This is a genomic window from Pseudoxanthomonas sp. (assembly GCF_002863005.1).
Classification (GTDB): Bacteria; Pseudomonadota; Gammaproteobacteria; order Xanthomonadales; family Xanthomonadaceae; genus Pseudoxanthomonas_A.
Genome location: NZ_PKDG01000023.1, coordinates 1 through 47403 on the forward strand (window position 1 = coordinate 1; position 47403 = coordinate 47403).

The following is a 47403-nucleotide window of genomic DNA, read 5'->3' on the forward strand; positions in this document are numbered from 1 at the left end:
GACCAGCTCGGAAAACCTGGCCGCCTCGCGCAGCCGCATCCGCGATACCGACTTCGCCAAGGAAACCGCCGAACTGACCCGCACCCAGATCCTGCAGCAGGCCGGTACGGCCATGCTCGCCCAGGCCAACCAGGTGCCCCAGAACGTGATGTCCCTGCTGCGCTGATGCGCGGCCGCCCGTCTGATCCTTAGTAGTTCCCTGTCGTCACGGACGGATTCGTCTCCCTCCGTTTGGCAGTACCCCAACCCCTGCCGGCGACGGCGGGGGTCTTTTTTATGGCAGGAGTGAGTGGGAAGGCATGAGGCGCGAGCAAACGCGTCCAGCCCGCTCGGCAGCGGTCGCCTCCACTCGGTCCCCCACGCCTCTCCACTTACTCCTCACCCCACTGGCACAAACCCTGCATCACCGCTGTCGACCGCATTTCTTACCAGCACGCCGGACCCACGGCGGCGGTGGGAGACGGAGAAATGCGGCTAAAGAACGGCTCAGCCGGGCCGTTATTGGTACTGCACGGGCGGGTCCCATTCGTGATCGGATGGCGGCCCGCCCGGCCTCCCCTTTTTGCGGAAAGGGTCAGACAGGAGACAGGGCAATGGCAGATTATTCGCTGGGTTACGGCGGCATCGGTTCGGGGCTGGACATCACCGGCATGGTCGAACAGCTGGTCGCGGCCGATCGCAAGCCCGCCGACAATCGCCTGAACCGCATCGAGAGCCAGGCAAAGTTCAAGCTCTCGGCCATCGGCACCGTCAGTTCCGCCTTCAGCACGCTCGATACCGCGCTCAAGGCCCTGAAGTCCGCCACCGCGTTCGATGTGCGCTCGGTCAAGTCCGGCACCGACACGGTCGCCGGGGCCAGCGTCGCCAGCGGCACGCCCAACGGCATCTACAACGTTGAGGTGGTCGAGCTGGCCACCGCCAACAAATGGATCACCAACACCCCGGTCGGCGCCACCCAGACCTTCGGCGCCGGGCAATTGACGCTGACCGTCGGCGGCGAGTCGCTGGCCATCGACATCGCCGAGGGCGCAACCCTCCAGGACGTGCGCAGCGCCATCAACGACGTCGCCCGCAGCAAGGGCGTGCAGGCGAGCGTGCTGACCTCCAATGACGGCCAGTACCTGTCGGTGTCCTCGGACAAGACCGGCGCCGCCAACGGCATCACCCTGGCCTTCGCCTCGGGCGGCAGCGACCTGCAGTCGCTCGCCACCAGCCTGCAGGAACGCGTGCCGGCCGCGGATGCCGAAGTGCTCATCGATGGCCTGACCGTCACCGCCAGCACCAACAAGATCACCGAAGCGGTGCCCGGCCTGACCCTGGACCTGAAGACCAAGGGCACCAGCACGGTCACCGTGTCGACCGACACCGCGGCCGCCGCCAAGCTGATGCAGGATGTCGTGACCGCATACAACACCGCCATCGGCGCGATCAACGCCAGCACCAAGTACAACGCCGAAAGCAACGAGCCTTCGGCGCTGACCGGCGACGCGCAGATGCGCAGCGCGGCCGGCCAGTTGCGCAACCTGATGGGCGACCTGCTCGGCGGCCTGGCGGCGCAGGGACTGGATGCGAAGACGATCGGCCTGCAGACCAAGGGTTATCCGACCTCCGACGGCACGCTGGTGTTCGACAGCAGCAAGTTCACCGCGGCCCTGACGGCGGACCCGGAGAAGATCCGAACCGCCTTCACCGGCGACACCGCGTTCGCCGGCCGGCTGCAGACCGCGGTCAGCAGCTATGTGGGCACCGATGGCGCGTTCACCCTGCGCACCAACGGGCTGAACGCGCAGATCAAGGATGTCGCCACGCAACGCACCGCACTGGATGCGCGCATGGAGGCCGTCGGCAACCGCTACAAGGCGCAGTTCGTGGCGCTGGACAGCATGATTTCGCAGATGAACACCACCAGTTCCGCCCTCGCCCAGCAACTGGCGTCGCTCACCGCTCAGACGAGCAGTTAATCACCGCGGGTCCGGACCGCCTCCCCGACCGGATCCCCAGGAGAAATGGAATGTCACTTCAGTCCTACGCCGCGCAGTACCGCAACACCGGCCTCAGCAGCGCCGTGATGGAAGCGGATCCGCACCGTCTGGTCGCCCTGCTGCTGGCGGGCGCCTGCGAGCGCCTGCGCCTGGCGGAAGCCTGCGTGATGCGCGGCGACCTCGCCCGCAAGGGCAAGGCCATCGGCGAAGTCAGCGCCATCATCGGCCACCTCAACGGCTCGCTCGACCACGAGGCGGGCGGCGAGATCGCCGGCAGCCTGTCGGCCCTGTACGACTACGTGCAGACGCGCCTGATCGAAGCCAACCTCCACAACGATCCCGCCGCCCTGCGCGAATCACTGGACCTGCTGGGCGAAATCGAGTCCGCGTGGAACGCCATTCCCAACGAGCAGCGCCAGGTCCCGGCGATGGCCGCGGCAGGATGAGCACCGCGCCGGCCCTCGACGAGCTGTTCGCCCAGCTGGACGGCATGCGTCGCGCCCTGCACGCCGGTGAACTGGAAGACGTGGAGCGCCTGCTCAATCGCCACGACCACGACGTGCGCGCCTTCCTCCATGCCGACGGAGGCCGGAGCGCAGGCTACGACGCGCTGGCCGTCCTGCTGCGCGCGCAGCTGGAACTGCAGAAGAGCATGCAGGACGCCCGCGAGCAGGCGCGCGTACGCATGCACGCCACGCAACGCGCGGATCGTGCCGCGCGCGCGTACCTGTCCGTCGTCGAGGGATGAGCCATGACTACCCCGATCGTCCTGGTCGAGCACCCCGCCGAGCACGCGCTCTTCGATGGCGCGCTCACCTGTGACGTCGTGCTGCCGGCGCGTTTCGACGCCGGCCAGCGCGCGTTGATGCAGGCACCCTCGGAAGCGCTGCTGAAGGGATTGGCCGTCGCCGAAGACGTCCGCGGCGACGATCCGGAAGAACGCAAGGAATCCACGCCCACGCAGCAGCGCATCGAAGCCAAGCTGGACCTGGTGCTCTCGCTGCTGGGCCGGCTCTCACGCCGCCACGAAGCCGCGCTTCCCGTGACCGGCCTGCGCTGGTCGCATCGGGGCATCCGCCTGGACGCGGCCTCGCTGCCCGCCTGCGCAAGCGGTACGCCCGGCATCGTCACGGTACAACCGGCGACGTGGCTGAGCGACCAGATCGAGTTGCCGGCGACCGTGCTGGACCATGTCGAGGGATCGCAGGGACTGTTCCACCTGTGGCTGCAGTTCGATGCCCTGAATGCCGGCCTGGCGGAAGCGCTGGACCGTCACCTGTTCCGCCTGCATCGCCGCCAGGTCGCCGAAGCACGACAGCTGGCCAGCCGGACGTAAACGCGTTTCGCGCAGATCGTCCGGGAGCGCGCCAGCGGCCGTGCGCGCGTCACGTCGACAATCTGCGGTATTCGCTGTTTTCGGCAGGACACGGACGCCGCAAGCGTGACGTGCGTCGTGCTTTCACCGCTCCATCGCGATTATGAATTGGCGCCGCGCACGTGCACCGTTATGGTGACTTGATCCTGCAACGCGACAGCGACTGATTTCTCCCGTGCGTGTACTCATCGTCGACGACCACACCCTGGTCCGCGCCGGCATCGGCCGGCTGCTGCAGGCCCTGCCCGACGTCGATGTCGTGGCCGAGGCCTGCAATGCCCAACAGGCGCTCGACATGGCGGCGATCCACCGCCCCGACCTGATCCTGCTGGACCTGTCCCTGCCCGACCGCAGTGGCCTGGACCTGCTGCCCCTGTTGCGCGAATCGCTGCCGCAGACGCGCGTGGTGATGATGTCGATGCACAACGATCCCACCCAGGTACGCGTGGCGCTCGATCGCGGCTGCGCCGGCTTCGTGGTGAAGGAAGCCGCGCCGATGGAACTGGAACTCGCGTTGCGTGCGGCCGCCGACGGCCAGGTATTCCTGAGCCCGCAGGTGTCGTCGAAGATGCTGGCGCCGATGCTCAACCCGCAGCGTCCGACCGGCATCGCCGCACTCTCGCCGCGCCAGCGCGAAATCCTGCGCCAGCTCGGCAGCGGCATGAGCAGCAAGGAAATCGCCGCCCAGCTCGGCATCAGCGTCAAGACCGTCGAAACGCACCGCGCGCGGATGATGGAATCGCTGGGCTGCCGCCGCGCCAACGATCTGCTGCTGCTGGCCGCGCGCCACCAGAACGAACTGGCCTGAGCCTTGCAGTATCCCGGGGGCGACACCGCTTCCGTGACGGAATCCCGTTATCGCCACGCCCTTCCGGGCGCCTGCCTCCGCCATTGAACCGACGTCGTAGGGGAAACCCTGACGGCAGGTGGGGCGTGCCCGCAGCACGACCAGAAACGCCCTGATTTTTTTTCCGTCACCCGCCCCGCACAGTGTCAACACGATGTGAAGCCAGCTCGGCATGCCATCGAATCGGGGATCACGGGAATGAAGACGGGACTTTCCACCCAGCTCGGGCAGCAACTCCACCTGACGCCGCAACTGCTGCAGTCGATCCGGCTGCTGCAGCTGGACGGCCTGCAGCTGGAGATGGAGGTGCGCCGCGCGCTGGACCTCAATCCGCTGCTCGAAGTGGAGGAAGTACAGGACGCCGACCCGGCCGGTGACATCGAGGTGCTCCCCGCGCAGGACGTGGCGACGCTGGAAACGGCCGCGTTCGACGAACTTCCCGAATCGAACCTGTGGGACGTGGCCGGTGCCGGCTGGCAGGACGGCGACGACGACCGCATGCAGCGCGTCGAGGCCGGTGAATCCAGCGACCCGCACGTCCGCGTGCTGGACCGCCTGGCGCTGGAACTGGACGATCGTGCGCTCGACGTGGTCGCGTTCTGGCTGGAGCACACCAACGACGCCGGCTACCTGGAGCAGGCACCCGATACGCTGGCGCTGCTGGCGTCGGCGCGCTTCGACCTCACCACCGGCGCCGCACTCGCCCTGCGCGAGCGCCTGCTGCGCGGCGAGTTCCCCGGCCTGACCGCGGCCGACGTGCGCGAATGCCTGCTGGTGCAGCTGGACTGCCTGCAGGGACGCGTGCCCGCCCGCCACGTCGCGCGCCGCATCGTCACCGACGGCATGGCCCTGCTGGCCGCGCACGAGTACGACGCCCTCGCCCGCCTGCTGGAGCTCGACCTGGACCAGGTCATGGAAGGCGTGCGACTGGTGCTGTCGCTGGATGCACGCCCGGGCGCGTCGCTGGCGCCTGCCCCGACCGGTTACATCGTGCCGGACGTGGTGGCCTGGCACGCCGACTGCGCGTGGCGCGTGGCACTGAACCCGGCCACCACCCCGCGCGTCCGCGTCAATGCCATGCAGGAGCACGCCCTGGACCAGGCCGAGCCGTCCGAAGGCGCCGGCAAGTTGCGCGAACTGCTGCAGGAGGCGCGCTGGCTGACCCGTGGCCTCTCCATCCGCTACGACACCCTGCTGCGCACCGCGCGCGCCATCGTCGAACGCCAGGCGGGCTTCCTGACCCAGGGCGACGAAGCGATGGCCCCGCTGACGCTGAAGGAGATCGCCGATGCCATCGGCATGCACGAGTCCACCGTCTCGCGCATCACCACCGGCAAGTACATGCAGACCCCACGCGGCACGTTCGAGCTGAAGCACTTCTTCGCGGTACGGCTGGAAGGTGCCAACGTGTCCGGCCCGGCCGTCCGCGCGATGGTCCGCCGCCTGATCGATTCCGAACCGGCGGGCAAGCCGCTGGCCGACGAGGCCATCGCCGGCCTGCTGGCGCGCCAGGGCATCCATATCGCCCGCCGCACCGTCGCCAAGTACCGTGAACAACTCGATATCGCTCCCGCCCGGGAACGCCGACGCGCTACCGTATCCGTCTTGGCCAAGGCTGGATAACGGAGCACGACCGCAATGAGCAAGATCACCGTACTGCTGGTGGACGACCACGAAGGTTTCATCAATGCCGCCCTGCGCCACCTGCGCAAGGTGGAATGGCTGGACATCGTGGGCCGTGCCAGCAATGGCCTGGAAGCCATCGAACGCTCCGAGACCCTGCGTCCGGACGTGGTGCTGATGGACCTGGCCATGCCGGAAATGGGCGGCCTGCAGGCCACCCGCCTGATCAAGACGCAGGACGCCCCGCCCTTCATCGTCATCGCCAGCCACTTCGACGACGCGGAACACCGCGAACACGCGATGCGCGCCGGCGCCGACGACTTCGTCAGCAAGCTTTCCTACATCCAGGAAGTCTTGCCCATCCTCGAAAAATTCAAAGACCGCCGCCATGAGTGAATCCCGCATCCTCGTCATCGACGCCGACGCCACGCGTGCCGAACGCCTGGCCGGACTGCTCGAATTCATGGACCTGACGCCCCGCTGGGTCTCCAGCGCCGGTGACGTGGATGTCCGCCGCGCCCGGCAGCACGACTGGCTGGCGGTGGTGGTCGGTTCGCTCGACGACCAGAAGGCCGCCGACGGCTTCTTCGCGTGGCTGGGCAAGGCCCCGCTGCCCCCGCCGGTGCTGCTGCTGGAAGGCGACACCGCGGGCTTCGCGGCCGCCCACGGCCTGCACGAGGCCGGGGTCTGGGCGCTGGAAAGCCCCATCCGCCACGCCCAGCTGGAAGCCTGCCTGCGCCGCGCCAGCCTGAAGCGGCTGGATACCGAACACCAGGCCCAGCAGGTCAGCACCAGCGGCCCGACCGGCAACAGTCCCGCGGTCACCCGGCTGCGCCGCATGATCGAGCAGGTCGCCACCTTCGACACCACCGTGCTGGTGCTCGGCGAGTCCGGTACCGGCAAGGAAGTGGTGGCCCGCGCCATCCACGACCAGTCGCCGCGTCGCGACGGCCCGTTCGTGGCCATCAATTGCGGCGCCATCCCGCCGGACCTGCTGGAGAGCGAGCTGTTCGGCCACGAGAAAGGCGCCTTCACCGGCGCGCTGACCGCCCGCAAGGGCCGCTTCGAAATGGCCGAAGGCGGCACGCTGCTGCTGGACGAGATCGGCGACATGAGCCTGCCGATGCAGGTCAAGCTGCTGCGCGTGCTGCAGGAACGCAGCTTCGAGCGCGTCGGCGGCAACCAGACCATCCGCTGCAACGTGCGCGTGATCGCCGCCACCCACCGCAACCTGGAAGCGCGCATCGCCGACGGCCACTTCCGCGAAGACCTGTTCTACCGGCTCAACGTGTTCCCCATCGAGATGCCCGCGCTGCGCGAGCGCGCCGACGACCTGCCCGACCTGGTGATGACCATCGCCGCGCAGCTCTCGCGCACCGGCCGCGGCGAAGTGCGCTTCGCCAGCGAGACGCTGCAGGCGCTGCGCCTGTACGCCTGGCCGGGCAACGTGCGCGAGCTCACCAACCTGGTCGAGCGTCTTGCCGTGCTGCATCCCGGCGGCCTGGTGCGCGTGGCCGACCTGCCGAAGCGCTACCAGCCGGAAGGCGTCGAGCTGCCGGCCGCGCCGACCGTCGTTGCAGCGCCTGCGCCGGCCGCCACCGCACCCGCCCCGTCGGCCATCGTGGCGGCGGCCGTGACGCCCGCCGATCGCCTGCCCGAAGCCGGCATCGACCTGCGCGAGCACATCGCGCAGATCGAACTGAACCTGATCCGCGACGCGCTGGACCGCGCCGGCGGCGTGGTCGCGCATGCGGCCCAGTTGCTGGGCCTGCGCCGCACCACGCTGGTGGAAAAGCTGCGCAAGTACGGCATCGAGCGCGAAGACGTGGCGCTGGCGACGGAAAACTGACTGGCCCCGGGCGCGGTTTCCGGCACGGGTCTTGCAACCGACTACGCAAGACACCCGACGACCGAAGCACCCGCCCATGTCCGACGTCACTTCCATCCTCTCGCAGATCCGCAGCTACCAGCACCAGGTCGGTACCCGCGCACTGGAGCCGATGCCGAATCCGGGCGCGATCGGCCCGGGGCGGGTGGGACTGGAGCAGCCGGGCGTCAAGGCGCCCAGCTTCGGCGACACCCTGCAGAACGCGCTCGAGGGCGTGAACAACGCGCAGAAGACGTCCGGCGCGTTGGCCCAGGCCTTCGAACTCGGCGACCCGCGCGCCGACCTGGCGCGGGTGATGGTGGCCGCCCAGCAATCGCAGGTCGCTTTCCGCGCCACCGTCGAGGTCCGCAATCGCCTGGTGCAGGCCTACCAGGACGTGATGAACATGCCGCTGTGATGCGGCACCCACCTTCCCTTTCCTTCTCCTAGAACCGACCCGTCGCCATGGCCCTCACGCTGTCCAAGGAAGCCCTGAAGGAATCGCTGACCGCCGACAAGGCCGGCGCGGCGCTGACCAAGATGCAGGACGCCCGCGTGTTCAAGCAGATGGGCACGCTGCTGCTTATCGCCGGTGCGGTGGCGGTGGGCATGATGGTGTTCTTCTGGTCGCAGAAGCCGGCCTACACCCCGCTGTACACCGGCCTGGACGCCAAGGCCACCGCCGAAGCCACCGACATGCTGCGCGCGGCGCAGATCCCCTTCCAGCTGGACCAGGCCAGCGGCGCGATCTCCGTGCCCGAAGAAAACCTGCACGATGCCCGCCTGAAGCTGGCCGGCGCCGGCCTGGCCGAAAGCGGCCGCCTCGGCTTCGAGATGATGGAACGCGATCCCGGCTTCGGCGTCAGCCAGTTCGTCGAGAACGCGCGCTACCAGCACGCGCTGGAAACCGAACTGGTCCGCACCATCACCACGCTGCGTCCGGTGCGCGACGCCCGCGTGCACCTGGCCATCCCCAAGCCCAGCGCGTTCACCCGGCAGCGCGAAGTGGCCAGCGCGTCCGTGGTGCTGGACCTGCGCTCGGGCACGATGCTGGAGCGCAACCAGGTCGATGCCATCGTCCACCTGGTCTCGTCCTCGATCCCCGACCTGGCCCCGGAGCGCGTCACCGTGGTCGACCAGAGCGGCCGCATGCTGACCATCAGCGACCCGAACAGCGAGGCCGCGCTCAACGCCGCCCAGTTCGAGCGCGTGCGCAAACTGGAAACGTCCTTCAACGACCGCATCCGCGAACTGCTGGAACCGCTGACCGGCCCCGGCCGCGTCAATGCGGAGGTCGCCGTGGACATGGACTTCTCCGTCACCGAAGAGGCGCGCGAAACCTTCGCCAACGACCCGGCCAAGATCCGCAGCGAGCAGGTCAGCCAGAACAGCGTCGCCGCCACCGGCCCGGAAGGCGTACCCGGCGCCACCAGCAACACGCCGCCGGGCCCGAATGCCGCCGCCGCGCCGAACCCCGCCGCCCCGGTGGAAACCAGCAGCAGCGCCACCCGCAACTTCGAGATGGACCGCACCCTGCAGCACACGCGCCAGCCCGCGGGCCGCGTGCGCCGCGTCACCGCCGCGGTGCTGGTCGACCACGTGCCGCGCACCGGCGAGAACGGCAAGGTGGTGATGACGGCGCTGGACGCCGCGACGCTGGCCCGCATCGAAGCGCTGGTGAAGGAGGCCGTGGGCTTCGACGCGGCGCGCGGCGACTCGGTGTCGGTGATGAACGCACCTTTCGTGCGCGAGACCGAAGCGCCCGCGGACGTTCCGTTCTGGGAAAGTCCGTGGCTGCACAACCCGATGGTGCGCGACATCGCGCGCTACGGGCTGGGCGCGCTGGTGGTCGTCGCACTGCTGTTCGGCGTGCTGCGCCCGGCCATGCGCCAGATCATCAGCCCGACCGCCAAGCTGAAGCACGAGGACGACGGGATCGACGTCAACGTGGTGCACGCGGAAGACGAAGACGGCGTGGTCGCCACGCTCTCGCACGAGCACGCGCCACCGTTGCGCGCCCTGCCCTCCGATGCTTACGAAGACCGCCTGCGCCAGGCGCGGGAAGCGGTGAAGACCGACTCGAAGCAGGTCGCACAGGTGGTCAAGGACTGGGTGGCCAGCGATGAGTAATGCGCAGGACAACACGCTGACCGGTGTGCAGCGCGCCGCCGTGCTGCTGCTCTCGCTGGGCGAGGAGGACGCCGCCGAGGTGCTCAAGCACATGAACGCCAAGGAGGTGCAGAAGCTCGGCATCGCCATGGCCACCATCTCCGGCATCAGCCGCGAGCAGGTCATGCAGGTGATCTCGAACTTCGGCGAAGCGCTCGACAAGCAGACCTCGCTGGGCATGGGTGCCGACGACTACGTGCGCAAGGTGCTGGTGCAGGCGCTGGGCGAGGACAAGGCCGGCAGCCTGATCGACCGCATCCTGCTGGGCCGCAACACCACCGGGCTGGACACGCTGAAGTGGATGGACCCGCGTGCCATCGCCGACCTGGTGCGCAACGAGCACCCGCAGATCATCGCCATCGTGCTGGCCCACCTGGACAGCGACCAGGCCGCCGATACGCTCAAGCTGCTGCCCGAGCGCACCCGCACCGACGTGCTGCTGCGCATCGCCACGCTGGACGGCATCCCGCCGAACGCGCTGAACGAGCTCAACGAAATCATGGAGCGCCAGTTCGCCGGCAACCAGAACCTCAAGGCCTCCAGCATCGGGGGCGTGAAGGTGGCGGCGAACATCCTGAACTTCATGGATTCGGGCCAGGACCAGGTGATCCTGGGCAGCATCACCCAGGTCGACGCCGACCTGGGCGCGCGCATCCAGGACCTGATGTTCGTCTTCGACAACCTGGCCGAACTCGGCGACCGCGAGCTCCAGGCGCTGCTGCGCGAAGTTCCGAACGACCGCCTGGGCCTGGCGCTGCGTGGGGCCGATGCCAAGGTCAAGGAAAAGATCACCCGCAACATGTCGCAGCGTGCCGCGCAGATCCTGCTCGAGGACATGGAAGCGCGCGGCCCGGTGCGCCTGTCCGACGTGGAAGGCGCGCAGAAGGAAATCCTCGCCATCGTGCGCCGCCTGGCTGACCAGGGCGTCATCGCACTGACCGCCAGCGCCGAGGAAATGGTATGAGCGCGCCCTCGCCCCTGCGCTGGATGCCGGCACCGCTCGACGTGGTGGTGTCCGATGCCGCCGCCGAACAGGAGGCACCGCCGCTGGTGCCGCCGACGCTGGACGAGATCCAGGCCATCCAGGACGCTGCCTATCGCGAGGGCCTGGAGCGCGGCCTCGCCGAAGGCCATGCCGACGGATTCGCACAGGGCCAGTCCGAGGTGCGCCGCCTCGCCGCGCAGATGGAGGGCATCCTCGACAATTTTTCGCGTCCGCTCGACCGTCTGGAAAACGAGGTCGTCGCCGCGCTCTCCGAACTCGCCGTGCGCATCGCCGGTGCCCTGGTCGGGCGCGCGTACCAGACCGATCCGGTGTTGCTGCAGGAACTGGCGACCTCCGCGCTGGATGCCGTGGGCGGTTCGCAGCGCGAAGTCGAACTGCGCCTGCATCCGGACGACATCGCCGCACTGACGCCGGTGCTGGCAATGACGGCGCATACGCGCCTGACCGCCGACACGTCGCTGAGCCGGGGCGACCTGCGCGTGCATGCCGAGAGTGTCCGCATCGACGGCACGCTTGAAGCCCGCCTGCGCGGCGCGCTGGACACCGTGCTCAACCGGGGAGCGCGGGCATGAGTGCCCAGCCGCTGGAATGGCTGACCGCCCGCGACCTGCGCCTGTCCGCGCGGCTGTCGCAGATCAACCCCGAGCTCGGTGGCCGCGGCCTGATCCGCGAAGGCATCCTGCGCCGCGCCGTCGGCCTGACCCTGGAAGCCATCGGCTGCGAAGCGCCGATGGGCGCCACCTGCAAGGTGGAAGTCGTCGACGGCGGCTGGGTGGATGCGGAAGTCGTCGGTTTCTCCGGCGAACGTACCTACCTGATGCCCAGCGCAGAACTGCACGGCCTGCTGCCCAACGCACGCGTCGTGCCTTCGCGCCGCCGTGGTGGCGTGGAAGTCGGCGAAGGCCTGCTGGGCCGCGTCATCGACAGCGATGGCGTGCCGCTCGACGGCCGCGGCCCGATCCGCGCCGAGGGCAGCGTCAGCCTCGCCGGCATGGCGATCAATCCGCTTTCGCGCGAACCCATCACCCAGCCGCTCGACGTCGGCGTGCGCGCGATCAACGCTCTGCTGCCGATCGGCCGTGGCCAGCGCGTCGGCCTGTTCGCCGGCTCCGGTGTCGGCAAGTCGACGTTGCTGGGCATGATGACCCGCTACACCGCCGCCGACGTGATCGTCGTCGGCCTGATCGGCGAACGCGGCCGCGAAGTTCGTGATTTCGTCGAGACCACACTCGGCCCGTCCGGCCTGGCACGCGCGGTCGTCGTCGCCAGCCCCGCCGACCGTCCGCCGCTGGCGCGCCTGCAGGGCGCGTACCGCGCCACGGCGATCGCCGAATGGTTCCGCGACCAGGGCCTGAATGTCCTGCTGCTTATGGATTCGCTGACCCGTTTTGCCCAGGCGCAACGCGAGATCGGCCTGTCGGTCGGCGAGCCGCCGACCACGCGCGGTTATCCGCCGTCCGTGTTCGCACGCCTGCCGGCGCTGGTCGAGCGCGCGGGCAACGGCGCCAAGGGGCGCGGTTCCATCACCGCGTTCTACACGGTGCTCACCGAAGGCGACGATCCGCAGGACCCGATCGCCGACGCCGCGCGCGCCATCCTCGACGGCCACATCCTGCTGTCGCGCCGCGTGGCCGACGCCGGGCTCTACCCCGCCATCGATGTCGAATCCTCGGTCAGCCGCGTGGTCACCGAAATCGCCGACGAGACCTGGCGCGACCGCATCCGCAAGCTCAAGCGACTGCTGTCGGCCTACAACAGCAACCGCGACCTGATCGCCATCGGCGCTTACCAGCGCGGCAACGACCCGACCGTGGACGAAGCGCTCGAACGCTGGCCGGAGATCGTCGAATTCCTCGGCCAGGACGTGGCGCGCGCCGCCGACCTGCCGAGCAGCCGCGCCGCCCTGGAATCCCTGATCCAACGCAACGCCGCCGCCGGCATTCCGCTGCCGCCCGGCCTGCAGTAACGCCAAGGAACCCCCGTCATGATGCAGTCCCGCCGAATCGATCCCCTGCTGCGCCGCGCGCAGGAGCACGAGGATTCCGTCGCCCGCGAGCTGGCCGAGCGTCAGAACACGCTGGCGCAGCACGAATCCCGGCTGGAGGAGCTCCGCCAGTACGCCGAGGACTACGCCAACAGCCAGATGGCCGCGACCAGCCCCGCGCAACTGGCCAACCGGCGCGCCTTCCTCGAGCGCATCGACCAGGCGCTCAAGCAGCAGTTGCAGAACGTCGACCGCAGCCGCGCCAGCGTGGACATCGAACGCGACCGCCTGCTGCTGGCCAGCCGCGACAAGCAGGTGCTGGAACAGCTCGCCGCGAGCTATCGCGTGCAGGAAAAGCTGATCGTGGACCGTCGCGACCAGCGCGAAATGGACGACGTGGGCGCGCGCCGCGCCCGCCTGGCCGCCACCGCCCGCGAGAACGAGGACGCCTGATGCCGTCATCGACGTCCGCGCTGCCGTTCGCGGCCAAGGCGCCGCCGCCTGCGCCGGCATCGGCATCGGCATCGGCCGGCACCGTGCCTGCAAGCGATGATCCGGGCACCGTGAAGAAGCCCGCGTTCGACGAGATGGTCCGTCGTCCCGTGAAGCGCGACGACACCGCACGTGCGACCACTGCGCGGGCCGGCGAAGCAAGAGACCCGTCTGCGCCACCGACCGGCGCGACTGCCCGCAAGACCGACGACGCCCGCGCCAGCACCGATGAAGACACGGCCGCTGCGCAGGACTCGGCGTCGCGGGTCGTGCTCACGTTGCTGGAAGCACCAGTGCCGGCACCTGTCATGGTCCCGGCGAATGCGGCCGCACCGACGATGATCGACCTGGCGAGCCACCCGTCTGGCACCCTCCTGCCGGACACGGCCTCGCCCACTGCCCCGCTGGAGCCCGATGCGTTGCTGGCCGGTACCCGCGCACCTATGCCTGCGTCGTTGCCCGGCGGCATGCCGGTCCTGGCAGCGGCCGGCATCGACGCCGCCAGCGCCGGTCCCGCGCCGACGAACTCCGCCGATGCGTCGAACGCCACGGCGTTGCGCGCGGCACCGGCCGCGCCCGAGACGTCGGCCAAGGCCCCGCTGCAGAACCTGCTGTCGTTCGCGACCCATCTGGCGGCAGGCCAGGTCGCGGCGGCCGTGCCCGACGCGGTCCAGCTGGGTCGCGACATCGTCGATGCCCTGCGCTCCGACGACGGCGACGCTCCCGCGCCGGTGAACAACCTGCTGGCCGGCGTCGGCGCCTCGAACGCACCGCTCGGCCTGTCCCGCACCGAGACCGTCAACCCGATGGAAGCGCCCAGCGCCGACCTGCACGGCGGCCACTTCGACGACGACATCGGCGACGCCGTCCGCTGGATGGCGGACCAGAAGATCGGACATGCCCACATCAAGGTCACCCCGAACGACCTGGGCACGGTCGAGATACGCCTGCGGCTGGAGGGCGACCGCGTGCACGCCGACTTCAGCAGCGCGCAGGCCGAGGTCCGCCAGGCCCTGGAGAGCAGCCTGCCACGCCTGCGCGACATGCTCGGCCAGCACGGCTTCCAGCTCGCCCACGCCGATGTCGGCCAGCAGCACGCGCCGCCGTCGCAGGGCAGCGCGCCGCAGCCCGGTGACGCCCGTGGCGATGCCGGCGAGCCCGTCGCCGACACGCCCCGCACCGTCCGCATGACCGCGCGCGGACTGGTGGACGCTTACGCCTGACGGGCCGATCCCGCTCCTGTGGGAGCGACGTAAGTCGCGAGAGCCGGATATCGGCGTCGGTACGCCCTCCGCCGCCAAGCGCTTCGGCTTCGATATCGCGACTTACGTCGCTCCCACGTCAGCACATCCTGGGCACCGCGCGTCAAAACCCCGTCGACCTTTCCCTCAGGCCCCGGCACGCCCCTTGCATCCCCTGGACTGACCCCTCAGGAGATCCATCGCCGTGGCAGCCGCCGACAAGAACGCAAGCAAATCCAAGGCCGACAAGGCCGACAAGCCCAAGGGTGGCAAGTCGTTGCTGACCATCGGGCTGGTGGCGGTCATCGCGGCCGGCGCCGCAGGCGGCGGTGCCTGGTACTTCGCCAGCCACGGCAGCAAGGACGAGAAGGCCGACGCCCCCAAGGCCAAGAGCCCTGGCGAAGTGCCCGCGCCTGCGCAGTACTTCGCGCTGGAGCCGCCCTTCGTGGTGAACCTGGTCGGCGAAACCGGTGGCGCGCGCTACCTGCAGGTGGAAGTGCAGCTGATGACGCGCGACCCCGAGGCGCTGACCGCCATCCAGCTGCATGCGCCCGCCATCCGCGCCCGCCTGCTGATGCTGTTCGCGCAGCAGGATGCCGCCGGCCTGATGTCGCGCGAAGGCAAGGAGCGCCTGCAGAACGCCGCCCTCGGTGAAGTGAAGGCCCTGCTGGTCGCCGAGACCGGCAAGCCGTGCGCCGAGTCCCTGCTGTTCACCAGCTTCGTGATGCAGTGACGGAACCGCGCCGCCATGATGACCAGTGACCTGCTGTCGCAAGACGAGATCGACGCCCTCCTCAACGGCGTCGATACCGGCGCGATCGAGACCGAGGAGCCGCCGCACGATCCCACCGTGGCGCGCACCTACGACTTCGCCAGCCAGGACCGCATCGTGCGCGGCCGCCTGCCGACGCTGGAAATGATCAACGAGCGCTTCGTGCGCACGTGGCGCATCGGCCTGTTCAACCTGTTGCGGCGCTCCGCCGAGCTGTCGGTGCGCGGCATCGAGACCATCAAGTTCGGCGACTACCTGCATTCGCTGTACGTGCCGACCAACCTCAACCTGGTCAAGTTCAAGCCGCTGCGTGGCGTGGGCCTGATCGTGTTCGAACCGAAGCTGGTGTTCACGATGGTGGACAACTTCTTCGGCGGCGATGGCCGCTACCCGGCCAAGATCGAAGGCCGCGAGTTCACCGCCACCGAGATGCGCGTGATCCAGCTGCTGCTCAAGCAGACCTTCGCCGACCTGATCGATGCCTGGGCCCCGGTGATGCCGGTGGACTTCGAATACATCACCAGTGAGGTCAACCCGCATTTCGCCAACATCGTCAGTCCGCGCGAGTACGTGGTGGTCAGCCGCTTCCATGTGGAACTGGACGGCGGCGGCGGCGACCTGCACGTCACGCTGCCCTATTCCATGCTGGAGCCTATCCGCGAACTGCTCGATGCCGGCATCCAGTCCGACCGCGTGCACGACGACGACAGCTTCCGCGTGACCATGCACGAACAGCTGCGCTCGGCCGAGGTCACCGTCTCCAGCGTGCTCGCGGAGAAGCGCATCAACCTGCGCGAGCTGACCCGTCTGAAGGTGGGCGACATCCTGCCCATCGACCTGCCGAAGTCCGTGCCGGTCTGCGTCGAGCAGGTGCCGGTGTTCACCGGGGAGTTCGGCATTTCCAACGGCCTCAATGCGGTGAAGATCACCGCGCACCACCCGCCCGGCAACCGCCACCAGCAATCCGCCGCCACCCGCCACGCCCTTGCACCCGTCGCCTTCCAGGACGCTACGCCATGATTCCCGAGAACGAAGAAGCCCTTGCCACCGCCCCCGGCGATACGGAGCTGTCCCACAACGGCCACGACGGCCACGCCGGCCACGACGCGGACATGAGCCTGGACGTCATCCTCGACGTGCCGGTGACGCTGTCGCTGGAAGTCGGCCGCACGCGCATGCCCATCCGCAACCTGCTGCAGCTCAACCAGGGCTCGGTGGTGGAACTGGAGCGCGGCGCGGGCGAACCGCTGGACGTGTACGTCAACGGGACGCTGATCGCGCACGGCGAAGTCGTCGTGGTCAACGACCGCTTCGGCGTGCGCCTGACCGACGTGGTCAGCCCCAGCGAACGCATCCGTCGCCTGCGCTGAGCCCGACCATGCACGCCTTCGCCCTCCTTGCCGCGGCCGCGGCACCCGCCCAGAAGATCGGCCAGCACGCGCCCTCCACGCCGGGCATCGGCGGTGCACTGGTCGGCCTGATCCTGGTGCTGGGCCTGATCCTGGGCCTGGCCTGGCTGCTGAAGCGCCTGCCCGGTGCCGGCCTGGGCATCCGCCCCAGCGAACAGCTGCGCGTGGTGTCGATGCTGTCGGTCGGCGCCAAGGAACGCGTGATGGTGATCGAAGTCGGCAAGGAGCAGTTGCTGATCGGCGTGACCGCCGGAGGCATCACCGCCCTGCATGCGCTGCCCGAACCCCTGGTCGTCGCGCCCGCGCCGACGATGCCCAACTTCGCCGAACTGCTGGCCAAGCGCCTGCGCAAAGAGTCCTGAGATGCGTCGTTTCGTCCTTTCCCTGATCTGCCTGCTGTGGTTGGCCGCGCCGACGCTTGCCTTCGCGCAGGCCACGACACCGGCCCCGGCACCCGTCGCCGCGCCGACGGCCCCGGCCGCACCGACCGCGCCCGCCTTGCCGACGCTGCCCAAGGTCAACGTGGGCCAGGTGGGCGACAACACCGTCAGCCTGCCGCTGCAGACGCTGCTGCTGATGACGGCGATCACGCTGATCCCGTCCGCGTTGCTGGCGATGACCGCCTTCACCCGCATCATCATCGTGCTCGGCCTGTTGCGGCAGGCACTTGGCACCGGCCAGACGCCGTCCAACCAGGTACTGGTGGGTCTGGCGCTGTTCCTCACCATGCTGGTGATGATGCCGGTGGGCGAGAAAGCCTGGGCCCAGGGCATGGCGCCCTATCTCAACGGCCAGATCGATTTCTCCACCGCGTGGACGCTGACCACCGGCCCGCTGCGCGACTTCATGCTGGCGCAGGTGCGCGAGACCGACCTGATGACGTTCGCCGGCCTGGCCGGGCACGGCAGCTACACGGGACCGGATGCCGTCCCGTTCCCGATCGTGGTCGCCTCCTTCATCACCAGCGAACTGAAGACCGCCTTCGAGATCGGCTTCCTGATCTTCATCCCGTTCGTCATCATCGATCTGGTCGTGGCCAGCGTGCTGATGTCGATGGGCATGATGATGCTCTCGCCGATGCTGGTGTCCGCACCGTTCAAGATCCTGCTGTTCGTGCTGGTCGACGGCTGGGTGCTGATCGTCGGTTCGCTTGCCGCCAGCTTCAACGGCGTCTGAGGAGACTGGCATGAGTCCCGAAACCGCTCTTACCGAACTGCGCGGCGGCCTCGAGATCGCGCTCTGGGTCGGGGGTCCACTGCTGCTGGTCGTGCTGGTCGTCGGCGTGGTCGTCGGCGTGATCCAGGCCGCCACGCAGCTCAATGAACCCACCATCGCCTTCGTCGCCAAGGCCATCGCGCTGACCGCCGCGCTGTTCGCCACCGGCAGCTATCTGCTCGGCGTACTCGTGGAATACACGACGACGTTGTTCCAGCGATTGCCCCACCTGATCGGCTGAAGCCGAGGACGCGACGCGATGGATCCCGCCACCCAGATGGTGATCGACGGCCAGCAGGCCTTCGGCATGATCAACGCCATCCTGTGGACGATGCTGCGCACCGGCGCGCTGCTGATGGCGGCACCGCTGATCGGCACGCGCGCGGTGTCGGTACGCGTGCGCGTCATCATCGCGGGTGCACTGGCGATGGCGCTGGCGCCGCTGTTGCCGGGCACGCCCGACCGCATCGCCTTCGACGCCAGCACCGTACTCAACGTCGCGCGCGAACTCGCGGTCGGCGCCAGCATGGGCTTCATGCTTCGGCTCGCATTCGAAGCAGGCGCGATGGCGGGCGAACTGATCTCGCAGGGAACGGGCCTCGCGTTCGCGCAGATGTCGGATCCGCTGCGTGGCGTGAATTCCGGCGTGGTCGGCCAGTGGTTCTACCTGGCCTTCGGCCTGCTGTTCTTTACCGCCAACGGTCATCTCGCGCTGGTCTCGCTGCTGGTGGACAGTTACCGCTCGCTGCCGATCGGCACGGCGCTGCCGGATGTGCAGCAGATGCTGGAAGTCGCTCCCATGCTGTTCACCGTCGTGCTCAGGGCCGCCGTCGGCCTGGCATTGCCGGTCATGGTGGCGATGCTGGCCGTGAACCTCGCCTTCGGCGTGCTGGGTCGCGCTGCGCCGGCGCTGAATCCCATCCAGCTCGGCCTGCCCACGGCACTGTTGCTGGGCCTGTTCCTGCTGGCGCTGCTCGCCGGGGAACTGGGACCTCCCGTGCAGCGGATCTTCGACGTGTCGTTTGATGCAGCGCGACAGATCACCGCGTGAAGACGTGAAAGTCATGTTTGTGAAAGCGCGGTAAGCGCTTCCATGAGGGGCGCAGCGCGTTCTTCTCACATCAGAGTGCGTCACCGGTTCCACTAAATGCATGAAGTTGTGCAGAATGGGGACGAGGGAGTTGCGACATACGCCTACGCACGGACGGAGCCGACCCGCCCGACGCCGGAGCGCTCCCCCCGCGAACCGGAGATTGCCGTGAACCACAGCCCTACCCAGAAGCGACGTACCAGTCAGGAAACGCGGGAAGCCGTACTCGCTGCCGCGCGCCGGCTGTTCTTCACCAAGGGCTTCGACCAGACCACGTTGATGGACCTGGGCGAAGAAACCGGACTCAGCGCGCGCGGCGTCATCCTCCACTTCGAGACCAAGGCCGACATCATCGCCACCCTGTTGATCCGCGACTACACCGCGCGGCGGGCACCGATGGTGGAACGTCCGCAGGGATCGACGCACGCACAACGTATTCTCGATTTCTATTTCTGGATGGCGCGCGAGGACGCGGCCAACTTCATCGCCTTCCCTGCCTTGTGGAGCGTGTCGGCACGCTGGTCGCCGGCCGTGGAGGCTGAAATGAACACGGCGCTCCGCCGAATGCGCGAACCGGTACGGTTGGAACTCAGTCGTGGCATGGGCGCGGGCGAGTTCCGCGGCGTCGACATCCAGCATGCCGACGAGATGATCTGGCAGAGCTACCAGCACGGCCTGCGTGCGGTGTCCGTCAACGGCGGCACCCCTGCCATGGCGGTGCCCCAGGTATTCAAGACGCTGGAAGCGCTGTCGGCCTGATCCGGGCGCGACGCGCGTAAAGAAAAACGGCCTCCGCGGGAGGCCGTTTCCCTGTCAGCGGGACGCTGGCTCAGTCGCGTCCATTGCCTTTGCCGTTCCCCTTGCCAGGGTTGCCCTTGCCGCCGTTGCCAGGTCCCTTGCCGGCATTGCCCGGCCCGTGTCCCGCAGGGTCATTCCTGGCCGGACCCGCCTGCGGCTTGCCGCCGGCAGCGCCCTTGCCCTGGCCCGGCCCGTGCTTGGACCAGTCGACACTGATGCGCTGGTCGACGCGGATGGGGTAACCCCAGCGATCGTACGTGCCTGCCGCACCCTTCTTCAGGGCATGGAAGGCAGGGGAGCCGGGCTTGATGCCCATCTGCTTGGCGAGATTGCCCCAGCCCTGGCCGGGATTGCGCTCGTACCGCTGCACCACGTCCACGCAGGGAATCCCCAGGGCGCGCGCGATGGAGCACGCGAAGTACACGTCGCCAGGTGCCCAACCGCGACGGTCGAGCAGATCCAGCACGAGCGAGCGCGGCGCGCCGTAGTAGCCCGTCATCTCCGACACGAACGGATCGCGGTAACGGCGCCCGTAATCGTTGATCTCGCCGAGCCGGGTATCCACCCAGACATCGCCGGTGCGGATGTTGTAGCCCACCGTCTGTGCGATGGCCGGCAAGCTGCAGGCCATCGCCCAGCCCAGCGATGCCGCGAGTACCGTTGCTCTCAGTGCCTTCACGTCCGTTCTCCTCCAGTGCGGTGGCGAGAGTCTTCGCACGACCGGCTGAATACGCAATGACGCTGCGGGCCTTCTGTGAGAAGGAACGGCGGCCGCAAGCGTGACGGTGATCACTCGCGCCTTCAAGCCAACGCCTACACTGCGCGGGCGCCGGGGTGGCGCAGCCGACCTGTCCCGTTCCCGTTGAGCGACGAATCCACCGACTCCCCTCGCCGTCACCCGGCCCTCGCCATGAAGCCCAAACGTCGAGATTTCCGCCTGGACATCATCGTCCTGCTGGGCTCCATCACGGCAGTGACCATCGCCTCGTTCGGCGTGTACAGGGCCTGGCAGGGGCATGCCAACATGGCCGCCTTCGACCTCGCCGTCGTCCTGGTCGTGGTGGCGCCGGTCGTCTATGCGTGGCGCACCGGCGACAGCCTGCGTGCCGGCAACGTGCTGGCGGCGTTCAATTCGTGCGCCACGTTCGGTGCGTGCCTGATGCTCGGCCATACGGCGCTCACCTGGACCTACCTGGTGCTGCTGACCAACTTCTTCATCGCGCATCGCTGGGTGGCGGTCGGTTGCAACGTCGCGCTGATCGTCGGCATCCAGCTGATGCCCGGTTTCTTCCACGACGGCGTGCATGCGATCTCCGTGTTCGTCAGTGCCGCGCTTATCACCGCGTTCTCGCTGATCTTCGCCTCCCGCACGCAGGACGACCGCGTGCAGCTCGAGCGCCTGGCCGCCATCGACGCACTGACCGGCGTTCCGAACCGGCGCAGCATGGAGCGTGCGCTGGGCGACGCGGTCGACCGCTTCCAGCGCGGCGAATGCTGCTTCGGCTTGGTGGTCCTGGACCTGGACCACTTCAAGGACGTCAACGACCAGTACGGACACGCGGCGGGCGATGCCGCCATCGCCGACCTGGCCTCCATTCTCCGCTTCGAGATGCGCCGCAACGACCAGGTGTTCCGTTTCGGTGGCGAGGAATTCGTGGCGCTGCTGCAGCTCGACAACACCGAGGACCTGGAGCGCGCCACCGAGCGGCTGCGCAAGGCCGTCCGTGGCGCGTTGCGTGGACCCGGGGGCCGCATCACCATCTCGCTGGGCGCCGCCCTGTTGAGGGAACAGGAAAAGACCTGGCACGACTGGTTCTCGCGCGCGGATGCCGCGCTCTACCGTGCCAAGTCGGCCGGGCGCGACAGCTACGTGATCGCGGACGAGCTGTTCTAGGAGGGCGCGGAGAAAGTGGGGAGTGAGGAAACCCCATTCCTCTCACCCCTCACTCCTCGCTCCATCACTCACTTCTCGTTTCCAGCCCACCACCACCGGTACAGCACCGGCAGCACCACCAGCGTCAGCAACGTCGACGACACGATGCCGCCGATCACCACCGTCGCCAGCGGACGCTGCACCTCCGAACCCGCACCGACATTGAACGCCATCGGCAGGAAGCCGAGCGAGGCGACCAGCGCCGTCATCAGCACCGGCCGCAGGCGACCGAGCGCGCCCTCCACCACCGCCTCGTCCAGAGGCATGCGCTGCGCGCGCAGCTTGCGGATGAAGGCGATCATCACCAGCCCGTTGAGCACGGCCACGCCCGACAGCGCGATGAACCCCACCCCGGCCGAGATCGACAGGGGAATCCCGCGCACGGCCAGCGCGATGACGCCACCGGTCAATGCCAGCGGGACGCCGGTGAAGACGATCGCGGCGTCCTTCGCCGAGCCGAACGCCCAGAACAAGAGCGCGAAGATCACCACCAGCGTCGCCGGTACGACGATCGCCAGGCGCTGGCTGGCCGAGATCAGCTGTTCGAACGTGCCGCCGTAGTCGATCCAGTAGCCTGCGGGCAGCTGCACCTCGGCGCCCACGCGCGTGCGCAGGTCATCGACGAAACCGCCGAGATCGCGACCGCGCACGTTGGCCGTCACCACCACGCGGCGCTTGCCGTTCTCGCGGTTGACCTGGTTCGGCCCCAGCGTGGTCTCGATCTTCGCCACCTCGCGCAACGGCACCGTGCCCGGCGTTCCCGAGACCCAGCTTGCCGCGCGCGTCGATTCGTCCTCGTTGCCGGCACCTCCCAGCGGAATCGGCAGGTCGTGCAGGGCGGCCGGATCCTGCCGCATCGTTTCCGGCAGGCGCACCACGATGTCGAAACGACGGTCGCCCTCGAACAGCTGCCCGGCGACTTCGCCACCGACGGCGGTGGCGACCGTGTCCTGCACGTCGCCCGGATTCAGGCCGTAACGGATCAGTGCCTGCCGGTCTGGCGTGATGGTGAGCAGCGGCAGGCCGGTGGCCTGTTCGATGCGCACGTCGGCTGCACCGTCCACCGACTTGGCGACCGCCTCGATACGCTCGCCCACCTCCACCAGCGTGTCGAGATCATCGCCATAGAGCTTGATCGCGACGTCCGCGCGCACGCCCGAGATCAGCTCGTTCATGCGCATCTGGATGGGCTGGGTGAACTCGTAGTTGTTGCCGGGAAGCCCGGCCACCGCCTTCTCGATTTCCGCCACCAGCGTCGCCTTCGGCTTGCGCGGGTCGGGCCATTGGTTGCGTGGTTTCAGCATGACGAAGGTGTCGGCCACCGACGGCGGCATCGGGTCGGTCGCCACTTCAGCCGTACCCAGCTTGCCGAACACACGGTGGACCTCCGGGAACTGCTTGAGCCTCGCCTCCAGCGTGGATTGCATGCGCACGGCCTGGTCCAGGCTGGTGCCGGGAATGCGCATGGCGTGCATCGCGATATCGCCTTCGTCCAGGCTGGGGACGAATTCCGTGCCCAGCCGTGTGGCCAGCAGGCCGCACAGCACGACCAGCGCGAACGCACCCGCCGCCACCACCAGGCGCGCGCGCAGCGCCCAGGCCAGCACCGGTGCGTAGGCCCGCCGCGCCCAGCCCATCACCCGCGTTTCCTTCTCCTGTACACGACCGCGCAGGAACAGCGCGATGGCGGCCGGCACGAACGTCAGCGACAGCACCATCGCGCCGCTCAGGGCCAGCACCACGGTGATGGCCATCGGGTGGAACATCTTTCCCTCCACCCCGGTGAGCGCGAAGATCGGCAGGTAGACGGCGGTGATGATGCCCAGGCCGAACAGGCTGGGCCGGATGACCTCGGCCGTCGCCGACGCGGTCGCGTCGAGACGCTCCTCGTCCGTCGGCAGGCGACCGAGCCGCTGCTGCAGTTCGCCAAAACGGCGCAGGCAGTTCTCGATGATGATGACGGCGCCATCGACGATCAGGCCGAAGTCCAGCGCGCCCAGGCTCATCAGGTTCCCCGACACGCCGCCGCGCACCATGCCGGTGAGCGTGAACAGCATCGACAGCGGGATCACTGCAGCCGTGATCAGCGCCGCGCGCACGTTGCCGAGCAGCAGGAACAGCACCACGACGACGAGGATCGCGCCCTCGACCAGGTTCCTGGCCACGGTGCGGATGGTGCGGTCGACCAGCGAGGTGCGGTCGTACATCGGTTCGGCGCGCACGCCGGCCGGCAGGCTGCGGTTCGCCTCGGCCAACCGCGTGGCGACCGCCTGCGAGACCTCGCGGCTGTGGGCGCCGATCAGCATGAAGGTCGTGCCCAGCACGACCTCCTTTCCGTCCAGCGTCGCCGCACCGGTACGCAGCTCAGGCCCCTCGCCTACCTGCGCCACATCGCGCACCCGGATCGGCACGCCATCGCGGCGGTCCAGCACGATGTCGCGGATGCCGTCGAGGTCGGCGACCTGTCCGGGTGCGCGCACGAGGAACTGCTGGCCGTTGCGCTCGATGTAGCCGGCGCCGACGTTCTGGTTGTTGCGCGCCACCGCCTGCACCACGTCGTGCAGGGTGAAACCCAGCGCGACCAGCCGCGCGGGATCCGGGTTGATGTGGATCTGCCGCGCGAAGCCGCCGATGGTGTTGACCTCGGTCACGCCGGGCACGTTGCGCAGCTGCGGTCGCACTACCCAGTCCTGCAGCGTGCGCAGGTCGGTGGCGGTGTAGGGCGTGCCATCGGGCTTGCGCGCCTTCTCCTCCGCTTCCACCGTGTACATGAAGATCTCGCCCATGCCGGTGGCGATGGGACCCATCTCCGGTTCCAGACCGGCTGGCAGCTGCGACTTCACCTGCTGGATGCGCTCGCCGACCTGCTGGCGGGCGAAGTACACGTCGGTGCCGTCCTTGAACACCACCGTCACCTGTGACAGCCCGTAGCGCGAGATCGAACGCGTGTAGTCGAGGCCGGGCAATCCGGCGAGCGCGGTTTCCAGCGGGAAGGTCACGCGCTGCTCGGATTCCAGTGGCGAATAGCCGGGCGCGTCGGTGTTGACCTGCACCTGCACGTTGGTGATGTCGGGAGTGACGTCGATCGGCAGCTTGCCGAAGCTCCACACGCCCACCGCCACCAGCGCCAACGTCAACGCCATTATCAGCCAGCGCTGCGCGATGGCGAAGCGCAGGATGCGCTCCAGCAGTCCGCGCCGTTCCCGGGTGTCGTACTCAATGGTCATGCGAGGCCCCCGATTTCTCGATGTCGGCCTTCACCAGATAACTCTGTTCGACGACGACCTGGTCGCCGGCCTTCAGCCCGGTCAGGACTTCGACCTGCTGCGCATCGCGCTTGCCCAGTTCGACCGGACGGATCTCGTAGTTATCGCCGACGCGAACGAACACCACATCCCAGTCGCGGAAGGTCTGCAGTGCAGCGAGCGGCACCACCATCGCAGCAGGCTGCTGCTCTACGGTAATGCGCGCCTTCACCGCCGAACCGGGACGCCACAGGCCATCGCTGTTCTCCAGCGTCGCGCGTGCAACCGTGCTCTGGCTGGCGGTCGCGGTGCCGGGCAGCACGCGCTCCAGCGTTGTCTGCGCGGTGACGCCATCACTCAGGCGCGTCACCGTCACCGGTACCCCGGGCACGATGTGCTGGGCGTCGGACCCGAAGATATGCAGGTCCACCCACAACGATGACAGGTCGGCGACTTCGAACAGCGTGGCGCCCTCGCCCGCCACGCTACCGATGCTGGCGTTGCGCGCCAGCACCACGCCGTTGATCGGAGACGTGACCGAGTACGTGGTCAGGCTGAGATTGCTTTCCACCGTCGCCAGTGTCTGCCCGGCCCGAACACGGTCACCGGCATTGACGGCGAGGCGGCGGATCGGACCCGGGAAGCGCGCGGCGACGTTGGCGACGCGACCTTCCACCGGCGTCAGCAGGCCCTGCACCTCGTGTTCGTCGGCGATCGTGCCGGCCTGCACCGGCGCGACGCGGATGCCGGAGTCTTCGGCGATCTTCGCGCCGATGGTCGTGCGGCCTTCGTAGCTGTCGTAGGTCCAGCGCAGCGATTTGCCTTCGACCTTGGCCAGCACTTCGACATCGAAGGAATGCGGTTCGCCGACCACGGTCTTCGCCAGCAGGCGGCCATCCGCCTGCGGCGCCAACACGTGGTTTTCGCGCACGTTGCCAAGGCGGACCAGGCGGACCTCGACGCTGCCGGCAGTGGCCGGCAACGGTTTGCCGTCGCGGTACAGCCACGCCTGGTAGGTCGGCGGCGTGCCGGACTCGGCGATGGCGAGTTCCACGCGGTAGCCGCCCTGTTCCAACACGCGACCGCCATGTTCTCCGCGTCCCGCTTCTTCTTCACCGTGGCCAGCGCCTTCGTCGTGGCCATGCCCGGCTTCGCTGCCGTGGTCGTCGGCGTGATCGTCGTTCTTGCCACCGCACGCGGACAGCAGCAGGGACAGCGCAAGCGCGCTCATCAGGGGACGCAACGTCATGGCGAGATTCCTTGTTCGGGGGTCGTCGGTGCGGCCACGAGGGCTTGGCCGGTGAGGCGCTGCAGTTCGATCAGCGCGAGATGCGCCTCCAGCGCCGCGTCCAGTTGCTGACGGCGCGTCGCGGTGGTCTCGGACTGCAGTTGCGCCCATTCGAGATAGCTGATGGCACCGGCGCGGTACGCGCGTTCGGCCGCCTGTTCGGCGCGCACCAGGCGTGGCAGTACGTCGTCGCGCGTGCGCTGCACATCGAGCTGCGCCACGCGGTAGCGGCCATGCGCATCGGTGAGGGTGGAATACAGCGCAACATCACGCGACTCGCGTTCGATCTCCAGCGATGCAAGATCGGCTTCGGCCGCGCGGATCCCGGGTTGCGCCCGGCGTGCACCGCCCAGCGCCAGCGACACGCCACCGACCAGTGCCGTGTCGTCGCCATCCTGCAAACGGCGCACGCCCACCTGCCAGTCGAGATCCGGGGTGGCGGCCGTACGCGCCAAGCGCACGCGTGCCTCGCGGATGCGACGCTCGTCGGCAATCTGTGCCAGTTCGGGCGTGCCCTGCAGGAACGTGGCCAGCTCGGCCATGTCCGCCACCGGCGGCAACGCCAGCGGATCACCGTCGGCGAGGATGAACCGCGGATCACGCTCGCCCCACAACGCGGCCAGGTGCTGCCGCGCGGCCACGGATTGCTGTTCGGCGCGGGCGAGCGCGAGTTCCGCACGTGCCAGCGCCGCCTGCGCGGTCAGCACGACCGATTCGGGCGATGCACCCGCCTGCAGGCGCTGGCGTGCGGCCGCCACGGTACGCGTGCGCTGGGCGATGTCCCGGCGCGCCACGACAGCCGCGGCGCGTGCGCCGGTGACAGCGAGATAACGCCGTGCGACGTCGGCGAGCAGGTCGAGGCGCTGCGCCTCGCGCTGTACGGACAACGCATCGATACGGGCCTGCGCAAGCGTGCGGCGGGCATCCAGCTTGCCGCCGCGTTCCAGCACGCCGGCCAGGGTGAGGGTGACCTCCGCCTGATCGAAGCCACGCGCATTGCCGCTGCCGAGGACGTTTTCCACGTCCAGGCCGGCACGCAACGCAGGCCGCAGCGAGGCCACCTCGCGTTCGGCCAGCAGGATTTCGGTACGCGCGCCGAACAGGCGCAGGTCAGGGTGTACGCGGGCGACGCGCGCGATGGCGTCGTCCAGCGTCAGGGTGTCAGGGGGAACAGCAGGCGATGGCGCCTGTGCGTGCACGCACGGCGCGATCGCGAAGGCGGCCAATGCCGCCAGTCGCAACCACATGGGAAGTCTCCGGAACGTCGGTGATGGGGCGCGGGCGACAGGACGTCAGCCCGCTGCGGGCATCACGCGGCGATCGGAGGCCGCAGTAACGAAGCCCTTGGCGCGTGCGCCATGGGGACCGTCGCCATGATGGGAGTGACGTCACGCAGGATCATCGCCGGCACGCGCATCGGCGCCGGCACGATCGCAGTCAGGTGGCCGCAGCAGTGGCTCGCATGCATCAGCGCATGCAGCAGATCACCCTCGCCCGCTTCTCCATCGGCATGGTCGTGCCCGGTGGCGACGTCGGCGTGCTCGTTGACGGCGTGCAGGTGCTCGTTGCCGTTGCCCAACTCGTGCAGGTCGCCCAGTGAGGCGAGCACGGGGTTGGCCAGTACCGCCAGCAACAGCATTGCCAGCGCAGGCAGGCGCAGCAAGGCGACACGGCGATGGCGGAGGAAGCGGAGCATCGGCGGGCATCCTAGCCGGCGCATGTGACGTTAGGCAATTTCACGCCGGGATTCCGGCCCGGTCTGGAACGGGCCTTGCAGCGACCGCCCCGACCCCGTCGGAAATGCGCCATGTCTGAGCAGGACGAAAGCGGCGAACGCACTGAGTTACCCACCGAAAAACGACTTCGCGAGGCCCGTGAACAAGGGAACATCCCGCGATCGCGCGAGCTGGCGACGGCGGCGGTGTTCGGCGCGGGCGTGCTGGCCATCATCGGCATGGGCCCCGGCCTGGCGCGCGACGCGCTGGGCTGGATGAAGATGGCCCTGACGCCCGACCCCATGTTGATGCGCCAGCCGGACCAGCTGTTCGGCTACGTCGGTCTGTTGATGCTGAAGCTGCTGGTCGCGATCGCGCCGGTGGCGGCCATCTGCGTCGCGGCAGGTGTCGCGGCGCCGGCCCTGATGAGCGGCCTGCAGTTCTCGAAGAAGTCGCTGATGCCCGATTTCAAGCGACTGAACCCGGCGTCCGGCCTCAAGCGCCTCTATGGCCCGGAGAGCGTGGCCGAGCTGCTGAAATCCCTGCTGCGCGTGGCCCTGATCGGCGGCGCGGCGGCGGTCTGCCTGAAGCTGGGACTGAATCCGCTGCGCGAGCTGCTGACCATGCCACTGGAACAGGCCGTCCGCAGCGGCCTGTCCTTCACCAGCACCCTGCTGCTGGCGACCACCGGTGGCCTGATCCTGCTCGCCGCCATCGATGCGCCGTACCAGAAGTGGAACTGGCTGCGGAAGCTGAAGATGACCCGCGAAGAACTGCGCAAGGAGATGAAGGAAAGCGAAGGCAGCCCGGAAGTGAAAGGCCGCATCCGCCAGATGCAGCACCAGATGTCGCAGCGCCGGATGATGGAGGACGTGCCGACCGCCGACGTGATCGTGGTCAACCCCACCCACTACGCCGTCGCGCTGAAGTACCAGGCCGGGCAGATGGGCGCACCCACCGTGGTCGCCAAGGGCGTGGACGAGCTGGCCATGCGCATCCGCGAAGTGGCCGACGCCCACCGCATCGCCATCGTCTCGGCGCCGCCTTTGGCACGCGCCTTGTATCGCGAAGGGCAGCTTGGCCGGGAAATCCCCGTGAGAATGTACGCCGCCGTCGCCCAGATCCTCTCCTACGTCTATCAGCTGCGCGCCTGGCGCGTCGGCGAAGCCGCGCTGCCCGACCTGCCCAGCGTCGATATCGACGAACACGGAGGCCGGGCATGAGCGCCCAGCCGGCCACCGGCGGCATGCGCTGGATGGACATGCTGAAGAACGGCCTGGGAGCGCCGCTGGTCGTGCTGGCGCTGCTGGCCATGATCGTGGTGCCGCTGGCGCCGCCGGTGCTGGATGCGCTCTTCAGCTTCAACATCGCCATCTCGCTGGTGGTGTTGCTGGCCGTGATCTACGTCAAGCGGCCGCTCGACTTCACCATCTTCCCGATCATCTTGCTGATGACCACGATGCTGCGCCTGGCGCTGAACGTGGCGTCCACCCGCGTGATCCTGCTCAACGGCCAGGACGGCCACGAGGCCGCCGGCAAGGTCATCGCCGCCTTCGGCGAGTTCGTGGTCGGCGGCAACTATGCGGTCGGCATCGTGGTGTTCGCGATCCTGACCATCATCAACTTCGTGGTCATCACCAAGGGCGCCGGCCGCATCGCCGAGGTCTCCGCGCGCTTCATCCTCGATGCGATGCCCGGCAAGCAGATGGCCATCGACGCCGACCTCAACGCCGGCATCCTGACCCGCGAGGAAGCCAAGGCCCGCCGCGAGGAAGTCCGCGCGGAAGCCGACTTCTACGGCTCGATGGACGGCGCCAACAAGTTCATTCGTGGCGATGCCATCGCCGGCATCCTGATCCTGTTCATCAACCTCATCGGCGGTTTCGCCGTGGGCATGTTCCAGCACGGCATGCCGGCCGCCGAGGCGGCGTCCACCTACACCCTGCTGTCGATCGGCGACGGGCTGGTCGCCCAGCTGCCTGCCCTGCTGGTGTCCTCGGCGGTGGCCATGCTGGTGACCCGCGCCTCGCGCTCGGAGGACATGGGCCAGGCCGTGATGGGCCAGGCGTTCGGCCAGCACAAGGCGCTGGCCGTGGCGGCCGGCGTGCTGGGCCTGGTCGGCCTGGTGCCCGGCATGCCCAACGTCGCCTTTTTGACGCTGGCCGCCGGCATCGGCTACCTGGCCTGGAAGATGTGGAAGCGGACCCAGGAAAGCCCCGAAGCCGCCGCCGGCGACGTGCCTGCCCTGACCGGCCCCGGCGCGCCCGACCGCAACGCCGAACTGACCTGGGACGAACTGCGCCCGGTCGACCCGCTGGGCCTGGAAGTGGGCTACCGGCTGATCCCGCTGGTGGACAAGAACCAGGGCGGCGAACTGATGTCGCGCATCAAGGCCGTGCGCCGCAAGCTCACGCAGGACCTGGGCTTCCTGGTGCCGCCGGTACACATCCGCGACAACCTGGAACTCCCCTCCAACGGGTACCGACTGCTGGTGCACGGCGTGCCGGTCGCCTCGGCCGAGATCCATCCCGACCGCGAACTGGCCCTGGATCCGGGCGGCGCGTTCGGCACCATCGACGGCATCCCCGGCAAGGACCCGGCGTTCGGGCTGGACGCGGTGTGGATCCAGTCGCACCAGAAGGCGACCGCTGAATCGCTGGGCTACACCGTGGTCGATCCGGCCACCGTCATGGCCACGCACCTCTCGCACCTGGTGCGCGAACACGCCCCGGAGCTGCTCGGCCACGAGGAAGTGCAGCAGTTGCTCGCGCAGCTGGGCCGCAACGCGCCGAAGCTGGTCGAGGACCTCACTCCGAAGGCGCTGCCGCTGGCCACCGTGGTGCGCGTGCTGCAGAACCTGTTGATCGAGCGCGTGCCCATCCGCCAGCTGCGCCGCATCGTCGAGGCACTGGTCGAATTCGCCCCGCAGAACGCCGACCCGGCCGCGCTCACCGCCGCCGTGCGCACCTCGCTGGGCCGTTTCATCGTGCAGGAGATCTCCGGCATGGCACCGGAACTGCCCGTCTATACCTTGGCGCCGAATCTGGAACGCGTCTTGCAGGACAGCACCCAGGGAACCGGCGCGGCGCTGGAACCGGGACTGGCGGAACGCCTGCACCAGAGCCTCGCCGACGTGGTGACCAAGCAGGAAGCCCGCAGCGAGCCTGCGGTGGTGCTGGTACCGGGAACGGTCCGCGCCGCCCTTGCCCGCCTGGTCCGCCACAGCGTCCCCTCGCTGTCGGTGCTGGCCTACAGCGAGGTTCCCGAAGACAAGCGGTTGAAGCTGGTGGGCACGATCAGCTGAGACCGGGATCAGCAGAACCCGACGCGATACCGAACCGGATAGCACGCCATGAAAATCAAACGCTTCGTCGCTCCCGACATGCGCACCGCCTTCGCCATGGTCCGCCAGGAACACGGCCCGGACGCGGTGATCCTGTCCAACCGCGTCACCGAAGACGGCGTCGAGATCGTCGCCGCCAGCAATTACGACGAAGCGCTGGTCAAGCACACCCTGGAGGCGATGCGCCCGGCCACGCCGGCCGCACCCCTGCATCCGCTACTCGACCCTGCACCGCAGGCACCGGCCGCGAACGCGCCGACGCTGTCGCCGGCCGAAGCCGCCGCCAGCTATTTCGCCCGCCGCCAGCCCGCGACGCCCGCCGCACCGCGCGCCGAACCGGCGAAGCCCGCGCACGTCGCGAACGTCGCGGCGGCGCCCGCCCCGATCGTTCCGCCGCGCGCGCCTGAGGCCGCCACGCCGGTTCCGGCCGCCGAGATGCCGGCACCGGTCGTGCGCGACATCGCGCCGTTGCTGATCGAACCCGAATCCTTCGCAGCGAAGCTCGCCGCCTGCCTGCCCGCAGCACCGGCCAACGAACCCGTCGCCGCCCCCGAACCCGCCAGGACCACGCGCCGCCCGGCCGCGCCGCGCGCCGACATCGACGACACGCTGGACCTCGATGCGCTGCTGCCGTCGATCGCGCCGCCGGTGTCGTTGCCCGAACCCGAGCCGGTGCCCGTCGCCGTGCTGCACGCCAGCCGCATCACCGCCACCGGGCCCACGCCGCCCCCCGCCGCCATCACCGTGCCGACGCTGACGGTCGTCAGCGACAACGCCGCCGAGGCGCGCGAAAGCGATGAGCAACTGGTGCACATGCGCGGCGAACTGGCGGCCATGCGCGAGATGATCGAACGCGAAATGCACCGCCTCACCGACGAACGCCTGCGCGGTTCGCCGGTGCGCATGCAGGCGATGGAGCTGATGGAAGACTACGGCTTCGACGCCGGCATCACCCGCGACATCGCCCTGCAGATCCCCGCCGACACCGAAGCCCACCGCGGCCGCGGCCTGATGCTGGGCCTGCTGTCGAAGAAGTTGCCGGTGCTCGACGCCGACCTGCTGGAGACCGGCGGCGTGATCGCCCTGGTCGGCCCCACCGGTGCCGGCAAGACCACCACCATCGCCAAGCTGGCCGCCTGCTTCGCACAGCGCCACAACCCGCGCGACGTGGCGCTGGTGACCACCGACACCGTGCGCGTCGGCGGCCGCGAGCAGCTGCACGGATACGGCCGCCAGCTCGGCATCGCCGTGCACGAGGCCGACAGCGCGCAGACCCTGGCGCTGGTGCTGGAGCGCCTGCGCGACTACAAGCTGGTTCTGATCGACACCGCCGGCCTGGGCCAGCGCGACCGCAACCTGGTCGGCCAGCTCAACTGGCTGCGCGCCTCGGGCCAGGTCAGGACCCTGCTCTGCCTGCCTGCGAATTCGCACTTCTCCGACCTGGACGAAGTCGTGCGCCGCTTCAGCACGGTGCAGCCGCAAGGCGTTGTGCTGACCAAGCTGGACGAGACCGGCCGCCTGGGCAGCGCGCTCAGCGTGGTCGTCGACCACCAGCTGCCGATGACCTGGGTGACCGACGGCCAGCGCGTCCCCGACGATCTCCACCGCGCCAACAGCGCCCACCTCGTGCTGCGGCTTGACCAGCTGCGCCGCGAAGCCGACGAACCCTGCTCGACCGAGGCCACCCATGTCGCCTGACCACCCGCTGCAGACCAATCCCCGCAGCACCCCGCCGTTGCCCGGCGCCTTCCATCCCGTGCGCGTCGTCGCCATCACCGGCGGCAAGGGCGGCGTGGGTAAGACCAACGTGTCGGTCAACCTGGCCGTGTCGCTCGCCGAAATGGGCAAGCGCACGCTGCTGATGGACGCCGACCTGGGCCTGGCCAACGTGGACGTGCTGCTCGGCCTGTCGCCGAAGTTCACCCTCGCCGATCTCGTCGCCGGCCGTTGCGGCCTGGAGGACGTGCTGCTGGAAGGGCCCGAAGGCGTGCTGGTGGTGCCCGCCTCGTCCGGGTTCCGCCACATGGCCGAACTGACGCCGGCCGAACACGTCGGCCTGGTCAACGTGTTCTCCGAACTGCAGCGCGCCCTCGACTTCATGGTGGTGGACACCGCCGCCGGCATCACCGACAGCGTGCTGACCTTCTGCCAGGCCGCGCAGGACACCGTGGTGGTGGTCTGCGACGAGCCGGCCTCGATCACCGACGCCTACGCGCTGATCAAGGTGCTGGCGCGCGAACGCGGTCTGGACCGCGTGCACGTCATCGCCAACATGGTCCGCGACCCCAATGAAGGCCGGAAGCTGTACGAGAAGCTGGCCCGCGTGTGCGAGCGCTTCCTCGGCGACGTCGCCCTGCACTACCTGGGCGCCGTGCCGCAGGACGACTGGCTGCGCCGTGCGGTGCAGCGCCAGCAGGCCGTCGTGAAGGCATACCCGGGCAGCCCCTCGGCGCGTGCCATCGCCGAGATCGCACGCACGACGGCGCGCTGGCAGCCGCCGGTCGGCGCCCGCGGCAACGTGGAGTTCTTCGTCGAACGCCTGATCCAGCGCGGGGTGGCCGCATGAACACCGCCGCCGCCCAGTACCGCGCCGTGCAGCGCGGCAACGCCAACGACTTCGTCACCCAGCACGCCGACCTGGTCCGCCGCATCGCGCACCACCTTGCGGCGCGACTGCCGGCCAGCGTGGAGATCGACGACCTGGTGCAGGCCGGCATGATCGGCCTGCTGGAAGCCTCGCGCAGCTACGACGCCGAACAGGGCGCATCCTTCGAAACCTATGCCTCGATCCGCATCCGCGGTTCGATGATCGACGAAATCCGTCGCGGCGACTGGGTCCCGCGCTCGGTGCACCGTCGTGCCCGCCAGGCCGCGGCGACCGTGCGCGAGATCGAGCAGCGCACCGGCCGCGCCGCCATCGCCACCGAAGTCGCGTCCGCGATGGAGATGCCGTTGCCGGAGTACCTGCGCCTGATGGAAGACGCTGCGCGCGGCCAGGTTCTCAGCCTGGAATCGCACATCGACGACCACGGCGAACCCAACACCTCCCGCACCGGCGGTCCGTCGCCACAGCAGAACCTGGAGCGCAGCGAGTTCCGCCAGCAACTGGTCAAGGCGATCGGCCACCTGCCCGAGCGCGAACAGCTGGTGCTGTCGATGTATTACGAGCAGGAGCTCAACCTGAAGGAAATCGGCGCCGTACTCGGCGTGAGCGAATCCCGCGTCTGCCAGATCCACGGCCAGGCGATGGTGCGCCTGCGCGGCCGCCTGCAGGTGTTCGAGAAGGCGGACGCGGGGCTGGAAGACGACGAGTGACCTTGGCAATCGCGCGACCCCGCAGGAGCGGTGTCGCCTCCGCTAAACCTTTCCCGCCCCCGGCCGATATCCCCACCAGACCCACCGTCCACGCAATACCGGAGCATCCGTGACCAACAAGAACATGCGCATCCTGATCGTGGACGACTTCTCCACCATGCGCCGCATCATCAAGAACCTGCTCAACGACCTCGGCTACACCAATACCGCCGAGGCCGAGGACGGCAACAGCGCGCTGACCGCGCTGGGCCAGGGCAGTTTCGACTTCGTGGTCACCGACTGGAACATGCCCGGCATGACCGGCATCGAGCTGCTGAAAGCCATCCGCGCCGACGATCGCTACAAGACCCTGCCGGTGCTGATGGTGACGGCCGAAGCCAAGCGCGAGCAGATCATCGAAGCGGCGCAGAACGGTGTGAACGGCTACATCATCAAGCCGTTCACCGCGCAGACGCTGGAAGAGAAGCTCGGCAAGATTTTCGAACGTCTCGGAGCGGCCGCCTGATGAGCGCCGTCGCCGATGCCACCAGCGCCCGCGCGGCACTCGTGGAGAAACTGCAGACCGCACTCGACGCCCTCGAACAGGGCGACGAAGCCGGCTGGCGGCGCGAACTGGATGCCATCGCCGCCTGGCGCACGCAGCCCATGATGCAGGGCCTGGGCCGGCTTGCCCGCGAACTGGCGCAGACGCTGGGCGAACTGCCGCCGACCGACGCCGGCGATCTCGACGATGCCTGCGCGCGGCTGGACCACGTGGTCGAAATGACCGAACAGGCCAGCCACAAGACCCTGGACCTGGCCGAGCAGTGCCGGAGCTACGCCACCCAGCTGAAGACCACCCCGCTGTCCGCCGAGCAGGCCGCGCTGGTGGACAGCATCGGCAAGGGGCTGTCGGAGATGGCGCTGGCACAGAGCTACCAGGACCTGACGGGCCAGATCATCCGCCGGGTGGCCGGCATCGTGCGCCGCGTGCACGAAGGTTTCGGCGCCCTCGGCCTTCCGCCGCCGGAAAAAAACCGCGACAAGCCTTCAGAACTCGCCGGCCCGGCCGTTGCTGGTCTGGACCGCAATGCATTTTCGCAGGACGACGCCGACGACCTGCTGTCCGGCCTGGGGTTGTAGCCCCGGGGGACGCGCACTGCGGAACCGGAGACCTGCCATGCCCGTCGCGTCCGCCCCCCGCTACCGCCATCCCGTCGTCCTCGTGCTCGTGGGCCTGCTGCTGGTCTGCGACGTGCTGGTCGGTCGCATGCTCCGCCGGCGCCACGCGCATGCGATGCGCCTGCTCGACTCCTCCCGCTGATCGCCCGACCCGGTAACCGTCCCGCCCATGTCCGCCGTCACCCCCGAAATCGCCGCCGACTTCCTGATCGAAGCGCAGGAAATCCTCGACCGGCTCGGCGAACAGCTGGTCACGCTGGAGCAGGATCCCTCGGACAGCGAACAGCTCAACGCGGTCTTCCGCGGCTTCCACACGCTGAAGGGCGGCGCCGGCTTCCTCGGCATCCAGCCGATGGTCAACCTGTGCCATGCGGCCGAAGAGACGCTCGGCCTGGTACGCGCAGGACAGGCCACGCTGGAACCCCAGCATTTCGACGCCGCCCAGCAGTCGCTGGACTGGTTGCAGCAGATGCTGGACGCCATCGGCGCCAGCGAAGATCCGCCCCATGCACCGCAGGCGCTGATCGACCAGTTCGATGCCCACGGCGGCACGCCCGCGCCGGCACAAAAGGCGAGCGCGGTGCCCGCCGCCGCCGCGCCTGCAGGCGACCTGATCGGCGACGACGAGTTCGAAGCCCTGCTGGACCAGTTGCATGGCGGCGGTGCGCCCACGAGCGTGGTGCCGCCCTCGCCGGCGCCTGCAGCGCCCGCGCCCACCCCGGCGAGATCCGCGGCACCCAAGCCGGCCGCCAAGGCCGGGGGCGAAGCGGAACAGACCATCCGCGTGGACACCAAGCGGCTGGACGCCATCGTCAACCTGGTCGGCGAGCTGGTGCTGTCGCGCAACCGCCTGAAGACGCTCCGCGCACGCATCCGCGACGAGGAACTGGACCGCGCCGTGAGCAGCCTGGACATCGCCACGGCCCGCCTGCAGACCGCCGTCATGCGCACGCGCATGCAGCCGGTCGGCAAGGTGTTCTCGCGCTTCCCCAAGGTGGCCCGCGACGTCGCCCGCCAGCTGCAGAAGGAAGTCGACCTGGAACTGGTCGGCGCCGACACCGAGCTCGACCGCAACCTGGTGGAGGCCCTGGCCGATCCGCTCGTGCACCTGGTGCGCAACGCCATCGACCATGGCATCGAGGTGCCGTCGCTGCGCGAGGCCTGCAGCAAGCCGCGCGCCGGCCATGTGCGCTTGTCGGCGCAGCAGGAAGGCGACTTCGTCACCATCGAGATCCGCGACGACGGTGCCGGCATCGATCCGGAACGCCTGCGCGCGAAGGCGCTGGAGAAGGGCCTGATCGATCCCGAGGCCGCCGCCCGCCTCAGCCACGACGAGTGCCTGCAGTTGATCTTCCTGCCCGGCTTCTCCACCAAGGCCGAGGTCACCGACATCTCCGGCCGCGGCGTCGGCATGGACGTCGTGCAGTCGCGCATCCGCGAACTCAGCGGCCAGATCACCATCCATTCCGATGTCGGGCGCGGCAGCCGCTTCGTCATCCGCGTGCCCCTGACCCTCGCGATCCTGCCCACCTTGCTCGTGCAGGCCGGCGAGCCGGTCTACGCCCTGCCCCTGGCGCGCGTGATGGAGGTGCTGCATGCGCCGTCCGAAAGCCTGCGCTGGTTCGATGGACAGGCCGTGCTCGACCGCCAGAGCCACACCTTGCCGCTGGTCGATCTGCGCCAGTGGCTGCGCGTGGACCCGGTGATGGCTCCGTTGCTCACCATCGTGGTGCTGCAGATGGGCGAACAGCGCTTCGGCCTGATCGTCGACCAGGTCCGCGGTCGCGAGGAAGTCGTCATCAAGCCCCTGCCGCGCGCCGTGCGCGGCCTGCCCGGCTATGCCGGCGCCACCCTGATCGGCGACGGCCGCATGGCGCTGATCCTCGACGTCGATGGTCTGCGCGCGACGGCGTGAGGCGTTGTGCTCCGTGTAGGAGCGACGTGAGTCGCGACCGCACGCCCTGCACACCATGACGTCTGGATGGCGGTGTGACCCGGCCGCAAACAACGTCGCTTCTGCAACAGCAAGGCGACAGCTCGCGATTCCAGATCATGCGCGACATGACAACTCGATGTCTGTGTGATCGCGATCGCGACTCACGTCGCTCCTACAAGAAGCTCACCTCAAGTCCCCCTCGATCGGGCCGATAGATCAGCACATGGACATCTTCAGCCTCATCGGACTCCTGCTGGCGCTGGTCGCCCTGGTGGGCGGCAGCATCCTCAAGGGCGCGGGCCTGTCGTCGCTGTGGTCGTCGGCGGCGTTCGTCATCGTCATCCTCGGGACGATCGCCGCGATCCTGGTGCATACGCCTCCCCCGGTGTTCAAGCGCGCGCTGTCGATCGCGCGCTGGGTGATCCGGCCGCCGGGCAACGATGGCGATGCGCTGGTCGCGCAGATCGTCGAGTGGAGCAACATCGCGCGCAAGCAGGGGCTGCTGGGCCTGGAGCCGGTGGTCGGCCAGCAGGACGATCCCTTCCTGAAGAAGGGCCTGCAGATGCTGGTAGACGGTGTCGAGCCCGAGGCCATCCGCCACATGATGGAGATCGACCTCAACGGCCAGGAGCACCAGGACCTCGCCGCCGCCAAGGTATTCGAAGCGATGGGCATCTACGCGCCCACACTGGGCATCATCGGCGCCGTGTTCGGCCTGATCGCGGTGATGAAGAACCTGGCCGACCCCAGCAAGCTCGGCCACGGCATCGCCGCCGCGTTCACCGCGACCATCTACGGCATCGCCTCGGCCAACCTGCTCTTCCTGCCCATCGCCAGCAAGCTGAAAAGCGTCATCGGCGGGCGCAGCCGCGAACAGGAAATGATCATCGAAGGCCTGATCGCCATCGCGCAGGGCGAAAACCCGCGCAACATCGAGGCCAAGCTGGCCGGCTTCCTGCACTGAGCGCGCGGGACGATACCGATGGCACGCGGCAAGAAGCATGAAGAGCACGCCAACCACGAGGCCTGGGCGATCCCGTATGCCGACCTGATGACGCTGCTGCTGGCCTTCTTCGTGGTGATGTACGCCATCTCTACCGTCAATGAAGGCAAGTACCGGGTGGTGGCCGACTCGCTGACCGCTGCCTTCGGCGGCGCGCCGCGCACGATCAATCCCGTGCAGGTGGGCAACCACCAGCTGCAGGGCGCGGACTTCGACCGCCCGTCCCCCATCAAGTCCGGCGCCAAGAAAGGTCCCTCGGCCCCCTCGCCTTCGCCGAACGTCACCCTGCTGGCGGCGATGGCCTCGCAGATGAACATGTCGCTCGACGCGAATGCGCTGCAGGCGGCGCAGGGCGAACTGAAACGCATCGCCGACGACCTGGAACGCGCACTGGCCCCGCTGATCGACGAGAAGCTGGTCACCATCAAGCGGTCGGCGCTGTGGCTGGAGGTACAGATCAACAGCGACATCCTGTTCGCGACCGGTTCGGCGGCCCTGGACCCGCAGGCACAGGAAACGGTCGGCAAGCTGGCCGAGGTGCTGGGCAACGTGCCCAATTCGGTACGCGTAGAGGGCTACACCGACGACCGCCCGATCCGCACCTCCCAGTTCCCCTCCAACTGGGAACTGTCGTCGGCACGCGCGGCCAGCGTCGTCCACCTGTTCGTCCGCGACGGAATTCCGCCGGAACGGCTGGCGATGATCGGCTATGGCGAATTCCGCCCTATCGGCGACAACGCCACGCTGGAGGGCCGCAACAGCAACCGCCGCGTGCTGCTGATCATCCTGGCCAGTCCCAGCGGACCGGCACCGAACTTGCAGGCACAGGACCAGGCCGTCGCGCCGCCGTCGGTGATCTCGCTGCCGCCGGTGCCGACCCACGCCGCGACGTCCATGCCCGGAGCGCCGCCGGCGCCCCAGGTCCATGAAGGAGTCCAGTGATGCGCGTGTGGGCAATCGCCAACCAGAAAGGCGGCGTCGGCAAGACCACCACCACCCTCGCCCTCGGGCGCGGCCTGGCCATGCGCGGCCATCGCGTGCTGCTGGTCGACCTGGACCCGCATGCGTCGCTGACGCGCGCCTTCGGCGTCGCAACCGACCCTCAGCCGAACGGGGTGCTGGACCTGTTCGACGAACAACCGCCGACGCTCGCGAGCGTGGCGCGCCCGACCGAAATCGAGAATCTCGCCTTCGTCGCCGCGCAGACGCCGCTGGCCACGCTGGAGCGCCGCAGCGCCACCCAGCCCGGCCTGGGCCTTGCGCTGTCCAATGCGCTGGCGCGCGGCGGGCACGCATGGGACCACGTGCTGTTCGACTGTCCCCCGACGCTCGGCCTGCTGATGGTCAACGCGCTGGCCGCGGCCGACCACGTCATCATCCCGACGCAGACCGAACCGCTGGCGCTGCACGGCCTGAAGGGCATGTGCCGGACCGCGGAGATGATCCAGCGCTCGCGCCATCGCCCGCTGCCGGTGTCGATCCTGCCCACGCTGCACGACAAGCGCACGCGCACCGGGGCCGAGACGCTCAAGGCGATGCAGGACGAATACGGCGAACGCGTCTGGAACGACGCCATTCCCAACGACACCCGCATCTGCAGCGTCGACGCGCTGACCCGTTCCAGCCCGGTCGCGCAGTACCCCGGCCGTGGCCTGTCGGCCTACCGCCGCGCACTCGACTGGCTGCTGCTCACCGAAGCGCGCGACACGGAGCAGGCGGCATGACGACCCCCGCCGTCCTCGACGACTACCTCCTGGACCTGCTGGGCGACGCCGCCACGCCGGTACCCGCACAGGCGGCCCTCGCGGACGCCAGTGACCCCGCAGCGCCCGCCGCCGACCCGATCCATGCCACAGCACCTGCCACGGTCCCGGCCTCCGCCTCCGCCTCCGCGGGCGCGCTCGCCGTGGCGCCGACGCGTCCGGGCAGCGAAGCGGACCTGATCAGCGATGACGAATTCGAAGCGCTGCTCGACCAGTTGCATGGCGACGGCGTGCCCACGGCCGTCGTACCCGCCCCCATCGCAGCGGAGTCCGCCATGCCCGCGCTCGCCGTCGCACCGACCCGTCCCGGCCACGCCGCCGACATGATCGATGACGACGAGTTCGAGGCCTTGCTCGACACCCTGCACGGTGACGGTGCACCGACGTCGCGCATCGTCGCGCCGTCACCGCCGGCAGCCCTGCCGCCGGCGACGACCCCCGCCCCGCCGCGCGCAGTCGCGCCGTTGCCGGCGAAGCCCTTCCTGCTGTCCCAGCCCGACACCGGCGAGCGGCGTCGCGCCACCGAGCGCAAGACCCGCTGGCTGCGGCTGCGCTGCGACCAGCAGCATTACGCCCTCGAGCTGCTGAAGGTGCAGGAGGTGGTGCGTCCGGCCACCCTGCTGCCGCTACGGGGCGCCGCGCCGCACATGCTCGGCGTGATGAACCTGCGTGGCCAGGTGGTGCCCGTGATCGACCTGGGGCTCTACCTGGGCCGGCGCAGCATCGAGGTCGACGCGGTCACCCGCATCGTGGTGCTCGAGGAGCACGGCGAAACGCTGGGGCTGCGCGTGACCGCGGTCGAGGATGTCGCGAACCTCGCCGACCAGCAGATCGAATCGCCCGACAACGCCCGCGTGGGCCGCATGGCGAACCCGCTGTTCCGCGGCGTGGCACGCCTCAACGCGTGCGCGGTCATCCTGCTGGATGCCTCGCGGATCCTGCAGTGAAGGGTGGAGTCCGTGGAGAGGCGTGAGCAAGCGGCGGGCCTCCTTTCGCGCACCCCTCGCGCATCTCCACGCACGCCTCGCCGTTAAGCCTGGCTTTCCAGAAATCCATCACACATTCACTCGCGCCCCTCAAGACCCGCCATGCCGCGCCGATACATCACCAGAGCCGCCTTTCCGGAGACACGATGAGCGCTGTGCCCCTGGGTGACGACCTCGGTATCGAGGCCGCCACCGACCTCAAGCAGCATCTGGCCCCGCATGTCGCGCAGCCGGGAACGTTGGCGCTCGACGCCGGCGCCGTGCAGCGCGTGCATACCGCCAGCCTGCAGGTGCTCTGCAGCTTCGTGCGGCAGCGCGAGCAGGCCGGGCTGGCCACCGACTTCAGTGCGGTCAGCCAGAATTTCCGCGATGCCGCGCGCCTGCTCGGCCTCTCCCCGCAGTTCGGCCTGGCCGACGACAACGAACACAACACGCAACAAGTGGAGAACGCCGCATGAGCGCACGCATTCTGGTAGTGGACGATTCGGCCTCGATGCGACAGATGGTCGCCTTCGCCCTGAGCTCGGCGGGCTTCTCGGTCGATGAGGCCGAAGACGGCCAGGTGGCGCTGGGACGCGCGCAGGGACAGAAGTTCAATGCCGTCGTCACCGACGTCAACATGCCCAACATGGATGGCATCTCGCTGATCCGCGCGCTGCGCGGCCTGCCGGACTACAAGTTCACGCCGATGCTGATGCTGACCACCGAATCGGCCGCCGACAAGAAGGCCGAAGGCAAGGCCGCCGGCGCCACCGGCTGGCTGGTCAAACCGTTCAACCCGGAACAGCTGGTCGCCACCGTCCAGAAAGTCCTGGGCTGATCCCTCCCTCCCTCCGCTTCCCTTCCGACCGCACCAGGGCACCGTCGCCATGAACATGGACATGCAGCGTTTCCACGCTACGTTCTTCGAGGAAAGCCGCGAAGGGCTGGAAGCCATGGAAGCGGGCCTGCTGTCGCTGGAACAGGGCAGCCGCGACGGCGACCTGATCAACTCCATCTTCCGCGCCGCGCATTCCATCAAGGGCGGCTCGGCGACCTTCGGCTTCGACGCCATCGCCGGCATGACCCACGTGCTGGAAACGCTGCTGGACGAACTGCGCGCCGGACAGCGCGCCGTCAGCCCGCCTGCGGTCGACGCGATGCTAGCCTCCGTCGACGTGCTGCGCGCGCTGCTGGCCGAGGCCGAACACGGCACGCCGGCCGATCCCGCCGCCGTGCAGGCCATGAAGGACCGCCTCAACGCGGTGCTGTCCGGCCAGGACGCGCCCGTCCCGGCCGCGGCGCCGGCCGCCGCCGCGGCGAAGGACGCCGAACCCGATGGCTGGAAGATCGGCTTCACGCCGGCGCCGTCGCTGTTCATGAGCGGCAACGATCCGCTGCGCATCCTGCGCGAACTGGAACACCTGGGCCCGCTGGAAATCGCGTGCCGCATGGAGCGCCTGCCCGGCTTCGAGCAGATCGATCCGCTCGAAGCCTATCTCGCCTGGGACCTTGGCCTGATCGGCAAGGTGCCGCGCAGCGCGGTGGACGACGTATTCGCGTGGGTCGTCGACGACTGCGAACTCGACATCCAGCCCCTGCAGCGCACCGCCGTGCCGGTCGAGGCCGCCGCCGTGGCCGCGCAGCCGGTCGCCGCCGTCGTCGCCAGCGGCGCGCAGCCGCCGGCCACCGCCACGCCGGCCGCCAACGACGCGGCCGAAACCTCCATCCGCGTCAGCGTCGACAAGATCGACGGCCTGATCAACCTGGTGGGCGAACTCGTCATCACCCAGGCCATGCTGAAGCAGGTCTCCGGCCTGCTCGACCAGGCCCAGTGCGAACGCCTGTTCGCCGGCCTCGACCTGCTGGAGCGCAACACGCGCGACCTGCAGGAGGCCGTCATCGGCGTGCGCATGCTGCCGGTGGACGCCGTGTTCCGCCGCTTCCCGCGCCTGGTCCGCGACCTGTCCGCGCGCCTCGGCAAGCAGGTGCGCCTGCGCACCATCGGCGAAGGCACCGAACTGGACAAGGGCCTGATCGAACGCATCGCCGATCCGCTCGTGCACCTGGTCCGCAACTCGATCGACCACGGCCTTGAAATGCCCGACGTGCGCACGCAGGCCGGCAAGGACGAGACCGGCACCATCACGCTGGCGGCCTCGCACCAGGGCGGCCACATCGTCATCGAAGTCAGCGACGATGGCCGCGGCCTCAATCGCGACCGCATCCTCGCCAAGGCCGCGGAGCGCGGCCTGGCGGTGCCGGAAAACCCGACCGATTCGCAGGTCTGGGACCTCATCTTCCAGCCCGGCTTCTCCACTGCCGAGGCCGTCACCGATCTGTCGGGACGCGGCGTCGGCATGGACGTGGTCCGCCGCAACATCCAGGCGCTCGGCGGCGAAGTGCAGCTGGAAAGCGCGGCCGGCCAGGGCACCCGCGTGGTGATCCGCCTGCCGCTGACGCTGGCCATCCTCGACGGCATGGCGGTGTCGGTGGGCGACGAAACCCTGATCCTGCCGCTGACCTACGTGCTGGAAGCGCTGCAGCCGCAGAGCGAGGACATCCGCACCGTCGGCGGCGACGGCCGCGTGCTGCGCGTCCGCGGCGAATACCTGCCGATCGTCGCGCTGAACGCGTACTACCGCTACGGCGACAACCGCAACGCCGACCCGCTGGTCGTCGTGGTGGAGGCCGACGGCCAGAAGCTCGCACTGGAAGTCGACGAGCTGATCGGCCAGCAGCAGGTCGTGGTTAAGAACCTCGAAAACAACTATCGCCGCATCGAGGGCATTTCCGGCGCCACCATCCTCGGCGATGGCCGCGTGGCCCTCATCGTCGACGTCGGTGGCCTGGTCCGAGCGCGCCGGATGCAGCAGGCCGCCTGATTCCCCTCTTCCCGCGTTGCGCGGGTGTCCGCACCGTCCCAGCCGGACGGTGCTCGCCGACGCACGCCCTTACTCTGACGGTATACGCATGAAGTACCTGCTTTCCACCCTCGCCCTTTCGCTGCTGGCCGTCCATGCCGGCGCCCGCGCCGACGACGGCAAGACCACGGCCACCGCATGGCCGCCGAAGATCACGTTCGCCAACGGCACCGAACTCAGCCTCGGCGGCAACCTGCAGTACGACCTCAACCGCTTCTCCGGTGACGGTTACAACGGCGCCGCACTCGAGGACGACGATGCCTGGCGTCGCCAGGAACTCGGCCTGACCCTGCGCAGGAAGGGCGTGTACGACCTGGGCGTCACCTACGACTTCCATGCCAAGAGCTGGAACGACGTCGCCCTGCGCGTGGAAACCAAGGCACTGTTCGGCCACGACGTGGGCAAGCTGCGCATCGGCCAGATGAAGGTGCCGCTCGGTTTCGAAGGCAACACCGCCACCCGTTCGGTGAGTTTCCTGGAAGCCGCCCTGCCGACCCAGGCGTTCTACGAGAACCGTCGCAGCGGCATCGACTGGGCGTTCGAGCGCGAGCGTTACCTCGTCAACGCCGGTTACTTCTTCGAATCCGACCTGCTGGGCAACAACAAGGGCGACACCACGGCCGTCCGCATGGCCTGGACGCCGCGCAAGGCGGCCGGCGACGTGCTCCACCTGGGCATCGCGGGGTCGCAGGAGCGTCCCGACAGCGAGGTCAACGGCCTCGGCATCACCGTTCATCCCAGCGTCCGCTGGCGTGCGCGTCCGGAAGCCGCGCTCACGTCCGTGCGCCTGGTGGACTCGGGCACGCTGACGCGCGTGGACCGCATCGACCGCACCGGCCTGGAGGCACTGTGGATCCATGGGCCGTGGTCGGTACAGGGCGAGTACCTGCGGCAGAAGACCACCCGTGACCTCGGCTTGCCCTCGTATTCGGCAGACGGCGGCTACGTGTTCGCCAGCTGGATGGTGACCGGCGAGTCGCGCGGCTACAGCGGCGGCAACGTCGCCAACCCCAAACCGAAAGCCGCCCATGGCGCGGTGGAACTGCTGGCGCGCTACAGCCGCATCGACCTGGACAGCGACGGCATCGCCGGTGGCCGCCAGCACGACTGGACGCTGGGCGCCAACTGGTACCTGACGCCGTACTTCAAGTTCCAGGCCAACTACGTGAAGAGCGATGCGACGCGTGGCGCGTTCGCCGCCGACCCGTCCGTGTTCGAGCTGCGCGCACAGATGCATTTCTGACCGTGCATTCCACAGCGCCCGCGCCGCCCGTCACGGTCTGCGCGGGCACGACGTCGACACGCAGGTAAGCACGCTTACTTTTCCGCCGAACGGTCATCAAGAACCGTCGGACACCGCCGTTACTCAGGAACAGATATCGCACCAAGGGCATGGACCGCTCTGCTTCCCTCTGATGCACCGGCCCCACCCACTGAACTCCATCGAGACTTCCTTCATGTTCAAGCACCTCAAGATCGGCAAGCGCCTGGCCATCGGCTTCGCCGTGCTCGTCCTGCTCATCGTCGCCACCGGGGCTTTCTCCGCGCAGCGGATGGGCGTGGCCCAGGACGTCGTGCTCGACATCACCAAGAAGGAAGTCCCGGCCATCCGCGACCTGGGGCGCATGGCCACGATGCTGGCCGAGTACCGCGTCAGCGAGCGTGGCCTCGTGGCCGGCTACGAGGACCCGGAAAAGGTCGCCGAATACACGGATGAGCTGATCGCGGGCGGCAAGGCCTTCGACGAGCTTTCCAAGGCGTATGGCAGCAGCCTGTCCGACCCGCAGGACAAGGCGCTGCACCAGGAGATGATGGCCAAGGCCGCGCTGTACTTCGAGAACAGCCGCCGCCTGATCGAGTCCGTCAAGGTCGGCGATCTGACCCCTGCCAGTGGTGCCGGCGATTTGCGCCAGGCCACCGCCGATGCTGTCGGGCGGATGCTGGACGCAAAAATGAAGGTGCTGGACAGCGCGGTGGCTGCACAGGAGGCCGGCTACAACACGAACATCAAGGCGATCGGGCTGCTGGTGGTGGTGGCAATGCTGTTGGCCATCGCCGCTGCGGTCCTCATCACCCGCTCGATCGTGCGACCGATGGCCGACGTCATGAGCGTCGCCGACGCCGTGGCGCGCGGCCAGCTCGATCGCCAGATCACGGTCGACGACCGCAGCGAGCTCGGGGACCTGCTCGGTTCCATGCAGCGCATGCAGACGCAGGTGAAATCGGTCATCGCCGCACAGAGCGAAATGGCGGCGCGCCATGACGAAGGACGGATCAGCTACCGGATGGACGACAGCACGTTCCCCGGCGACTACGGCCGCATGGTGCGCGACACCAACGCACTGGTCGGTTCGCACATCGCCGTCAAATTGCGCCTGGTGGAAGTGATGCAGCGCTACGCCGTCGGCGACCTGTCGATCGACATGGATCGCCTGCCCGGTGAGAAGGCCCAGCTCACCGAAGCCATGGACGCCACCAAGGCCAACCTGTCGGCCATCAATGCCGAGATCAAGCGTCTGGCCGCGGCGGCTGCTTCCGGCGACTTCAGCCAGCGCGGCGACGTGGCACAGTACCAGTACGACTTCCGCGACATGATCGGCGGACTGAACCAGCTGATGGAAACCACCGACGGCAACCTGGCGGAAGTGTCCGCCCTGCTCCGGGCCATCGCACGCGGCGACCTGAGCGCGCGCATGGAAGGCGACTTCCACGGGGTGTTCGCCAACATGCGCGACGACGCGAACGCCACCGTGACGCAGCTGACCGAAATCGTCGGCGGCATCCAGATGGCGGCCATGAGCATCAACACCGCCGCCGGTGAAATCGCCGCCGGCAACAACGACCTCTCGCGCCGTACCGAACAGCAGGCCGCCAACCTGGAAGAAACCGCCGCCTCCATGGAGGAACTGACCTCCACCGTGCGCCAGAACGCAGAGTCGGCC

47 protein-coding genes and 1 pseudogene are annotated in these 47403 nt (G+C 68.7%); 43 read left to right on the plus strand and 5 right to left on the minus strand.

Annotation, left to right across the window (positions count from 1 at the left end; genetic code table 11):
- The 24 genes from CYU89_RS11320 to CYU89_RS11435 form a co-directional block, all read left to right on the plus strand.
- Positions 1-166: flagellin (locus tag CYU89_RS11320; protein WP_296281162.1), on the plus strand; the 166-nt coding region annotated here is incomplete at its 5' end.
- A 427-nt stretch (positions 167-593) separates the two neighbouring features.
- A complete protein-coding gene (fliD, locus tag CYU89_RS11325; RefSeq protein ID WP_296281092.1) occupies positions 594-1961 on the plus strand; it encodes a flagellar filament capping protein FliD in 1368 nt (455 codons plus the stop codon).
- Positions 1962-2011: 50 nt separating this feature from the next.
- Positions 2012-2428: a flagellar export chaperone FliS gene (gene fliS, locus CYU89_RS11330; protein WP_296281094.1), complete on the plus strand. Its 417-nt coding sequence runs from the start codon at positions 2012-2014 to the stop codon at positions 2426-2428.
- A complete protein-coding gene (locus tag CYU89_RS11335) occupies positions 2425-2730 on the plus strand; it encodes a hypothetical protein (protein ID WP_296281095.1) in 306 nt (101 codons plus the stop codon). Before fliS ends, CYU89_RS11335 begins: the two co-directional genes overlap by 4 nt.
- A gap of 3 nt (positions 2731-2733) precedes the next feature.
- The gene (locus tag CYU89_RS11340; protein WP_296281097.1) at positions 2734-3318 is read left to right on the plus strand and encodes a PilZ domain-containing protein; all 585 of its coding nucleotides are present in this window, start codon (positions 2734-2736) and stop codon (positions 3316-3318) included.
- A 214-nt stretch (positions 3319-3532) separates the two neighbouring features.
- On the plus strand, positions 3533-4165 hold the full coding sequence (locus CYU89_RS11345; RefSeq protein ID WP_296281099.1) for a response regulator transcription factor: 633 nt from the start codon (positions 3533-3535) through the stop codon (positions 4163-4165).
- Positions 4166-4402: 237 nt separating this feature from the next.
- Positions 4403-5827, plus strand: coding sequence for an RNA polymerase factor sigma-54 (rpoN, locus tag CYU89_RS11350; protein WP_296281101.1), 1425 nt, complete (start codon positions 4403-4405; stop codon positions 5825-5827).
- A gap of 15 nt (positions 5828-5842) precedes the next feature.
- Positions 5843-6223, plus strand: coding sequence for a response regulator transcription factor (locus tag CYU89_RS11355; RefSeq protein ID WP_055944547.1), 381 nt, complete (start codon positions 5843-5845; stop codon positions 6221-6223).
- The gene (locus CYU89_RS11360) at positions 6216-7676 is read left to right on the plus strand and encodes a sigma-54 dependent transcriptional regulator (RefSeq protein WP_296281103.1); all 1461 of its coding nucleotides are present in this window, start codon (positions 6216-6218) and stop codon (positions 7674-7676) included. The genes CYU89_RS11355 and CYU89_RS11360 overlap by 8 nt, the downstream gene beginning before the upstream one ends.
- 76 nt (positions 7677-7752) lie before the next feature.
- Entirely contained in the window at positions 7753-8112 is a 360-nt protein-coding gene (gene fliE, locus CYU89_RS11365; RefSeq protein ID WP_296281105.1) for a flagellar hook-basal body complex protein FliE, read from the plus strand.
- A gap of 47 nt (positions 8113-8159) precedes the next feature.
- Positions 8160-9824, plus strand: a complete 1665-nt coding sequence (fliF, locus tag CYU89_RS11370; RefSeq protein ID WP_296281107.1) for a flagellar basal-body MS-ring/collar protein FliF — start codon at positions 8160-8162, stop codon at positions 9822-9824.
- A gap of 16 nt (positions 9825-9840) precedes the next feature.
- A complete protein-coding gene (gene fliG / locus CYU89_RS11375) occupies positions 9841-10827 on the plus strand; it encodes a flagellar motor switch protein FliG (protein ID WP_296281165.1) in 987 nt (328 codons plus the stop codon).
- A gap of 23 nt (positions 10828-10850) precedes the next feature.
- Positions 10851-11441 (plus strand): FliH/SctL family protein, encoded by a 591-nt coding sequence (locus CYU89_RS11380; RefSeq protein ID WP_296281167.1) that lies wholly within the window; start codon positions 10851-10853, stop codon positions 11439-11441.
- Positions 11438-12835, plus strand: a complete 1398-nt coding sequence (fliI, locus tag CYU89_RS11385) for a flagellar protein export ATPase FliI (RefSeq protein WP_296281109.1) — start codon at positions 11438-11440, stop codon at positions 12833-12835. Before CYU89_RS11380 ends, fliI begins: the two co-directional genes overlap by 4 nt.
- 18 nt (positions 12836-12853) lie before the next feature.
- Positions 12854-13306 (plus strand): flagellar export protein FliJ, encoded by a 453-nt coding sequence (gene fliJ, locus CYU89_RS11390; protein WP_296281110.1) that lies wholly within the window; start codon positions 12854-12856, stop codon positions 13304-13306.
- Entirely contained in the window at positions 13306-14568 is a 1263-nt protein-coding gene (locus CYU89_RS11395; RefSeq protein WP_296281112.1) for a flagellar hook-length control protein FliK, read from the plus strand. Before fliJ ends, CYU89_RS11395 begins: the two co-directional genes overlap by 1 nt.
- 223 nt (positions 14569-14791) lie before the next feature.
- Positions 14792-15319, plus strand: coding sequence for a flagellar basal body-associated FliL family protein (locus CYU89_RS11400; protein WP_296281114.1), 528 nt, complete (start codon positions 14792-14794; stop codon positions 15317-15319).
- 15 nt (positions 15320-15334) lie between these two features.
- Entirely contained in the window at positions 15335-16378 is a 1044-nt protein-coding gene (gene fliM / locus CYU89_RS11405; protein WP_296281115.1) for a flagellar motor switch protein FliM, read from the plus strand.
- Positions 16375-16728, plus strand: a complete 354-nt coding sequence (fliN, locus tag CYU89_RS11410; RefSeq protein ID WP_343125254.1) for a flagellar motor switch protein FliN — start codon at positions 16375-16377, stop codon at positions 16726-16728. Before fliM ends, fliN begins: the two co-directional genes overlap by 4 nt.
- 8 nt (positions 16729-16736) lie before the next feature.
- On the plus strand, positions 16737-17129 hold the full coding sequence (gene fliO / locus CYU89_RS11415) for a flagellar biosynthetic protein FliO (protein WP_296281117.1): 393 nt from the start codon (positions 16737-16739) through the stop codon (positions 17127-17129).
- A gap of 1 nt (position 17130) precedes the next feature.
- Complete coding sequence (gene fliP, locus CYU89_RS11420) at positions 17131-17943, plus strand: flagellar type III secretion system pore protein FliP (RefSeq protein ID WP_296281119.1); 813 nt, start codon at positions 17131-17133, stop codon at positions 17941-17943.
- Between the two features lie 10 nt (positions 17944-17953).
- Entirely contained in the window at positions 17954-18223 is a 270-nt protein-coding gene (locus tag CYU89_RS11425; protein WP_296281121.1) for a flagellar biosynthetic protein FliQ, read from the plus strand.
- A gap of 18 nt (positions 18224-18241) precedes the next feature.
- Entirely contained in the window at positions 18242-19033 is a 792-nt protein-coding gene (gene fliR / locus CYU89_RS11430) for a flagellar biosynthetic protein FliR (protein ID WP_296281123.1), read from the plus strand.
- A gap of 207 nt (positions 19034-19240) precedes the next feature.
- Positions 19241-19831: a TetR/AcrR family transcriptional regulator gene (locus CYU89_RS11435; RefSeq protein WP_296281125.1), complete on the plus strand. Its 591-nt coding sequence runs from the start codon at positions 19241-19243 to the stop codon at positions 19829-19831.
- Positions 19832-19901: 70 nt separating this feature from the next.
- On the opposite strand, the gene CYU89_RS11440 is transcribed toward CYU89_RS11435, so the two are convergent.
- On the minus strand, positions 19902-20549 hold the full coding sequence (locus CYU89_RS11440; protein ID WP_296281127.1) for a hypothetical protein: 648 nt from the start codon (positions 20547-20549) through the stop codon (positions 19902-19904).
- 231 nt (positions 20550-20780) lie between these two features.
- Between CYU89_RS11440 and CYU89_RS11445 the strand changes: the two genes are divergently transcribed.
- Entirely contained in the window at positions 20781-21764 is a 984-nt protein-coding gene (locus CYU89_RS11445; RefSeq protein WP_296281130.1) for a GGDEF domain-containing protein, read from the plus strand.
- Between the two features lie 68 nt (positions 21765-21832).
- Here the strand turns inward: CYU89_RS11445 and CYU89_RS11450 are convergent, their stop codons facing one another.
- The 4 genes from CYU89_RS11450 to CYU89_RS11465 all read right to left on the minus strand — a co-directional run bounded on the left by CYU89_RS11450 (position 21833) and on the right by CYU89_RS11465 (position 28032).
- On the minus strand, positions 21833-24994 hold the full coding sequence (locus tag CYU89_RS11450; protein ID WP_296281170.1) for a CusA/CzcA family heavy metal efflux RND transporter: 3162 nt from the start codon (positions 24992-24994) through the stop codon (positions 21833-21835).
- A gap of 25 nt (positions 24995-25019) precedes the next feature.
- Complete coding sequence (locus CYU89_RS11455) at positions 25020-26297, minus strand: efflux RND transporter periplasmic adaptor subunit (RefSeq protein ID WP_296281131.1); 1278 nt, start codon at positions 26295-26297, stop codon at positions 25020-25022.
- Positions 26294-27583, minus strand: coding sequence for a TolC family protein (locus tag CYU89_RS11460; protein ID WP_296281132.1), 1290 nt, complete (start codon positions 27581-27583; stop codon positions 26294-26296). Before CYU89_RS11460 ends, CYU89_RS11455 begins: the two co-directional genes overlap by 4 nt.
- Positions 27584-27645: 62 nt before the next feature.
- Positions 27646-28032, minus strand: a complete 387-nt coding sequence (locus CYU89_RS11465) for a hypothetical protein (RefSeq protein WP_296281134.1) — start codon at positions 28030-28032, stop codon at positions 27646-27648.
- 111 nt (positions 28033-28143) lie between these two features.
- Here CYU89_RS11465 and flhB point away from each other — a divergent pair, with 111 nt between their 5' ends.
- The 18 genes and pseudogenes from flhB to CYU89_RS11555 form a co-directional block, all read left to right on the plus strand.
- Entirely contained in the window at positions 28144-29274 is a 1131-nt protein-coding gene (gene flhB, locus CYU89_RS11470) for a flagellar biosynthesis protein FlhB (protein WP_296281137.1), read from the plus strand.
- Entirely contained in the window at positions 29271-31355 is a 2085-nt protein-coding gene (flhA, locus tag CYU89_RS11475; protein WP_296281138.1) for a flagellar biosynthesis protein FlhA, read from the plus strand. The genes flhB and flhA overlap by 4 nt, the downstream gene beginning before the upstream one ends.
- Before the next feature lie 48 nt (positions 31356-31403).
- Positions 31404-33092: a flagellar biosynthesis protein FlhF gene (gene flhF / locus CYU89_RS11480; protein WP_296281140.1), complete on the plus strand. Its 1689-nt coding sequence runs from the start codon at positions 31404-31406 to the stop codon at positions 33090-33092.
- A 55-nt stretch (positions 33093-33147) separates the two neighbouring features.
- Positions 33148-33960, plus strand: a pseudogene (locus CYU89_RS11485) (MinD/ParA family protein); the annotation flags it as partial.
- Positions 33957-34709, plus strand: a complete 753-nt coding sequence (locus CYU89_RS11490) for an RNA polymerase sigma factor FliA (RefSeq protein ID WP_296281142.1) — start codon at positions 33957-33959, stop codon at positions 34707-34709. The pseudogene CYU89_RS11485 and the gene CYU89_RS11490, both read left to right, overlap by 4 nt.
- A gap of 124 nt (positions 34710-34833) precedes the next feature.
- Complete coding sequence (locus CYU89_RS11495; protein ID WP_296281172.1) at positions 34834-35214, plus strand: chemotaxis response regulator CheY; 381 nt, start codon at positions 34834-34836, stop codon at positions 35212-35214.
- Entirely contained in the window at positions 35214-35831 is a 618-nt protein-coding gene (locus CYU89_RS11500; RefSeq protein ID WP_296281144.1) for a protein phosphatase CheZ, read from the plus strand. Before CYU89_RS11495 ends, CYU89_RS11500 begins: the two co-directional genes overlap by 1 nt.
- Before the next feature lie 37 nt (positions 35832-35868).
- Positions 35869-36012, plus strand: a complete 144-nt coding sequence (locus CYU89_RS11505; protein ID WP_296281146.1) for a hypothetical protein — start codon at positions 35869-35871, stop codon at positions 36010-36012.
- A gap of 27 nt (positions 36013-36039) precedes the next feature.
- The gene (locus tag CYU89_RS11510) at positions 36040-37785 is read left to right on the plus strand and encodes a chemotaxis protein CheA (protein WP_296281148.1); all 1746 of its coding nucleotides are present in this window, start codon (positions 36040-36042) and stop codon (positions 37783-37785) included.
- Between the two features lie 244 nt (positions 37786-38029).
- Positions 38030-38770, plus strand: a complete 741-nt coding sequence (locus CYU89_RS11515) for a flagellar motor protein (protein WP_296281149.1) — start codon at positions 38030-38032, stop codon at positions 38768-38770.
- A gap of 18 nt (positions 38771-38788) precedes the next feature.
- The gene (gene motD / locus CYU89_RS11520; RefSeq protein ID WP_343125255.1) at positions 38789-39751 is read left to right on the plus strand and encodes a flagellar motor protein MotD; all 963 of its coding nucleotides are present in this window, start codon (positions 38789-38791) and stop codon (positions 39749-39751) included.
- A complete protein-coding gene (locus CYU89_RS11525) occupies positions 39751-40533 on the plus strand; it encodes a ParA family protein (RefSeq protein WP_296281151.1) in 783 nt (260 codons plus the stop codon). Before motD ends, CYU89_RS11525 begins: the two co-directional genes overlap by 1 nt.
- A complete protein-coding gene (locus tag CYU89_RS11530) occupies positions 40530-41519 on the plus strand; it encodes a chemotaxis protein CheW (protein ID WP_296281153.1) in 990 nt (329 codons plus the stop codon). The genes CYU89_RS11525 and CYU89_RS11530 overlap by 4 nt, the downstream gene beginning before the upstream one ends.
- 185 nt (positions 41520-41704) lie before the next feature.
- Complete coding sequence (locus CYU89_RS11535; RefSeq protein ID WP_296281155.1) at positions 41705-42016, plus strand: STAS domain-containing protein; 312 nt, start codon at positions 41705-41707, stop codon at positions 42014-42016.
- Positions 42013-42378 (plus strand): response regulator, encoded by a 366-nt coding sequence (locus CYU89_RS11540; protein ID WP_055944462.1) that lies wholly within the window; start codon positions 42013-42015, stop codon positions 42376-42378. The genes CYU89_RS11535 and CYU89_RS11540 overlap by 4 nt, the downstream gene beginning before the upstream one ends.
- Before the next feature lie 49 nt (positions 42379-42427).
- Complete coding sequence (locus tag CYU89_RS11545) at positions 42428-44422, plus strand: chemotaxis protein CheA (RefSeq protein ID WP_296281157.1); 1995 nt, start codon at positions 42428-42430, stop codon at positions 44420-44422.
- A gap of 88 nt (positions 44423-44510) precedes the next feature.
- A complete protein-coding gene (locus CYU89_RS11550; RefSeq protein ID WP_296281159.1) occupies positions 44511-45704 on the plus strand; it encodes a porin in 1194 nt (397 codons plus the stop codon).
- 214 nt (positions 45705-45918) lie between these two features.
- On the plus strand, positions 45919-47403 hold a 1485-nt coding region (locus CYU89_RS11555), incomplete at its 3' end, for a HAMP domain-containing protein (RefSeq protein ID WP_296281161.1).

What these genes read in the sequence shown, in the direction of transcription:
- fliP (WP_296281119.1), top strand. Translation starts at nt 17,131, where the DNA reads ATGCGTCGTTTCGTCCTTTCCCTGATCTGCCTGCTGTGGTTGGCCGCG.
- rpoN (WP_296281101.1), top strand. Translation starts at nt 4,403, where the DNA reads ATGAAGACGGGACTTTCCACCCAGCTCGGGCAGCAACTCCACCTGACG.
- CYU89_RS11340 (WP_296281097.1), top strand. Translation starts at nt 2,734, where the DNA reads ATGACTACCCCGATCGTCCTGGTCGAGCACCCCGCCGAGCACGCGCTC.
- CYU89_RS11355 (WP_055944547.1), top strand. Translation starts at nt 5,843, where the DNA reads ATGAGCAAGATCACCGTACTGCTGGTGGACGACCACGAAGGTTTCATC.
- CYU89_RS11540 (WP_055944462.1), top strand. Translation starts at nt 42,013, where the DNA reads ATGAGCGCACGCATTCTGGTAGTGGACGATTCGGCCTCGATGCGACAG.
- flhA (WP_296281138.1), top strand. Translation starts at nt 29,271, where the DNA reads ATGAGCGCCCAGCCGGCCACCGGCGGCATGCGCTGGATGGACATGCTG.
- flhB (WP_296281137.1), top strand. Translation starts at nt 28,144, where the DNA reads ATGTCTGAGCAGGACGAAAGCGGCGAACGCACTGAGTTACCCACCGAA.
- CYU89_RS11505 (WP_296281146.1), top strand. Translation starts at nt 35,869, where the DNA reads ATGCCCGTCGCGTCCGCCCCCCGCTACCGCCATCCCGTCGTCCTCGTG.
- fliS (WP_296281094.1), top strand. Translation starts at nt 2,012, where the DNA reads ATGTCACTTCAGTCCTACGCCGCGCAGTACCGCAACACCGGCCTCAGC.
- CYU89_RS11360 (WP_296281103.1), top strand. Translation starts at nt 6,216, where the DNA reads ATGAGTGAATCCCGCATCCTCGTCATCGACGCCGACGCCACGCGTGCC.
- fliO (WP_296281117.1), top strand. Translation starts at nt 16,737, where the DNA reads ATGCACGCCTTCGCCCTCCTTGCCGCGGCCGCGGCACCCGCCCAGAAG.
- fliJ (WP_296281110.1), top strand. Translation starts at nt 12,854, where the DNA reads ATGATGCAGTCCCGCCGAATCGATCCCCTGCTGCGCCGCGCGCAGGAG.
- motD (WP_343125255.1), top strand. Translation starts at nt 38,789, where the DNA reads ATGGCACGCGGCAAGAAGCATGAAGAGCACGCCAACCACGAGGCCTGG.
- CYU89_RS11460 (WP_296281132.1), bottom strand. Translation starts at nt 27,583, where the DNA reads ATGTGGTTGCGACTGGCGGCATTGGCCGCCTTCGCGATCGCGCCGTGC.
- CYU89_RS11535 (WP_296281155.1), top strand. Translation starts at nt 41,705, where the DNA reads ATGAGCGCTGTGCCCCTGGGTGACGACCTCGGTATCGAGGCCGCCACC.
- fliR (WP_296281123.1), top strand. Translation starts at nt 18,242, where the DNA reads ATGGATCCCGCCACCCAGATGGTGATCGACGGCCAGCAGGCCTTCGGC.
- fliD (WP_296281092.1), top strand. Translation starts at nt 594, where the DNA reads ATGGCAGATTATTCGCTGGGTTACGGCGGCATCGGTTCGGGGCTGGAC.
- CYU89_RS11395 (WP_296281112.1), top strand. Translation starts at nt 13,306, where the DNA reads ATGCCGTCATCGACGTCCGCGCTGCCGTTCGCGGCCAAGGCGCCGCCG.
- CYU89_RS11445 (WP_296281130.1), top strand. Translation starts at nt 20,781, where the DNA reads ATGAAGCCCAAACGTCGAGATTTCCGCCTGGACATCATCGTCCTGCTG.
- CYU89_RS11465 (WP_296281134.1), bottom strand. Translation starts at nt 28,032, where the DNA reads ATGCTCCGCTTCCTCCGCCATCGCCGTGTCGCCTTGCTGCGCCTGCCT.
- CYU89_RS11545 (WP_296281157.1), top strand. Translation starts at nt 42,428, where the DNA reads ATGAACATGGACATGCAGCGTTTCCACGCTACGTTCTTCGAGGAAAGC.
- flhF (WP_296281140.1), top strand. Translation starts at nt 31,404, where the DNA reads ATGAAAATCAAACGCTTCGTCGCTCCCGACATGCGCACCGCCTTCGCC.
- fliE (WP_296281105.1), top strand. Translation starts at nt 7,753, where the DNA reads ATGTCCGACGTCACTTCCATCCTCTCGCAGATCCGCAGCTACCAGCAC.
- CYU89_RS11455 (WP_296281131.1), bottom strand. Translation starts at nt 26,297, where the DNA reads ATGACGTTGCGTCCCCTGATGAGCGCGCTTGCGCTGTCCCTGCTGCTG.
- CYU89_RS11380 (WP_296281167.1), top strand. Translation starts at nt 10,851, where the DNA reads ATGCCGGCACCGCTCGACGTGGTGGTGTCCGATGCCGCCGCCGAACAG.
- CYU89_RS11500 (WP_296281144.1), top strand. Translation starts at nt 35,214, where the DNA reads ATGAGCGCCGTCGCCGATGCCACCAGCGCCCGCGCGGCACTCGTGGAG.
- CYU89_RS11425 (WP_296281121.1), top strand. Translation starts at nt 17,954, where the DNA reads ATGAGTCCCGAAACCGCTCTTACCGAACTGCGCGGCGGCCTCGAGATC.
- fliF (WP_296281107.1), top strand. Translation starts at nt 8,160, where the DNA reads ATGGCCCTCACGCTGTCCAAGGAAGCCCTGAAGGAATCGCTGACCGCC.
- fliM (WP_296281115.1), top strand. Translation starts at nt 15,335, where the DNA reads ATGATGACCAGTGACCTGCTGTCGCAAGACGAGATCGACGCCCTCCTC.
- CYU89_RS11515 (WP_296281149.1), top strand. Translation starts at nt 38,030, where the DNA reads ATGGACATCTTCAGCCTCATCGGACTCCTGCTGGCGCTGGTCGCCCTG.
- CYU89_RS11490 (WP_296281142.1), top strand. Translation starts at nt 33,957, where the DNA reads ATGAACACCGCCGCCGCCCAGTACCGCGCCGTGCAGCGCGGCAACGCC.
- CYU89_RS11495 (WP_296281172.1), top strand. Translation starts at nt 34,834, where the DNA reads ATGCGCATCCTGATCGTGGACGACTTCTCCACCATGCGCCGCATCATC.
- fliI (WP_296281109.1), top strand. Translation starts at nt 11,438, where the DNA reads ATGAGTGCCCAGCCGCTGGAATGGCTGACCGCCCGCGACCTGCGCCTG.
- CYU89_RS11530 (WP_296281153.1), top strand. Translation starts at nt 40,530, where the DNA reads ATGACGACCCCCGCCGTCCTCGACGACTACCTCCTGGACCTGCTGGGC.
- CYU89_RS11550 (WP_296281159.1), top strand. Translation starts at nt 44,511, where the DNA reads ATGAAGTACCTGCTTTCCACCCTCGCCCTTTCGCTGCTGGCCGTCCAT.
- CYU89_RS11335 (WP_296281095.1), top strand. Translation starts at nt 2,425, where the DNA reads ATGAGCACCGCGCCGGCCCTCGACGAGCTGTTCGCCCAGCTGGACGGC.
- fliN (WP_343125254.1), top strand. Translation starts at nt 16,375, where the DNA reads ATGATTCCCGAGAACGAAGAAGCCCTTGCCACCGCCCCCGGCGATACG.
- CYU89_RS11510 (WP_296281148.1), top strand. Translation starts at nt 36,040, where the DNA reads ATGTCCGCCGTCACCCCCGAAATCGCCGCCGACTTCCTGATCGAAGCG.
- CYU89_RS11525 (WP_296281151.1), top strand. Translation starts at nt 39,751, where the DNA reads ATGCGCGTGTGGGCAATCGCCAACCAGAAAGGCGGCGTCGGCAAGACC.